This is a genomic window from Dickeya aquatica (genome assembly GCF_900095885.1).
Classification (GTDB): Bacteria; Pseudomonadota; Gammaproteobacteria; order Enterobacterales; family Enterobacteriaceae; genus Dickeya; species Dickeya aquatica.
In genome coordinates this window covers 4,142,513-4,200,183 of sequence record NZ_LT615367.1, presented here as the reverse complement: position 1 = coordinate 4,200,183, position 57,671 = coordinate 4,142,513, and the positions used below count along the sequence as shown (strand labels likewise).

Sequence of the window (57,671 nt, the reverse complement as noted above, 5' to 3'; positions counted from 1 at the left end):
GTTGCGTCACTGGCTGGCGATTCGTGATATTTATGCACCGGATGACGATGCGGTGTTTGTCTCAAGCCTTGGACGACGGATTTCGATGCGCAATGTGCAAAAGCGTTTTGCCGAATGGGGCGTGAAACAGGGGCTGAACAGCCATGTGCATCCGCATAAATTACGCCACTCGTTTGCCACGCATCTGCTGGAGTCCAGCGGCGATTTGCGCGCCGTACAGGAGTTGTTAGGCCATGCGAATCTGACGACCACCCAGATTTATACCCATCTGGATTTTCAACATCTGGCATCGGTGTACGATGCGGCACATCCCCGCGCCAAACGAGGTAAACCCTGATGTATTTTTATCGCCCGCTTGGCCGAATCGAGGCCATCACCTTCGATTTGGACGACACCCTGTATGATAATGCTGAGGTGATTCGGCGCACGGAAGTGGAGTCATTGCAATTTTTGCAGCGTTATCACCCCGGTTTACAGGCATTTACCAGCGAGAAATTACGTCAGTTACGCCAGCAGTTACTGGCACAAGATCCTGAAATTTATCACGATGTGACACGCTGGCGCTGGCAAGGCGTGCAACTGGCGATGCGTGAAGCGGGCCTGTCGGCGCAGGAGGCGAAAGAGGGAGCCGATGCGGCGATGGCGGAATTCGCCCGCTGGCGCAGCCGCATTGCGGTGCCGGAACAAACGCATGAGACGCTGCGCTTGCTGGCGCAGCGCTGGCCGCTGGTGGCGATTACCAACGGCAATGCCGACCCGCATGCCTGCGGCCTCGGTGAGTACTTCCGCTTTGTTTTACGTGCCGGGCCGGATGGCCGCGCGAAGCCGTATCATGATATGTACCATCTGGCGGCTGAACGCCTGAACATGCCGCTGCACAGCTTGCTGCATGTGGGGGATGATTTGACCACCGATGTGGCCGGTTCGCTGCGTTGTGGGATGCAAGCCTGTTGGATCAACACGCAAGGCGGCAACCTGATGCAGATTCATGATTCCCGTTTGCTGCCGCATGTCGAGATTTTCAGTTTGGCATCCCTGACCACGTTGCTATAATTCAGCGACTTTTACTGTATACAAAACCAGTGGAATTTGTCTCCGCTCCGGGGCCGGGTTCCCTTTTGACGGAAAACCAACGGCTATGGACGTATCTGACCTGCTTGACAGCCTGAACGATAAACAGCGTGATGCCGTAGCGGCGGCGCGCAGCAACATGCTGGTGCTGGCTGGTGCAGGCAGTGGCAAAACCCGCGTACTGGTGCATCGCATTGCCTGGTTGCTGACGGTGGAGAATTGTTCACCGTATTCGATTATGGCCGTGACATTTACCAATAAAGCTGCCGCCGAGATGCGCCACCGTATCGACCAGTTGATTGGCTCCAGTCAGGGCGGCATGTGGATAGGCACGTTCCACGGGCTGGCGCACCGCCTGTTGCGCGCGCACCATCTGGATGCCGGGCTGCCGCAGGACTTCCAGATCCTTGATAGTGAAGATCAGCTCCGGCTGCTGAAACGGCTTGTCAAAGCGCTGAATCTCGATGAGAAGCAGTGGCCGCCCCGGCAGGCGATGTGGTACATCAACGGCAAAAAGGATGAGGGGCTACGGCCTGCCAGCATTGAGAGCTATGGCAACCCGGTTGAGCAGACCTGGCTGCGCATTTATCAGGCGTATCAGGAGGCGTGCGATCGCGCCGGGCTGGTGGATTTTGCCGAACTGCTGCTGCGCGCCCATGAGCTGTGGCTCAACAAGCCGCACATCCTGCAACACTACCGCGATCGCTTTCACAACATTTTGGTGGACGAATTTCAGGACACCAACCGCATTCAGTATGCCTGGGTGCGCCTGCTGGCGGGCGACAGCGCCCGGGTGATGATAGTCGGCGATGACGACCAGTCGATTTACGGCTGGCGCGGGGCACAGGTAGAAAACATCCAGCACTTTCTGCGCGATTTCTCGCAGGTTACGACCATTCGGCTGGAGCAAAACTACCGCTCGACGGCCACTATCCTCAACGCGGCCAACGCGCTGATTGCTCATAATGGCGACAGGCTGGGCAAAAACCTGTGGACTGACGGCATCGACGGCGAGCCGATTTCGCTCTATTGCGCGTTTAACGAACTCGACGAAGCGCGCTTCGTGGTAAACCGGATTAAAGTCTGGCAGGAAACCGGCGGTGCGCTCAGTGAGTGCGCCATTCTCTATCGCAGCAACGCCCAGTCGCGTGTGCTGGAAGAGGCGTTGCTGCAACAAAGCCTGCCGTACCGGATTTATGGCGGCATGCGCTTTTTTGAGCGTCAGGAAATTAAAGATGCGTTGTCTTATCTGCGTCTGATGACGAACCGTAATGATGATGCCGCGTTCGAGCGGGTGGTCAATACGCCGACGCGCGGCATTGGCGATCGCACGCTGGATGTGGTGCGCCAGACAGCACGCGATCGCCAGTTGACGCTGTGGCAAGCCACGCGCACCTTGCTACAGGAAAAAGCGCTGGCCGGGCGCGCAGCGGCGGCGTTGCAACGTTTTCTGGAACTGGTGGATGCGCTCGCCAGCGATACGGCGGAATTGCCGCTGCATGTGCAAACCGACCGGGTGATCCGTGATTCCGGCTTGTGGAGTATGTACGAGCAGGAGAAAGGCGAAAAAGGCCAGACGCGGGTGGAAAACCTGGAAGAGCTGGTCACGGCGACCCGTCAATTCAGTTATCAGGACGACGATCAGGACTTACCGCCGCTACAGGCGTTTTTGTCCCACGCGGCGCTTGAGGCGGGCGAAGGCCAGGCTGATGCCTATCAGGATGCGGTGCAACTGATGACGCTGCACTCGGCCAAAGGGCTGGAGTTTCCGCAGGTCTTTATCGTCGGGATGGAAGAAGGCATGTTCCCAAGCCAGATGTCGCTGGATGAGGGCGGGCGTCTGGAAGAGGAGCGCCGTCTGGCGTATGTCGGGGTGACGCGCGCGATGCAAAAGCTGACGTTGACGTATGCCGAAAGTCGCCGCCTTTACGGCAAGGAAGTCTATCACCGCCCGTCGCGGTTTGTCGGTGAACTGCCGGTCGGGTGCGTCGAGGAAGTGCGCTTGCGTGCCAGCGTGTCGCGCCCGGTCAATCATCAGCGGTTGGGGACGCCGGTCAGCCAGAGCGACAGCGGCTATACACTGGGGCAGCGGGTGCGCCATGCCAAGTTCGGCGAGGGCACTATCGTTAACGTTGAAGGCAGTGGCGAACATTGCCGCATTCAGGTGGCGTTTGCCGGGCAGGGCATTAAATGGCTGGTGGCCGCCTATGCGCGTCTGGAGGCGGTATAACCGCTTGAATTGCTGTGCCTGACGTGGCGTTGCCACTGTTTACCTACTGTAACGGCTGGACACAGACTAATCATCTGTTTGTCTGTTGACAGCCTTTTTCATCTCGGCGTAACATGCGCCCATCATTATTCCCGGAGGACCCACGCCTTGGACACACCCAGTCGATACTGGCTCACTAACCTACTGATTAGGTTCCACTTCTAAGGCTATCTTCCCTCGTGCTGATAGCCTTAGTGGTTGTCAGCGATACCGTTTTGTCGCATCGAGTCAGCACCGTCTCATGGCCTGAAACCTGATGGTGACTCTTCATCCTGTTTCTGTGTTTCAATCGCGTCTGGTCCCTCTTTAGTTACATATTGGGAGCATGGCCTATGCTGAGCGCATTCAAACTCGATAACTGTCGTCTGGCTCGTCTGGAGCTGGATGACGATGATGACCTGACCACCTCGTTATGGGTGGATTTGGTGGAACCGGAAACCGAAGAGCGAGAGCGGGTGCAACAGCAACTCGGCCAAAGTCTGGCTACCCGTCCTGAGCTGGAAGATATCGAAGCCTCGGCACGTTTTTTTGAAGATGAAGACGGCCTGCATATTCACTCCTTTTTCTTTTACGAAGACGCCGATGACCACGCCGGTAACTCAACGGTTGCGTTCACTATTCGTGATGGCCGCCTGTATACCCTGCGTGAGCGTGAGCTGCCTGCGTTTCGCCTCTACCGCATGCGCGCCCGTTTGCAGACGCTGGTAGACGGCAATGCCTATGAACTGCTGTTAGATCTGTTTGAGACTAAAATCGAGCAGTTGGCGGACGAAATTGAAAATATCTACAGCGATTTAGAGTCGTTGAGCCGTGTCATCATGGATGGCCGTCAGGGCGATGAGTACGACGATGCGCTCTCGACGCTGGCAGAGCTTGAGGATATTGGCTGGAAGGTGCGCTTGTGCTTGATGGATACCCAGCGTGCGCTCAACTTTTTGGTGCGCCGCGCCCGTTTGCCGAGCGGCCAGCTTGAGCAGGCGCGTGAGATCCTGCGCGATATCGAGTCTCTGTTGCCGCATAACGAATCCCTGTTCCAGAAAGTGAACTTTCTGATGCAGGCGGCGATGGGCTTTATCAATATTGAGCAGAACCGCATCATCAAAATTTTCTCGGTGGTGTCGGTGGTGTTCCTGCCGCCCACGCTGGTGGCTTCCAGCTACGGGATGAACTTTGAGTTTATGCCAGAGCTGAAATGGGCGTATGGCTACCCGGGGGCGATGTTATTGATGTTGCTGGCTGGTCTGGCTCCTTATCTCTACTTCAAACGCCGTAACTGGCTGTAACGCGCTCCTCACTCCTATCGTTCAGGCAGCCCGTGGTCTTCGAGACTGACGGGCCTGCCGTCTGGCTGTACGCAGCCTTTTGATAACCGGTATTTTTTGATAACGAACAGCTTTGGCACAGATAGCTGCCAGCGTGGTGAACATCCGCGCTAGAATCGTTGTTCTGTATTTTCTGTTGTGACAGGTGTCAGTCATGGCGAGGTTTACTGGCGCGAGGCCACCTTCCGGATCCGAACAATCTGTATCCATATCAAAGCACGCCATCCCCAAACAGTGGTGCGTATTGCTGGCCGTCTCGTTACTGCTCGGCTGGGTTTTACAGATCTACCATGTACCTGCTGCGTTGTTACTGGGGCCGATGCTGGTTGGCGTGACGATGGGGCTGAAAGGGGCGACGATCCGCGTGCCTCGCCCGCTGTTTTATGCCAGTAATGCCGTGCTCGGTTGCCTGGTGGCACAAAGTCTGTCGTTATCGATCCTGACGCCGCTGGTCAGAGAGTGGCCGCTGGTGGTGTTTGTCTTGATCTCAACCCTGGTGGCCAGCGGGTTATCCGGTTGGTTGTTGATGCGCTATAGCGAGCTGCCCGGCACCACCGGTACCTGGGGCGCATCGCCGGGCGGCGCATCTGCTATGGTGGCGATGGCGGCGGATTTTGGCGCAGATGTGCGGCTGGTGGCGTTTATGCAATACCTGCGAGTGTTGATGGTAACGGCCGACGCCGCCGTTGTCGCCCGCGCCGGTCTTGGCAGTAGCGCACAGGCAAACAGTGTGCTGGGCAGCTGGTTTCCGGCGCTGGACTGGCATTTCCCGGCCACGCTGGTGGTGGCATTCAGCGCCGCCTGGCTTGGCCGCCGCTTGCGCATTCCTTCCGGTCAGCTACTGGGGCCGATGATAGTCGGTGCCATGCTGCACTCCAGCGGCACATTAACGCTGCAAACCCCAGAATGGCTGCTGGCGCTGGCGTACGCGCTGATTGGCTGGAGTGTCGGGCTGGCGTTTACCCGTCCGGTGTTTTTGCTGGCGCTGCGCACTTTGCCGAAAATGATGGCCTCGATTGTGGTGCTGATGTTGCTCTGTGGCGGCATGGCATTGATGCTGACCCATCTGCTGTCCGTCGATATGCTGACGGCCTATCTGGCGACCAGCCCCGGCGGGCTGGACTCGATAGCGATTATTGCCGCGGGCAGCCGGGTGGATATTGCGTTTGTCATCGCCATGCAGACCTTGCGCTTGCTCTCCACCCTGATTTTCAGCCCGATGCTGTCGCGCTATATTTCACGCCACGCGACGGTGGCTGCGGCGTAAGCGCCGCTGGGTATAGAGCGCATCCAGGGTGAAAACCAGCAGCCCCAGCCAGATAAAGGCGAAGGTGATCAGCCGGTCTGGCGTGATGGTTTCACCGTAAACCAGCACCGCCAGCAAAAAGGTCAGCGTGGGGGCCAGATACTGAAAGAAACCCAGTGTGGAGAGCCTTAATCTTACGGCCGCCGCAGTGAAGAACAACAGCGGGACGGTGGTGACGATACCGGATACCATCAGTAACAGGTTAAGCGACATCGGGTTAGTGCTGAGGTTGCTGCTGGGCGAGTCCGCCAGCCACACCAGATAAATCAGCGCCGCAGGCAGCAGCCACAGCGTTTCAAATAACATACCGGTCTGCCCGTCGATGGCGATTTTTTTGCGCAGCAGGCCATAAAACCCAAAGCTGAATGCCAGCGTGAGGGCGATGACCGGCAGCGAGCCGAGCGTCCACAACTGAACCAGCACGCCGCACACGGCTAATATTACCGCCAGCCACTGCATCGGGCGAAAACGTTCGCCGAGAAACAGCATTCCCAGCAGAATATTCACCAGCGGGTTAATGAAATAACCCAGGCTCGATTCGAGCATATGGTTATGGTTCACCGCCCAGATATATACCAGCCAGTTACAGCCGACCAGCGCAGCGGTTAACGCCAGCAACAGCAACTGACGCGGGCGGCGGCAGGCTTGCCGCACCACACCCCATTTGCGGCTCAGACTGAGCAGCAACACCATGAAAACGAATGACCAGAAGATACGGTGACTGAGAATTTCGATGGCTGGTATCTGATGGAGCAGTTTGAAATAGACCGGGGCCATACCCCAAAGCAAATAGGCACCGAGCGCAAACAGCATGCCCTGACGTTGTGATGAAACACGCATGGAGAAACCTGACCCTGCAAGCTAAAAAAACAGTCTATCGAACGATTCGCGTGCTGTCTTGTTTTCGGGCGGCCGATGATTAGCTAACGATGAGGATTAGCCAACGATATAGGTTGCCACGGCGCTGGCAAGATGTGCGTGCTTTTCGTTATGCAGCTCCGCGCGGGCCACGGCGATTCTATTGCCGCTGCGCAGAAGCTGGCTGGTGAGCGTAAAATGCTCACCCCGACCAGGGCGCAGGTAGTCTACCCGCAGGTCGATAGTGCCCATGCGTGCCAGCCGCTGGTGTAACTCCGGCTGGGTTAACGAGGGGTGGCGCAGCAAGGCGCTGCCGACGCACACCAGCCCGGCGGCCACATCCAGCCCGGCTGCAATCACGCCGCCATGTAAAATCTGCTGCAACGCATTGCCAACCAGCTTGCGCTGGTGGTGAAAATGCAGTGTGACCGTTTCCGGGGTGAAGGTGTCCAGCACCAGGCCCAATTCCTGATTAAACGGCATCTGATAAATAAACAGATCGCCGACAAGCTGGCGGATGCTGTCTTGAGAAAGCGGGGCGGTGAGCATAGGGCGCGTCCTGATTTAGTTAATTTTTATTTATTTCATGGTTAATGGATTGTTATTTTAGATGCCAATACGGTTTCTTTCCATGTCTCCGCCCCCGGCAGGGGAAGCCCTGTGCTGTTAGTCACTCTCGCGCAATAAACGCCGCTGTACCTGCCCGATGAGCTGTGTACACTATGCAGCCTGATGTGCCTCCGCCTGGATGAAGACCGTGCTGACAAGAGGCCACGTCATGGCTGAAGCGGCCCTCGCGGCGTATTATCTGCTGTATTTCCTGTTGACTGACGTTGGGGAGAGAACATTGATGTATCAATCGGGCTGGATGGCCGCCGTACTGATGCTGGCAGCCAGTGCTCAGGCACAGGAAGCACGGGTACAAGAAATTCATGATGCGCCTCAGGTGCCGGGCAGCATTATTGCCGGGTTGCTCCAGAAGCATGACACGCCGTTTATACTCTACCCCTATGAAAGCAACTACCTGCTCTACACCTACACCAGCAACATCAATAAGCAGGCGATAGAGAGTTACCGCTGGGCTGATCATGCCCGTAAAGATGAAGTGAATTTTCAGCTAAGTCTGGGCTTCCCGCTGTGGCGGGGGATTGCCGGTGATAACTCACTGCTGGGCGCATCTTATACCCAGCGTTCGTGGTGGCAGATGTCGAACAAAAGCCAATCGACACCGTTTCGTGAAACCAACTATGAACCGCAGCTGTTTTTAGGCTGGGCGACGGATTACCGTTTTGCTGGCTGGACATTGCGCGATGTTGAGGTGGGGTTCAACCATCAATCCAATGGCCGGGCAGACCCGACCTCGCGTAGCTGGAACCGGGTTTACGCCAGGCTAATGGCGCAAAACGGCAACTGGCAGGTGGAGTTCAAGCCCTGGGTGCGCTTGCATGACAGCCAGGACGATAACCCAAACATTATCGACTACATGGGCCATTACCGTGTACGGGTCGGTTACCGCTGGGGGGATGCGATTATCAGTGCCGAAGGGCGTTATAACTGGAACAGCGGTTACGGCGGCGGTGAACTTGGCTGGAGCTACCCTATCAACGCGAATGTGCGTTTTTATACCAAGGTGTTCAGTGGCTACGGCGAATCACTCATTGATTACAACCACCGTCAGACCCGTTATGGCATTGGCGTGACGCTCAACGATCTGTTCTGACATCCGGTGCGGGCGTCACAGAAAAGCCCGCCACAGGCGTTGCAGTTTTGACAAACGGCGCTGAAAATAGCGCCTGTTTGCGTTTTTCTCCCCCGACGCGGGAATAACTTTGAAAGCGGTGAAGGCGTGTCTACGGCAGACGTAGTGAATAGAGAATCGCTGGCGGTACAGGTATTGCGGGAAACCTTCGGTTATCAGCAATTCCGGCCCGGCCAGCAGGCAATTATCAACGCTGCTATCGGCGGGCGTGACTGTCTGGTGATTATGCCGACAGGCGGGGGCAAATCCCTGTGTTATCAAATTCCGGCGCTGGTGCTTGATGGGCTGACGCTGGTGGTGTCACCGCTGATTTCGCTGATGAAAGATCAGGTTGACCAGCTACAGGCTTACGGCGTGGCCGCCGCCTGCCTTAATTCCACGCAAACCCGTGAACAGCAGCAAGAGGTGTTTAACGCCTGCCGCCGCAATGAACTGAAATTGCTGTATGTGGCCCCCGAGCGTCTGAGCACCGAAGGGTTTCTGGAGCAACTGGCCCACTGGAATACCACGCTGATTGCCATTGACGAGGCGCACTGTATTTCCCAGTGGGGGCATGATTTTCGCCCGGAATACCGCGCGCTCGGTCAAATCAAACAGCAATTTCCGGCGCTGCCGGTCGTGGCGCTGACCGCGACGGCGGATGAGACTACCCGGCAGGACATTGCCCGCCTGCTCGATTTGCGTGACCCGCTGACGAATATCAGCAGCTTTGACCGGCCTAATATCCGCTACACGCTGGTCGAAAAATTCAAACCGCTCGACCAGCTCTGGCTGTTCATTCAGGGCCAGCGCGGCAAAAGCGGCATTGTCTATTGCAATAGCCGGGCAAAGGTGGAAGACCTGTGCGCACGTCTGCAAAACCGTGGGCTCAGTGTCGGGGCGTATCACGCCGGGCTGGAGAACGATCGCCGCGCACAGGTGCAGGAAGCGTTTTTGCGTGATGACCTGCAAGTGGTGGTGGCGACGGTGGCCTTCGGCATGGGGATCAACAAACCGAATGTGCGCTTTGTGGTGCATTTCGATATTCCACGCAATATCGAGTCCTACTATCAGGAAACCGGGCGCGCCGGGCGCGATGGCCTGCCCGCCGAGGCGGCGCTGTTTTATGACCCGGCAGATATGGCGTGGCTGCGCCGTTGTCTGGAAGAAAAACCGGCCGGAATGCAACTGGATATTGAACGCCACAAGCTCAATGCCATGGGCGCGTTCGCCGAAGCGCAAACCTGTCGCCGTCTGGTGTTGCTGAACTACTTTGGCGAGAACCGCCAGCAGCCGTGCGGTAACTGTGACATCTGCCTTGATCCGCCACGGCGTTATGACGCACTGGTGGATGCGCAAAAAGCGCTGTCTTGCGTGTATCGCGTTGGGCAGCGTTTCGGTATCGGCTACATTGCTGAGGTGCTGCGCGGGGCGAATAATCAGCGCATCCGTGAATTCGGCCATGATGCGTTGCCGGTGTACGCTATCGGGAAAGACAAAACCCAGGAGCAGTGGGTCAGTATTTTGCGTCAGCTCATTCATCTTGGGTTGCTGGCGCAAAATATTGCCCACCACAGCGCGCTGCAACTCACGGAATCAGCCCGGCCGGTGCTGCGCGGCGAGGTGCCGTTACAACTGGCGGTGCCGCGCGTCGGCAGCCTGAGTAAACCCAAAGCCAGCCAGAAAAGCTATGGCGGCAATTATGACCGCAAATTGTTTGCCAAACTGCGTAAATTGCGTAAATCCATTGCTGATGAAGACAATATTCCTCCGTATGTGGTGTTTAGCGATGCCACCTTGCTGGAAATGGCCGAACAACTACCGGTGACGGCCAGCGAATTGCTGGCGGTAAACGGGGTTGGCCAGCGTAAACTCGAGCGTTTTGGTACGCCGTTTATGACGGTTATCCGCGAGCATCTGGATAACGGCGAGGCATAAATGCAAAACAGGAGCAAACGATGCTGTTGATGACGGTGGCTCGGGTGTTTGCACTGCCCGCGATGCGCCGGGGGGATCAGCGGCTGACAACATGGATTGATGGCCTGGCCGGTGTGCTGTTCACCGGTTTTGGCCTTCATCTGATGCTTTCCCGTTAAAGTGAAAAGCCCGCCGGTATGATAACAGCGGGCCAGTTATTCGCCGTTATGAGTAGCGGATTCAGGCCTTGCGCGCGGTTGCCAGCAATGCGCCGACCAGCATAAACAGCGAGCCAAAAGTGCGGTTAAGCTGTTTGAGCTGACGCGGGCCTTTGAGCCAGCGGGCGATGCGTTGTGCCAGCGTGGCATAACCAATCATCACCACCACATCGACCAACACCGTTGTGACGCCCAGTATCAGATACTGCATCGCCTGGGGCTGGTGCGGCACAATGAACTGCGGAAACAGCGCGGCCAAAAACACAATGCTCTTCGGGTTGGTCAGGTTGACCAGAACGGCGCGCTGGAACAGACGGCGGCGCGGCAGGCTGTTGGCCAGCGTTTGCAAATCCAGTGCGCCCGCGCTGCGCCATTGCTGAATGCCAAGCCAGATAAGGTAGGCTGCGCCAAACCATTTCAGCAGGTCAAACGCCAGTACCGATTGTGACAACAGCGCACCCAGGCCAATGCCCACCAGCACGATATGTATCGACAAACCTAGCTGCAACCCGGCAATGGAGGCGACGGCCCCACGATAGCCGTGGCTGATGCTGGTGCTCATGGTGTTAATCGCCCCTGAACCGGGCGACAGGCTTAAAATCAGCGTGGTAACGAGGTAGGTTAACCACCAGTCGGTTGTCATGGTTGAATGCTCCCTGAATGCGGCGTTTTATGCCACAATACGCCAATGCCTGTGTTTGTGCTATAGCTCACAAAAAGCTACCCCGACGGGCAACCGACCCTGGGAGAGTGCCTGATGAAGCCGTATACGCAGAGCCTGCTGACCAGAGAATGGCAGTACGCTGCCTTCGTCACCGGGCCATTGCTCAATTTCTGGCGTCAGCGTCAGGAAGGCATGTTCATCGGTGTGGAGGATGTGCCCATCCGGTTTGTGCGTTTCACGTCGCCGTCGCATGCCGATGTGGTGCTGGTGTTGCCGGGGCGTACCGACAGTTATGTAAAATATGCGGAAGTCGCCTATGACCTGTTTCAGTGCGGTTACGATGTGCTGATGATGGATCACCGTGGTCAGGGCCGTTCCGGGCGTTTATTGGCAGACAGCCATCGCGGTCATGTTCGCCGTTTTAGCGATTATGTTGATGATGTGCTGACGTTATGGCAGCAACAGGTGGCACCCGCGCCCTATCGCCGCCGTTTTGCGCTGGCGCATTCGATGGGCGCTGCGGTGCTGGCCTTAGCGCTGGCGCGTCAGCCGCAGGCATTTGATGCCGCTGCATTGTGCGCGCCGATGTGCGGTATTCTGCTGCCGATGCCGCACTGGCTGGCATGGCGCATTCTTAACTGGGCGCAGAAATATCCGGCCATACGGGATTATTACGCTATTGGCACCAGCCCGTGGCAGCCCTTGCCGTTTCGGGCCAATGTGCTAACGCACAGTGCCGTGCGCTATCGCCACCATGTGCGTTTTTATGCGGATGACCCGGACTTGCGCATTGGCGGGCCAACCTATCACTGGGTGCGCGAAGCGTTACAGGTGCCCGACCAGCTCTTGCAACAGGCGGCGCAGATAACGACGCCGCTGTTAGTCTTGCAGGCGCAAGACGAGCAGGTGGTGGATAACCACAGTCAGGTGCGTTTTTGTCAGGCACTGGCCGCTGCCGGTCACCCTTGCGCGGGCGGTGGCCCCCAGGTGATTCAGGGCGCACGGCACGATATTCTGTCGGAACAGGATGCGCTGCGTACCGCCGCTTTTCGGCTTATTTTGCAACATTTCAACGATTATCATTAATACGTCTGCGCGGCCTGGCCGCCCGGCACCAGCGGAGGTTGGAGTTCACCTTATGTACCCGATTGTTGCTTCCGATCTGGATGGCACTCTGTTGTCACCCGATCACACCTTGTCTCCCTATGCGAAACAAACCCTGCGCCAGATGACGGAACAAGGCATCCACTTTGTTTTTGCCACCGGGCGTCACCATATGGATGTGGCGCAAATGCGCGATAACCTTGCCATCAGCGCGTATATGATAACCTCCAATGGTGCACGGGTGCACAACACTGACGGCGAGCTGGTGTTTAGCCATAATCTTGACCAGGATATTGCCCGCGAGCTCTACGCCATGGTGTATCACCACCCGGAAATAATGACCCACGTCTATCGTGATGATGAGTGGTATTTATGCCGCTCCCGCCCCGAAGAGGAACGTTTTTTTACCGAGACGGTGTTTCGCTACCGGGTGTTTGATCCGCAAACACTCGGCACGGATGGCGTGGGCAAGGTGTTCTTCACCTGTGAAGACCATGAAAAACTGCTGCCGCTTGAAGAAGCGCTGAATGCGCGCTGGGGCGACCGCGTGAATGTCAGCTTTTCGACGTTAACCTGTCTGGAAGTGATGGCGGGCGGCGTATCCAAAGGCCATGCACTGGAGCAGGTGGCGGGGATTCTCGGCCACACCATTAAGGACTGTATCGCCTTTGGCGATGGCATGAATGACTATGAAATGCTGGCGATGGCGGGAAAAGGCTGCATCATGCACAACGCCCACCAGCGCCTGAAAGAGCGGCTGCCGGATAACGAGGTCATCGGCACCAACCGCGATCAGGCGGTGCCGATGTATTTACGCCGCCTTTATTTGGCCGAAGAAGGTTGAGTCGCGTTTAAAAATGTCACGGCTTTATCGGGAAAGTCGGTGAACAGGCCATCCACGTTCGCCTTGCGATAGAGCAGAGCATAGAGGGCGTTGATATCGCTGGCATATTTCGGCAAGCGGTCAGCACGCGCAGTATAGGGGTGAACCGCCATACCGTTGTCATGCGCCTCTTTGACCAGCGGGCTGACGGTGACGCTCCCGGCATTGCCGCTCAGTAGCATGTGGTAATCTGGGCCGACGCCATCGGCATAACGGGCGATGGTGGCCATCGCACCCGGTTTGAGCATCCAGTCGTAGTCATAATTGACCCAGCGGCCATCTGGCTGTTGCTGCTGGGTTTCTTTCCAGCTGGTTTCAGCGATGAGCTGCACCAGTTTCAGGTTCATGCCCAGCATGGGTTGCAGTTCATTTTTGATGCGCTGTAGCTCGTTGGCATCAAAGCATTGCAGGTAAACCCGGTCACTTTTTTGGCTATAGCCGTAGCGCTTCAATACCTCCAGTACCGCCCGTGAAATATCTTTCCCCTCCTGACGGTGGAACCACGGCGCTTTAATTTCCGGGTAAATGCCGATGTTTTTACCGGTCGAGTGATTTAACCCCTGAATGAATTCGATTTCATCCTCAAAGGTGTGAATACGGAAATCCGATTTGCCCATCGGAAACCGGTTCGGGTAGCTTTGCACCGGTTTGCCGTCTTTTAGATCAAAGCCTTCGGTAAAGTGCAGCGAGCGAATTTCCGCCAGGGTAAAGTCAATGGCGTAGTAGCGCCCATCTGCCCGCGCCCGGCCGGGAAAGCGCTGGGCCACATCGGTGACGCGATCGAGATAGTGGTCATGCAGCACCACCAGCGCGTTATCTTTGGTCATCACCAGGTCTTGTTCAAGATAATCCGCCCCTTGTGCGTAAGCCATCGCTTTGGCGGGCAGCGTGTGTTCCGGCAGATAACCACTGGCACCACGGTGAGCGATGACAAGATGTTTGCTCGCGCCCTGTGGGCCTGAATCGGTATTTGCAGCGGCTTGAGTCAGCGTAGAGTACGACAGGGTAAGCGTCATACTCGCAGCCAGTAGTGGTGTTAACAGAGGTTTCATTGCAGCGTCCTTTTGGAGTGGAAGGAAGTCTGTGCTGTGTAGGGTAAAACCTGATGGTGAAAATGTGATTGTTGTAATCAATAGGGTATTGCCGGGGTAAGCGTTATCACGCTAAGACCCGCCAGCGCGAGGGGCGCTGGCGGCAGCCATGATGTCAGGCCGGAATAACAGCCATAACATCACGGCGGGGCAACAGAATCAGGCGCGTTTTGCCAGTTCTGCTTTATGCTTGGTTTCGTTGATCATGGTCAGCACCAGCAGGATAACCGACAGCACACCACCGCCAATCATCACCATAAAGCCGCCGTTCCAGCCAAAGTAGTCAACGGTGTAGCCGACAATGGCGCTCGCTGCAACCGAGCCGCCGAGATACCCGAACAGGCCGGTGAAACCAGCGGCTGTCCCTGCGGCTTTCTTCGGTGCCAGTTCCAGAGCGTGCAGACCAATCAGCATGACCGGGCCGTAGATCAAAAAGCCGATGACAATCATACAGGCCATATCCACGCCGGGGTTGCCCGCCGGGTTCATCCAGTAAACGACAGTAGCGATAGTCACCAGCGTCATAAAGAACACGCCGGTGGCACCACGGTTGCCTTTGAACACCTTGTCAGACATCCAGCCACACAGCAGCGTGCCCGGAATACCGGCGTATTCGTACAGGAAGTATGCCCAGGAGGATTTATCCAGTGCGAAGTGCTTCACTTCTTTGAGATACGTTGGCGACCAGTCGAGAATGCCATAGCGCAGCAAATACACGAACACGTTAGCAACGGCGATATACCACAGCAGCTTGTTCGGGAAAATGTACTGCATGAAGATCTCTTTTGCCGTCAACTCCTGCTCAGCTTTCTCGTCGTAATCCGGCGGGTAGTCGTTTTTGTACTCTTCAATCGGCGGCAGGCCGCAAGACTGCGGGGTGTCGCGCATCATGGCGAAGGCGAACAGTGCCACCAGAATGGCCCCAAAAGCAGGCATGTACAGCGCGGCTTTCCAGTCGTTGAACCAGGCCATCCCCAGCAGGAATAGCAGCGGTGGAATACCGCCGCCGACGTTGTGAGCACAGTTCCAGATAGAAACGATACCGCCACGCTCTTTCTGTGACCACCAGTGCACCATGGTACGGCCACACGGCGGCCATCCCATCCCCTGGAACCAGCCACAGACAAACAACAGGCAGAACATCACCATGATGCTGGAGGTGGCCCACGGCACAAAGCCCATCAGCAACATCACAGCCGCCGCCAGAATCAGGCCTGCGGGTAAGAACACTCGTGGGTTGGAGCGGTCAGACACGGCTCCCATGATAAATTTGGAGAACCCGTAGGCGATGGAAATGCCGGAGAGCGCAAAACCGAGATCGCCACGAGAGAAACCTTGCTCAACCAGAAAAGGCATCGCCAGAGCAAAGTTTTTTCTGACCAGATAGTAAGCCGCGTAGCCGAAAAAGATACCCAAAAATATTTGCCAGCGCAGACGACGATAGAGTGGATCGACCTGGTGTTCTGCCACTCGCGGCCGGTGCGCCGCAGGCTTAAAAATGCTCAGCATAAAAATCCCCGATAGTTATTTTCTATAACGCTCGTAAGCGTATCGAATATGCGCGCACTTTGGTGTGAGTTAACGCGCAACTGTTACACTTTTATGACGAAGTGCGTCATTTTGAGCTTTAGATAACATAATTGAAATAATCATTTTTCAAATTTGAGTGATTCAAGTCACATTTTCTTTTTTAAGACGGCGCTTTGTTTTCGTTTTTTGAGTGTTTTTGTTCTTTATCAATCATTGTTGTGTGGGTTTATGTCTTACTTTGCCTCAATATCCCGATACGGGCGCGATCCAACCGAGGTAAAACAGACATGGCAAACGCAGGCTTACGGCGGGAAACCGATGTGGTCATTATTGGCGGCGGGGCGACCGGGGCAGGAACGGCGCGCGATTGTGCACTACGCGGCCTGCGCTGCCTGCTGCTGGAGCGGCATGATATCGCCACCGGGGCAACCGGACGTAACCACGGGTTGCTGCACAGCGGGGCGCGTTATGCGGTGACGGATGCGGAATCGGCCCGTGAGTGTATTGAGGAAAACCGGATTTTACGCCGCATTGCCCGCCACTGTATTGAACCTACCGATGGGTTGTTTTTAACGCTGCCACAAGATTCTCTCGAGTATCAGGCGCAGTTTATCGATGCCTGCCGGCAGGCGGGGATTGACGCACAAGCGATGGACCCACAAGAAGCGCTACGCTTTGAACCGGCGGCAAACCCGGATTTGATCGGGGCCGTCAGGGTGCCGGATGGTACGGTAGACCCCTTTCGCCTGACGGCTGCCAACATGATTGACGCCTGTGAGCATGGGGCGGAAGTATTGACCTATCATGAGGTTATTGGGCTGATCCGTCAGGGCTGTCGTGTCACCGGTGTGCGCGTTTTCGACCATAAACGCAATGTTGCCAGTGAAATATATGCACAGGTGGTTGTCAACGCAGGCGGCATTTGGGGGCAGCGTATTGCCGAATATGCTGACCTGAGCGTGCGGATGTTCCCGGCCAAAGGCACACTGCTGATCCTGGGGCATCGCATCAATAACCGGGTCATCAACCGTTGCCGCAAACCGGCGGACGCCGACATTCTGGTGCCGGGCGATACCATCTCGCTGATTGGCACCACCTCGACCCGTATCGACTATGACCAGATAGATAACATGCAGGTGACGCCGCAAGAGGTCGATACCCTGATTCGTGAAGGCAGCCTGCTGGCTCCGCAACTGGCGCAAACCCGGATTTTACGCGCCTATGCCGGGGTTCGCCCGCTGGTTGCCAGTGACAATGACCCGTCCGGGCGCAGCGTCAGCCGGGGGATCGTGCTGCTTGATCATGCCAGCCGTGACGGTCTGGAAGGGTTTGTCACCATCACCGGCGGCAAACTGATGACCTACCGCCTGATGGCCGAATGGGTGACAGATAAAGTCTGCGAAAAGCTGGGCCATCGAGCATCGTGCACCACGGCGTCAACCCCGCTGCCCGGCTCTGAAATGCCGTCAGAAGATAAGCCCCAGGCGGCTTCGCCGTTGTCTGCACCGTTACGCGGTTCGGCGATTTATCGTCATGGCCAGCGGGCGGCGACACTGGTTTCCGGCCAGCGGGTAGACAGCAGCCTGGTGTGTGAGTGCGAAGCGGTGACGGCGGGTGAGGTGCGTTATGCCGTGGAATCCCTTCAGGTTAATAATCTGACCGATTTACGCCGCCGTACCCGTGTGGGCATGGGTACCTGTCAGGGCGAATTATGCGCTTGCCGGGCGGCGGGGCTGCTGTGCCGTTTGGGCCAGTCCACTCCGCAGCAGGCGATTTCGCAATTGAGCCAGTTCCTCAATGAACGCTGGAAAGGGATGCGGCCTATCGCCTGGGGCAACACGCTGCGCGAAAGTGAATTTACCAGTTGGGTTTATCAGGGGTTGTGTGGATTACAGGCACGGCCACAGGAGAGTAGCGATGCGTTATGACGTGGTGATCATTGGCGGCGGGCTGGCTGGACTGGCCTGCGGCATTCAGTTGCAAGAACAGGGCAAGCGCTGTGCGATAGTCAGCGTGGGGCAAAGCGCCCTGACGTTTGCCTCCGGCGCGCTGGATTTGCTCACGGCATTGCCCGATGGCACGCCAGTCACGCAGCCGCTGCAAGCGCTTGAGGCACTGGCAGTGCAGGCACCGCATCACCCTTACACGCTGATGGGAGCCAGCGCCGTGGCAACGCTTGCCGGGCAAGCGCAAGCGCTGCTGGCGCGCTGCGGGCTGTGGTTACGCGGTTCATTCGCGCAGTCGCATCAGCGCTTAACGCCGCTGGGTATCTGGCGCGATTGCTGGCTGAGCCCGGCAGAGAGCGTATCGCGTGGCCTGCCGGGCGCACCGGCGTGGCGTCAGCCACTGGTTGCCGGTATCGAAGGGTTTATGGATTTCCAGGCCCGGCTGGTGGCCGGAGAGTTACAGACTCAGGGCATCGCCGCGCGTGCTGATGATTTACGTCTGCCGGTTCTGGATAACCTGCGCCAGAACCCGAGCGAGTTCCGCTCGCTCAATCTGGCGCGGGTGCTGGAAACCCCTGCGGGTCTGGCGGCGCTGACGGAAGAATTGCTGACATGCTCGCACGGCAACGATGCCATCATTCTGCCGGCCTGTATCGGTACCAGCGCACATGCACGGCTGAACGCCGCGCTCGGTAAACCGGTAGGGCTGCTGGCAACACTGCCGCCCTCGCTACCCGGCATGCAGTTACATCAGGCGCTGCTGGCGCGTTTTCGCCAGACCGGCGGCACCGTCATGCCGGGTGACAAAGTGATTTCGGCTAAGGCACAGCCGGACGAGGTGGTGGTGCATACCCGTAGCCACGGCGATATGCCGCTGCGGGCACAGTACGCCGTGCTGGCGAGCGGCAGCTTTTTTAGCAACGGTCTGGTGGCCGAGCGTGACCGGGTGATTGAGCCGGTGTTTGGGCTGGATGTTGACTTCCTGCCTGCGCAGGCCGACTGGAGCCAGCAAGATGTGTTCGCCCCCCAGCCCTATTTACAGTTTGGCGTGAAGGTGGATGCGCAGCTACATCCCTCGCTTGCGGGCGTTAGCCAGCCGCGGGTGTTTGCGATTGGCTCGGTATTGCGCGGTTATGACCCGCTGCGCCAGGGGTGTGGCGGGGGCGTGTCGCTACTGAGCGCGCTGCATGTGGCACAAACGATAGTCAGGGAGAAGCCGTAATGAGCCAGGCGGATACCAGTTTTGAGAATTGCATTAAGTGCACAGTCTGCACCACGGCTTGCCCGGTTGCAGGTGTCAACCCGCTCTATCCGGGGCCAAAACAGGCCGGGCCGGACGGCGAGCGCTTGCGGCGTAAAGACCCGTCGCTCTTTGATGAAGCGCTGAAATACTGTACCAACTGTAAGCGCTGTGAAGTGGCTTGCCCGTCTGATGTTCGTATCGGCGATATTATCCAGCGGGCGAAAGCCAGTCACAGCAAGCACCGCCCGACGCTGCGGGATGCCATCTTAAGCCACACCGATTTGATGGGTAGCGTCGCCACGCCGTTAGCCCCGCTGGTCAATACGCTGACCGGATTAAAACCGATGCGGCAGTTGCTCGACAAAGCGCTGAAAATCGACCATCGTCGCCAGTTACCGCGCTATTCCCACGGCACTTTTCGCCATTGGTATCGCCAGCAGGCGGCGCAACAGCTGCATTTTGAGCAACAGGTTGCCTATTTTCACGGCTGTTATGTCAACTACAACCACCCGCAACTGGGGCGCGACCTGATCCGGGTGTTTAATGCCGCAGGCGTTGGCGTACAGTTGCTGACAAAAGAGAAATGTTGCGGGGTGGCGTTAATTGCCAACCGGTTTCTCGATAAAGCGCGCAAACAGGCGCGTTTTAACCTCAATGCGCTCGATGAAGCCATCAATCAGCGCAGCCTGCCGGTGATTGCCACGTCATCGAGTTGCACTTTCACCCTGCGTGATGAGTACCCGCATTTGCTGGGCCTTGAGAACCAGCATGTGCGTGACGGCATTGAACTGGCGACCCGCCATCTCTACCGCTTACTGGAGCAGGGGAACAAACTGGCGCTGCAACCGGTGCCGCTGAAAGTGGTCTACCACACGCCGTGCCATCTTGAGCGTATGGGGTGGACGGCCTATACCCTTGAGCTACTGCGTATGATCCCCGGCCTTGAATTACAGGTGCTGGATTCACGCTGTTGTGGCATCGCCGGGACTTACGGCTTTAAGAAAGAGAATTATGACACCGCACAGGGTATCGGTGCGCCGCTGTTTCGCCAAATTGAGGAAAGCGACGCTGACCTGGTCATTACCGATTGCGAAACCTGCAAATGGCAAATTGAGATGTCAACGCAAAAACCCTGTGAACATCCGTTCAGTTTGCTGGCAAGGGCGCTGCCGGTGGCGTAACGCTGCCGCGCTACACCACAGCGCATAGCCTGGGTATAGACGGTGTTGTCAACAAAGGCAGGGAGGGCTCCCTGCTTTTTTATGGTGCATGATGAGAGGCGAGTGTTGCCGTAACGCATTGATGATGAATAGGTAATCAGCAGGTCGTTGTCTTTGTCGATGCAGGAGCACCGTTTTTCCTGATATTGAGCAAAAAAAATGCTTTACAGATGCGAATGATAATGATTATTATTGCCATGCGTTCCGGGAAAACCTGATGAATCCCTCTTTGCGACTCATGCGGTTTGACTGTGAAGGCACGACATTGCTCACATTGCTTCCAGTATTACTTTAGCCAGCTCGGGTGCTGGCTTTTTTTTGCGTCGTATTTTTTGGAATCTGGTTTCCTATTGGTTTCTTTTTTTGTTGCTGCTGTCACGGTGGGTGAGGCAAATGGGTTCCTTTTCTCGCGGAAATTTTTTGAACAGAGCGGTGAGTTTTTTCAGCTTTCATATTATGCGCTGCCCGTTAGACTGAAAAAAACGCAACAGGAGCGCAACATGATTTATTTACGTAAAGCACACGATCGCGGCCACGCTAACCACGGCTGGCTCGATAGCTGGCACACTTTCTCATTTGCTGATTATTATGATCCTGATTTTATGGGGTTTTCTGCACTTCGCGTGATTAATGAAGATGTCATTGCAGCCGGTCAGGGCTTTGGCACCCATCCGCACCGTGATATGGAAATTTTGACCTATGTGCTGGCCGGCACGGTAGAGCATCAGGACAGTATGGGCAATAAGGAACAGATCCCGGCCGGTGAGTTCCAGATAATGAGCGCGGGTACTGGTATTCGTCATTCGGAGTATAACGCGCGTCAGGATATGCCGCTGCACCTCTACCAAATTTGGATCCTGCCGGAAAAAACCGGCCTGACGCCGCGCTATGATCAACGCCGGTTTGACGATCCTCAGGGCCGCCAACTGGTGCTGTCACCCGATGCGCGTGACGGCTCGCTGAAGGTCTTTCAGGACATGACGCTATGGCGCTGGGCGCTGAAGGCGCAGGAAACCTCGTCCTACCAGACTCAACAGGGCCGTGTATTATGGATTCAGGTGGTGCGAGGCTCGATTGACATTAACGGTCAGCAAGCAACGACCAGCGATGCGCTGGCCATCTGGGATGAAACGGAAATCACCGTGCAGGCCAGCGAAGACAGTGAAATCCTGCTGTTTGATTTGCCGCCGGTAAAATAAGGCGTGATTTGCCCATATGAACTCATGTCATGGGGCAGAAGCGCACAACAATAGAGAGATCACAGTAGAGAGATCACAGTAGAGAGATCACCAACCAGTAAGGCAGGCTGATAGGCCTGCCTTACTGGTTGACATGGTGTATAGGTTGTCTGTTTTTGTGGCTTTATTTCTTCACTGCCTCACCGGCAGGCTTGTTACTACATTTGGCTATCAAAACTTCATGTTACGCGCCAGTGTCTGTTTACAAATATGCCAGTATTTAACAGATCTCGGGTCTGTCCCTTAACCTCTCTGCCCGTTAAAGAATGCTGCAAAATCATTTCCGAAAGGTGGTTTTTGGTTGGATATCGATCGTTTTTGGGCGTTCTTTATCGCTTAAAAGTTTTTTGCACAGTTTCTAACAATGCTGAATTGTACAAAAATCGTTAAGGGACACACCCTAGAACATTTTCTTCTCTCATTGAAAAAAGCACTTCATATTTGTAATGCCAGATTCGCCCTTTAATTTAATCACTGGGATTGTGGTGCTGGTTTCACCAGCCTGAAACCGATATCCGAGGTCGGGAAATTTGGGGTATGAACATCGCACTCCGACAGGTTGCTGATGCGCATCAGGTAACTGCCGCCACAGAAATAGTGCATGTTATTAAGTCCTGTCATCTGAAAATCATCGTCTATCCATTCCCAGACGTTACCCGTCATATCGTATAAGCCAAGAGGATTGGGTCGCTGTTGTGCGACAGGGTGGGTATCAAAAGTCGTGCTGTTGTCTTTAGGCATATTGGCGATATTTTCTGGGTTATCGCTACCGGAATAGATGCGGCCATATGTCCCCTGAAGCAGAGCGGGCCTACCGCCGCGTGCGGCAACCTGCCATTCATTCAATGAAGGCAGACGGTATCCGGTAGCATCGGGATTCCTGACAACACTTAGAGAGTGTTCTCTGGGTACAGATGTGAGAGGTCGTCCATCTGCGGTCAGGTAATACGGTGTCAATTGTTGTAAAGCGCTTAAAGCGTTAGCGAAGACCACTGCATCCCACCAGGAGAGGGTTGTGACGGGGTGCCCGCCATTATCTTGCTCTGCGGGCAGACAATCATCAAAATGGCCGCCATTACAGCCATTTTCAAATGCGTAGCCGTGACTTTCCGCCCATTGAAGCACGTGCTGATATTGTGAGTAGGTGATTTCTGTTCGCATAATATAAAAAGGTTTGAGGATGACATTAGCGTGGCTAGTGTAGTCTTTGTCGCCAAAAATATTACCGACATAAAATGCACCACCTTTGATGGCGATTTCCTCAGGCATTAATTTTGGCTGTGCCGCGTGTGTAAGCTGGCCAATCAGTAATATTCCACAAATAACAGAATTATATTTCATAGCGTTTTCAATAATCCAGATTTAAGGGCTCAGGCGGTGACTGTATTTTTGGCGCACCGCCGATGGCTGTGCGAATCGTGACTTGATATTGAGTATGCTTAATGCCACTCAGCCAATTATCCAGTTCGGAAAAGGCATGGCGAATATCTTTGTTTTTTGCCCAGTCAGGTAATCCTTCAATCGTGTAGGTGTAATTAATTAAAACCATTTCCGGTGAAATAGACTCATAATGTGTTATCTGATGAAGTGCAATTCTGCCGTAACAGAAATCATCATAAGGCTTAAAATTATCCTGCCCTGACTGGGTTAATGACCATATACTGTTATTACCTCGGTCTGTTTTTTTGACTAGCCCAACTGATACCAATGCATTGAGCCGACCGGATAACCATGAGGCTTCGGTTCGAGGGGTTTTAATTGGCCACACTTTTTCTCCCAGACAAGGTGAATACCAGCCGTCGATAAATTCTTGTGTCAGGCGAGCGTAAAAACGCAGATGGTCCGGTTTTTTCGTATTTGCACTAACAGGGTTCAGTAATTTAAAGAACAGAGCAAAGATAGCGAATATTATCCAGCACTTCATAAGCAGAACCATATCTCTCTTTGGTTGTTAATGTTTTTTCGATAACCCAACTGTAAGGCGGGACTCCAGGGTCATTATGGCTTTCTACCAGTTTATAAACCGTTACCTTGATCGGTTGCATGGCAGTCAAATCATCCCCCCGTTTTTGTACGCTAATCAGTTTCTTTCCTTTGGGGGAATGGTAAAGCCGATAATCAAAGATATTAATACGAGACGCCGATAGACTATAGTCAAACCAGATGAACACATTACTATCTGGAACAGGAATAATGCTATAACCATGGCTGTCTTTGATATAAAAACTCAGCCCCCGATTAGGGTGTGAAGTATTATTATCAAAAAAAGAAAGGATGGCTAAATCTTTCTTTCCGTGATTAATAAGCGAGAGATAATTAACCCCTTGACTTATCTTTTCCTCTTGCATGCAGTTTGCGTAACTACTGTTGGTAACACAAATAGCTAATATGGTTACAGCCACTCTAATAGCACAGGAGAACATTAGCATCCTTTTATTAAATTAGGTAAGTTAATTTGCTAAACTTCTATTTCAATATTGCTTAAAGGTTGTGTACAGCAAGGCAGAATATAGCCGTTTTTTATGTCATCCCGGGATATTCCTCCGGTGTGTTGCATATCCACTTCTCCCTGAATTAGTTTGACTTTACAAATACCACAATGCCCGGCATTGCAATGATACTTGAGTGGTATTTCTGCCTGGTATGAGGACAAAAGTATAGTCTCTTCCTCTGTGAGATGGAACGTTTGACTTGTGTTTTTTATTTTGCAGGTGAAGTCTTTTTTCATAACACAATCCTCTTTATTCGGCGATGAAGTTCTTTTCTGATAAGCTTTCTCTCTGTGGAAAATGTGGTTGAGGGGATAGCATTTTCCTCAATTCGCCTTAGAAGATAAGGTAACGATTTTTTTAATGGCCCGAATGGCACGTACTTACATACGGAAAAACCTTCATGATTAAGTGACCAGGTAATATGGTCTCCCATACCATAGAGCTGACCCAACCAGATATTTTTCTTTAATGTTGGACTTTGTCGGATCAACGCCAGGCTGTGCTCATTGTGCGTGGCGAAAAAAGGAGAGATACGGTCGATGTGATCGGCAACAAACTGAATAGCACTGTTGTAATTATTATCTGTCTCGAATTTTTCAGTAAAACAGTGATCATGACAAATGCGATTCTCCTCTTCAAGGTAAGCACCCCGCACCAGTTTTATACCCAGATAGAAATGATGCTCACATGCCTGCTGGTAATACTCTTTCAGTCGTTCAAGTTTGTCTCTGCAATAAAATTGCAGTGTTAATGTCAACAGAGGATAGTTTTGATTATATTTCCTCATCATACTTATAATGAAATCGTCTACGGCCGGTTGTATCCATGATTGCTCTGCATCGACCATGATCCTGACTTTTTTATCGCCAGCAGCGTCAAAGATTTGGATATACCGTTTGGTCACATTTTCCCATTCTTGCTGCTGTTCTGGCGTCAGGTTTTGGTTAAGGGTGATGGCGCGGTATAACTCAATGCTGCCAAGGGATGAAGGTTTAATGACCACAAAAGGGATGTTTTTATTTTCAGCTGCGATGTCAATGAGGGAGAGAGTCTTACTCATAACATCATTGTAAATCGACTCTGTATTCTCGCCTTCAATAGCATAATCAATAATACTATTGATGTTTTCTCTCCCCAGTGCTGAGGTGGTATGGGTTACTTGTTTTAATGTCTCGCCACCAAAGTAAATACCATTAACCAGTTTTAATACTGTATCTTGGCTAATATGTAATATTTTCTTTAAAACATAAATTGATACGGTTCTTGTCTTCTTATTACTCAGTAATGCTGAGGCTAGCAGTTTGAATGTCAGAGTTCTGGTGCGATATCGCGCGAACACCAACTCGGTATTAATATTTTCCATAAAACCTCCATTATTAAAACTGGCCGTGGTTTTAAAAAAATAAAACCCATCATGCCAGTATGATAATACCAGGCCAGTTAATTAAATAATCTTAATTTTCGGTGTGGTTATGCTTCGACGGTCTGACCACGATACAAGCGACGAATGATATTATCGTCATTAAACTCTTCGCGTTCATGGATGACTCGCCTATTATCCATAATTAAAAGGTCTGCATCTTCCCAATAATGTTTGTAGAAATAGCGAGGCTGTTTCATGAACTGTCCTAATTCGTCGAAGAAGGCTTTTGTTTCATATTCGCTAAATCCGACGATGCGAGGTTCCCAGCTTGCTGGCTGGCCTTCATCGAACGGGAAGTACATCAACATTTTCCGTACCCACCCCAGGTCTGTAAACACTGGAACTTTAAACCAACCGGCCGGAGAGACATCAACGTAATATCCATGCTCCAACACGCGAACTTCAAATGTTTCCTCTTCCAAAACTCTGCGAAGATGAGCCGGCATTTCCTGGCAGGCCAACACATGGTCACAGACTGTCGTCGCACCTCTGAATTTCATGTTTTTAATTTCGGCGGCATAAAGGAATACCTGGTCGACTTGTGAAAGTAATAGCCCCCCATCTGCATGGAATGGTAATTGTCCACGGCCTGTGACAATTTTTCCTTTTTCACCCTCCAGCTTTAAGGTATCTTTATAGCCGAAGCCAACGCCAATTTTTTCATCGGCATACTCGACGATTTTGCCATAGGCGGAGTATGTGTCCCTGAATTGATTGGCATCCATGGCAATGTTTTTCACCAGCAGAAACCCTTGACGCATGAGAAGGTTTTTTATCTCTTCCGGTTTAGCGTCAATGAAGTCGCTGCTATGCATTTGTGCGCCAAAACCCGAATCCATGAGAGCGATATAATTTAACATGCTACTATTTTTCCTCTTTTAGTACTTATTTCCGAGAATGTGATGAAAATGCTTTTGTGCATCCCGTGCGCCAAAAGCGGCTTTATGAACCTCTTTAGATTCAATTCTTGTTTTCTCAAGGAGTTCGAGAAAACTCCGGTTAGTGGATTGTTTGGTTTTTGACAGCGCGGCATAAGGGTACGCCGCCAATTCTTTGGCCTGCGCGAATGCACGCTCCAGTAGCTGATGCGGTTCGACTTTTTCGTTCACAATGTGGTGTGAAAGACAAAAGTTCTCATCCAATTCCTGACATTTGAAGATGATATCCTTCATTAGGTTATATCCATGGGTAAATGTCAGAATAGCCGCGCCGACAGAGCATCCGATACCATGTTTGAGTTCAGGCATTACAAAACGTGCGCCGTTCGCCATAATTCGGTAGTCGAACATCAAGGCAAACTGAAATCCCATGCCGATAGCATAGCCATCTACAGCGGCCACCGTGGGTTTATTAATGTGCAGCACCGCTTCGTAAAGGTCGATAACACGATCAATCCAGCGTTCAACGTCAGCGCCACCGGAGAGGTTTTTTACTTCATTAAAGTCGCCGCCTGCGGAGAATGAACATCCTTTCCCTCCGTAAACAACGATAGCGTTAACCTCCGGGTCGCTATTTGCATTTTTTAATGCTGCTTTGACGGCATTTTCCAGGGCCTGATTAAAAGGATTATGTTTATTGGGGTGATTAAGCGTAATAATTTTTACGTTATCTCGTGTCTCTTCAAGAATCATTTTTTAATCCATTATTAGTTTGCGTAGATGATCACTGGTAGTGTTTTCCAGTGAGAGTGTATTTTCCAGGAAGGATTTGTAGACCCGATAAGTAAAGCGGGTTTTATGGCTATAGTTATCAACATGAAGGCCAAGTATATTAGCAAATGATTTGTTAACCGATGAACCTTCGTGAATGCCAATTTTTTTACGCCAGACAATTTCTTTGGGGAGCAGGTTTAATTTTTCTGTGTACTCTCTGAGTATATTTTTTACTTCATTATCTTTGATCTTATAATCAGGGTTAAGGTTCCTGCAGAGAGAAATTAAATCATTATTCCAAAATGGATGGTTAAGCTGTAACCCGTAATGAGCAGCACCATGAGAAACAAACTCTCCCGTCCAACGAGTTCGGTAAACCTGTTCACAGAGAACTTTATTAGGTGATACGTATTTTTCGCCCGGTTTTAATATGCCGCCAAATAATAGATCCGAACCATAGCCTGTCATCATGACACTTACATTGTTCTGCGCCATTCGGTAGACATTAAATAATCCCGATTGAATCTCAGCAGAGAGGCCATCAAAAATTTCATTATGGTAAATGGCCTCGATAACGCCATTGATGACATCGGCTTCCGTCAGTATTTTAACATGATGCTCAGTGCCAAGTGCATCCGCGACCATTTGAGAGTATTCAAACTCGTTGCTGATCTCTGTGCCTATAGACCAGGTTTTAATGTGTTGAAAAAACTGGCTGGCCAGTGCAGTTACCAGGCTTGAATCCAGACCGCCAGACAGTGGAATGCCAACGGTCTGGTGCGTCTGTACCAGAGAACGAAAGGGGGCTTTCAGGTAGTTGTCGATAAGTTCGAACAGCACGTCTTTGGAAATATTCAACTGCTTGTTGGTATTGGCAGGGTAAATATTATCACTACCCAGATATTCATAACCCTGCATATCTTTCTTTATCTGATTGATAGAGCCGGGTTTGAGTCTGATGGCGTTTTTTATTGGTGTAAACGTATCTGAATGTAGAACATGCTGTATGACTTTATCTTCAGGCATGAAATCAAAAATGCCTTTTTGAGCAACGCGACCAACAAATTTTAGCCGATCTGTTATCCAAAGTGCGGTATGGTCATGAATAACATGTACAGGCATAAATCCATTGGGGTCTGTCAGTAAGGTTAACTCCCCTTTGTTATTTTCTTTAAAAAAGAAGAAGCTCCCTTCTGCCAGAGATAATGCATGTGTGCCAAGATATAAAAAAATCGTATGGAGTAATTCGATATCGCGCAGGCTCCATGCCGAAGCATCATAGCGACCGACAAGGCTTTCAAGTAATTGTCTATTATTAATTGTCCCAATCAGATAGAGCGTTTCGTTATCCGCTACCATTTTTTCAAATCGAGATTTATCTCCAATAAATAGGTATCCATCTCGTAAGTTTTCTATTTTTAAGGGTAAATCCGTGATGCTTTTTTTAATGTTCAAACAGGCATCACCCTTGGCAATGCAAAAGCCATGTTTCATTTCATTTCCTTATTTTTTACAACTAATCGAATTCAGAAACAAAAATACAACAAATCATGTGGTTTTAAAATTGAAATTACATATGAAAAAACAATAAAAAAACATTCCTTATTTTTTTATTTCATTAATAAAAAAATTAAATTCATGTGTCATATATGGTTACGGTTAATGTTAATTTAATTATTAATGATGTATTGATTAATAATGAGCTAGAAATTAAATAATAAATAGTATAATTGACGTTATATTCAATTTTTTCTGTTTTTGTAACCTTTGCTCAGATACATATTTTGCTAACCATTTCTTTAGTACAATCAGCGTTTTCAATCATGGGGATATCAATGGATGATCAAGAAAAAAAGGCCGGTGTTGCAGGATGTCGCAGACCGGGTGGGGGTGACCAAAATGACGGTCAGCCGCTATTTGCGCAACCCCGAGCAGGTTTCTGTGGCTTTGCGGGGCAAGCTTGCCGCCGTGCTTGATGAGTTAGGGTATATCCCTAACCGAACGCCGCATATTCTCGCTAATTCCACCAGCCGGGCGATTGGCGTGCTGCTGCCGTCACTGACTAACCAGGTGTTTGCCGAGGTGCTGCGCGGTATTGAAAAAGTGACAGAAGCGCAGGGGTATCAAACCATGCTGGCCCATTACGGCTATCAGCCGGAGGTGGAAGAGCAGCGCTTGATGTCACTGCTGGCTTACAACATTGACGGGTTGATTTTGGCTGAACGTACCCACACTGACCGCACCCGGCAGATGATTGCCGTTGCCGGTATTCCGGTGGTGGAGCTGATGGACTCGGTATCGCCTTGCCTGGATATGGCCGTCGGGTTTGATAACGTGGCGGCGGCCTGCCAGATGACGCGCTACATGCTTGAACGTGGCCGCCGGCGGGTGGTATACCTTGGCGCGCGTCAGGATGAACGCACGCTGCAAAAACAGCGGGGTTATCAGCAGGCGATGACGGAAGCCGGGCTGCCCTGCTACAGCGTCATGAGTGAGAGCCCGTCATCCTATACGTTGGGTGGTGAATTGTTGCGGCGAGCACAGGTGGAGTACCCCGAGCTCGATAGCCTGTTTTGCACCAACGATGACCTGGCGATTGGGGCGATGTTTGAGTGCCAGCGACAGGGGATTCGGGTGCCGGAGCAGATGGGGATTGCCGGTTTTCACGGTCATGATATCGGCCAGACCACGGTGCCGCGCCTGACCAGTGTGCTGACGCCGCGTAAGCGCATCGGCGAGATAGGGGCAACACAACTGCTGGCGCGGTTAAATGGCGAAACACCGCCGACGGCCAGTGTGGACGTCGGCTTCGTCTTACAGACTGGCGAGAGTGTTTAGCGTCTGGTGTGACAGGTGCGCGTGCAGCGCCGTCACGCAACGTTCTACCACTTGCTCCATTGAGCCATTGATATCGACGGTTATCACATCATTTTCTGTTTCATCGGGTTGTTCCAGCGCATCAAACTGGCTTTGCAGCAAGGCGGTGGGCATAAAATGCCCGGCCCGCGCCTGATGGCGCTGTAAAATCACCTCGAAGCTGCCTTGCAGATACAAAAACACCATACCGTCGTTGCCGTGGCGTAGTCGGTCACGGTAGCGTTTTTTGAGCGCAGAGCAGATGATAATGCCGGTTTCATTTTTATGATGCAGGCTGTAGGCGGCATCATTGAGGCGTTCCAGCCAGGGGGCGCGGTCATCATCGTTAAGCGGCTGGCCAGCCGCCATTTTCTGGATGTTGGCTTTGGGATGCAGGTCATCACCGTCAATGAATTTGGCGTTGATCTCCTGGGCGAGTTGCGCCCCCACGCTGGATTTTCCGCTACCGGAAACCCCCATCAGAATAATACTTTGTCCTGACATAATTTGATCTCTATCCCAAAGTGTAAATTAAATGCTTCGCGCTGGTTTCAGACTTTAACATGTTACCGGTATCATGATACCGGTAACATTGTGCGTTGTGATGAATATCACATCGGGAATCCTCCCTAAACGCCTGACCCTACTGTAGCGAAGGTGCAGCCAAAACACCGGATGCTTTCGTAACACACCAGAAAATACCCTGTTGCCGGCACCGTTGTGCCGGTAAGGGCTGCCGGAGAGAGTTATGCCACTCGTGATTGTTGCTGTCGGTGTCGCACTGCTGTTGGTGCTGATGATCCGCTTTAAATTGAACGGCTTTATTGCATTGATTCTGGTTGCCCTGGCGGTGGGCGTGATGCAGGGAATGCCGGTACAAAAGGTGATGACCTCTATCAAAAATGGGGTTGGCGGTACGCTGGGTAGCCTGGCGCTGATCATGGGTTTCGGCGCGATGCTGGGGAAATTGCTGGCGGATTGCGGTGGCGCGCAGCGCATCGCCACCACGCTGATCCACCGCTTTGGCCGCAAACATATCCAGTGGGCGATAGTGCTGACCGGCTTTACCGTTGGCTTTGCGCTGTTCTATGAAGTCGGGTTTGTGCTGTTGCTGCCGCTGGTGTTCAGTATTGTGGCGTCTGCCCGCATTCCGCTGCTGTATGCCGGTGTGCCGATGGCCGCCGCGCTATCGGTCACGCACGGTTTCCTGCCGCCGCATCCGGGGCCGACGGCGATTGCTTCGCTGTTTCATGCCGACATGGGCAAGACGCTGTTGTACGGCACGTTGCTCGGTATTCCAACGGTGATTCTGGCCGGGCCGGTTTACGCCCGTTTCCTGAAAAAAATCGATAAACCGATCCCGGAAGGGCTGTATAACCCGAAACAGTTCACCGAACAGGAGATGCCCGGTTTTCTGGTCAGCGTGATGACGGCGCTGGTGCCGGTGATATTAATGGCCCTGCGCGCGGTCGCGGAAATGGTGCTGGCGAAAGATAACCCATTACTGGCGTATGCCGAGTTCTTCGGCGACCCGGTGATGGCGACGCTGATTGCGGTGCTGATAGCCATTTTTACCTTCGGTTTGAATCGCGGGCGCACCATGGACGAGGTGATGGGCACCATCACCGATTCGATAAAAATTATCGCCATGATGCTGTTAATCCTCGGCGGTGGCGGGGCGTTCAAGCAGGTGCTGGTTGACAGCGGCGTGGATAAATACATTGCCGGTATGATGCATGGCAGCGGTTTTTCGCCGATTTTACTCGCCTGGCTGATTGCCGCGACGCTGCGCATCGCGCTCGGTTCGGCGACGGTGGCGGCTATTACGGCGGGCGGTATCGTCGCGCCATTGATAGCGACCTCCGGCGTCAGCCCGGAATTGATGGTGATAGCCGTTGGCTCCGGCAGCGTGATTTTCTCTCACGTTAATGACCCCGGCTTCTGGCTGTTCAAGGAGTATTTCAACCTGAGCATTCCTGAAACGCTGAAATCCTGGTCAGCGCTGGAAACCATCATTGCGGTGTGTGGGTTGATTGGCACGCTGTTGTTGAGCTATGTGGTGTAACGATAAGCGGGTGCGCCACGCGCGATAAACCGTCGCAGGCCGCCAGTGTGCGGGCCTGCGAGCCAGAACGCGCCTACAGCTTCAGGTAGGCGCGGATGCCATCGAGAAACATCTGGGTGGAGAGCATCACCAGCACCAGCCCCATCAGGCGCTCCAGCGCATTCACGCCTTTATCGCCGAGCAGGCGTAAGAACAGGTTCGACAGGAGTAGCACAACAACCGTGATGCCCCAGGCGATGAATAGCGCCAGCGTCAGGTGCGGTAACTGGTTGGGATATTGGTGTGACAGCAGCATCAGCGCCGCCAGTATCGACGGCCCAGCCACCATCGGGATCGCCAGCGGCACTAAAAAGGGTTCGTCACCGGCAGGCAAGCCGCTGGTAAAACCTTCTTGTGTCGGGAAAATCATACGGATCGCTATCAAAAACAGCACGATCCCGCCTGAAATAGAAACGGTTTCGGTGCGCAGGTTCAAAATGGCGAGAATTTTCTCACCGGCGAACAAGAACAGCAGCATTACGCCCAGCGCAATAATCATCTCGCGGATCAGCACCACCCGCCGCCGTTTCGGGTCAAGGTGCTTGAGCACCGACATAAACACCGGCAGGTTGCCGAGCGGGTCCATAATTAACAGCAACAACACGGTTGCTGAGATCATTTCAGTCATAATGGTGGTTGGCTCCTCTCATCCACGTCCCTGGCCCGGAAACATTAGGCGTGTTGCTGAAAACGCCTGAATCATCGAATAAATTCACTTGCGACTTCTGGTACATTTTGTAAGGTTGACAGTCATCACTTTACACTATGCACCCTGCCTGAAACGGCAGTCGGATTGCTTTTTGTCACCCAGGCAGGACGGTTCTCATGAAAAATGTTGGTTTTATTGGCTGGCGCGGTATGGTCGGTTCGGTACTCATGCAGCGCATGGTAGAAGAACGCGACTTTGATTTAATCCGCCCGGTGTTTTTTTCCACCTCGCAACTAGGCCAGCCCGCTCCGGCGCTGGGCGGCCAGACGGGTGTGTTGCAGGATGCCTTTGATCTCGATGCATTGCGTGCGCTGGATATCATCATCACTTGTCAGGGTGGCGATTATACCAATGAAATCTATCCAAAGCTGCGTGAAAGTGGCTGGCAAGGGTACTGGATTGACGCAGCTTCTTCTCTGCGCATGAAGGATGACGCGATTATTATTCTGGACCCGGTCAACCACGGCGTCATTCAGGCGGGTCTTGATAAAGGCATCAAAACCTTTGTCGGCGGTAACTGTACCGTGAGCCTGATGCTGATGTCGCTGGGCGGTCTGTTTGCCAACGACCTGGTGGAGTGGGCATCGGTTGCGACCTATCAGGCGGCCTCCGGCGCGGGCGCGCGTAACATGCGTGAGTTACTGATTCAGATGGGCCAGTTAAACGCTGAAGTGGCCGCTGAGCTGAGCGACCCGGCTTCTGCCATTCTCGATATCGAGCGTAAAGTGACGGCCTTGTCACGCGGCGGTCTGGATGTGGAAAACTTCGGCGTGCCGCTGGCGGGCAGCCTGATCCCGTGGATAGACAAACAGCTGGAAAACGGCCAGAGCCGCGAAGAGTGGAAAGGCCAGGCGGAAACCAACAAGATCCTTGCCACCGCCAGCACCATTCCGGTGGATGGCTTGTGCGTGCGTATCGGTGCGCTGCGCTGCCACAGCCAGGCATTTACCCTGAAGCTGAAAAAAGACGTTTCACTGCCTGAGATTGAGCAGATGCTGGCAAGCCACAATGACTGGGTGAAAGTGGTGCCGAACGATCGTGACATCACCATGCGTGAGCTGACCCCGGCGGCGGTGACCGGCACGCTGTCTACCCCGGTAGGCCGTCTGCGTAAGCTCAACATGGGCCCGCAGTACCTGTCTGCCTTCACCGTTGGCGACCAGTTGCTGTGGGGGGCGGCCGAGCCGCTGCGCCGTATGCTGCGTATTTTGCTCTAACCTTTCTGGCGTGTGTCAAACCGGCACACGCCTATTTCCTGCCTCGCAGTGTGCTTCCTGCTATATTTTTCCGCCGTTTTGTTGTTATTCTTCAAATAATTGTTCCTGTTTAATCAACGGCTCTGGTTTATTTCACGGGCTACTTTTTTCTGTAATGCTGTTTTCTCCGAGGCCGACATGCAACGACTGACAATTTCTCTGGACGATGAACTGGCTGACGCGCTCGATGCGCTGATGGTGCGTAAAGGCTATGCCAATCGCTCAGAGGCGTTTCGGGATATGCTGCGCCGCGAGCTGGGTGAAATGAGGGTTGAGCAGGACAATACCGCTCCCTGTGTGGCGGTATTAAGTTATGTGTATGACCACCATGAGCGCCAGTTATCCAGCCGCCTGGCGGGGATGCAACATGCGCACCATGATCTCACGGTGTCAACCATGCACACCCATCTGAGCCACGATGAGTGTGTCGAAACCGTGATCCTGCGTGGTGCTACTGCCGAAGTGCAACAGTTCGCGGCGGCGGTCATGGCCGAAACCGGCGTGCGCCATGGTCAACTAAATCTGGTGCCCAGAGAGGCTGATACCACAACGTGACGCGGAGCCAGGCTAATGCGCCGGTACGGCAAAACAGGCCGGGTTTCATTCAGGTCATGAGGTAAGCACATTGAGCCATTCATCATCAATAGGAGTGCCTTTGGGCGTCACGGCGCAAGGCTGGAACAGCGCCAGCGGCGGGTGAATGGTCAGTGCCTGGCAGTGTGCCGGCAGGCTGGGTGGAATTTCGCTGGCAGGCAGAATGGCGCAAGCCTGTGTGCCTTGTAGCAATAATGAGACGATAAGCCGCGGGTCTGAGGCTTTCATCAGCACATTCAGTTCCTGATTTTCATCATGAAAGAGCTGGAGTAGGGTTTCCAGCGTGCCGGGGCCCTGAATACGCTGTAGCAATAATAATGGCAGGTTGCTTAATGCTATCAGATCTATTGCGGTGTCTGGTGACGCGTGAGCAAACAGGGGTTTGGCTATCAGTGCTGTTGCCAGAATCGGGGCAAATGAATGAATCTGAAAATCATGATGAGGTTTGGGAGCCTGCATGAGCGCAACATCCAGATTTTTATCCCGCAGCCGTGTTTCCAGGTGGCTGGAATCGGACACGGTAATATGCAGTGAATGGTGCGGTAAGGCTTGTTGCAGCCGCTGTAGTGGCACACTAAAGCGGGATAAAAATAAATAAGAGAGCCCGATTTTTAATATTTTCTTGTCGCGGGTGCTAAAGCGCGCCGTTTTATTTTTGACCTCGTTCACTTTGCCGAGAATATCCCGTGCGTGGTGATATAAAAACGTGCCTGCCTCTGTAGGCTGCAAGGTTTTCCCCTGGCGTAAAAATAACGCTACGCCGAGCTCCTGCTCTAATTCTTGCAGCCGCTTTCCCAGCGGGGGAGCGGCCATATTTAATAAGCGTGCCGCTTTACTGATATTCCCCTGCTCGATAACTGTGCAAAAATACTGCATCCGTTTTAAGTCCATTCTTCATCCTTTTTGCCTGGCTAACAGGTGTTAACGGTGAAAACTCCGGGTACAGACCGGGCTAACCGTAAGAATAGTAACGCGGGTTGTTTCTATTTCCGATTAATCCAATATTCCAATTCATTAAACAGAAAAAACGCAGGCCGGATGACCTGCGTTGACCACGACATGGTGGCTTATCACACCGGGTGTGGTGATGCGATAACATGTTAAAGCGGGGGGTTATTGTGTTACGCCACGGTAGGGACGGTAGAAATCCGAGCCCATCCACTGACGCGATTTCTCCTGTGTGAGCGGGCCACTGCGGGTGTAGCTGGCGGCGCTATTGACATCCCCTTGCCCCTGGTAAACCGCGATATACGGGAACGGATAGAGCGGACGAGTACGTACTACCGTTTCGGCGGTCGTGGCTTTTGTGCCGGTATCCTGCGGTGCACCGGGCTGACCAAAGCCGTTCTGGTCGCCACCGCTGGTTTGTGTGGCGATAATGGCGTGCGGCGCAACACCGTTTTCTACCCAGTTCATGATGGGGGTGAGCAGGTCGATTTTGCTGGGGCCTTCACCACCGGAGCAGTGCTGTACACCCGGTAACAGGTACAACCGTTCAAACGCATGGGTGCGAGACGCGCCCATCACCTGCTCCAGCGTTTCATGGTAAGAAATGGTGTTAACCGGCGAGATGTGCGGGTCAGACAAGCCGTGCCACAAAATCAGTTTGTGACCTGCGTTATAGAAACGCGTCAAATCGGTGTTAGTGGCGTCATAGAGCGTGTGTTGCGGGCGCAGGCGGTCAAAGGTTGCGCGGTCAAATTTCATCTCGGCCAGCGTAAAAGTGGGGGATGTGTTGGCAAATGCCAGGTAGCGTAGTACGGCCAGCGAAGCGTTCTCGCTCATCACTTTTCCGGTGGCGGTTGCCGGAACATAGACCGTCCAGCCCAGTTCGGAACCAGGCATCGGGCCGCCTGCCGTCAGGTGCTCGCCGGTCTGCGGGTCAGTCGGGCCGTTATAGAAACGCTGCACCACGTCTACTTCTTGTTGCGTCAGGCATTGCGTGGTATCGGCATTATCTCCCTTGCACAGCAGCACATCCGGGTTGAAATGGCATACGCGTGGGTCGGCAATCAGGCCGTCCGTTTGCCCGTCCAGGCTGTCGCAGGCAGCCAGCACGGCGTTGTGAATCAGCGGCAGACGGGAGGACAGCAGAATGGCATTGCCTTGCGCATCATGGTTGGCGACGTACTGCCAGGCGTGGAAAATCGCATTCTGCGCCAGGAAGTTCATGGCCGGAGCCCCGGCAATAATGCCGTTAAAATCCTCGGGGAAACGCTGGGCTTCAACCAGTGCTTCTCGCCCGCCGTCTGAACAGCCGGTGAAATAGGAATAGGCCGCTTTATGACCATAGTAAGCGTCGATCAACGCTTTGGCGGCAACGGAGGTGAGGTGAACGCCGCGATAAGCGAAGTCAGCCCGTTTTTGCGGGTCAGCGCCGAATTCTCCGCTGTTGGCGCTGGCCTGGTCGTGGCCCATATCCGAGCCGGCGATGACGAATCCCCCGGCGTTGAGCGGTGCACACCCTTCAGCAGCACCCGGCATGGTTGAAATGTTACCGCACAGCCCACCGCAACCGACTTGCAGATAGCGCTGTGTCCAGCTCTCTTTGGGTAATTGCACCTGAAAGCCAATTTCAGGTGCCAGCACGCCGTCTACGGTGCAGTAGGTCAACCCGTTTTGGCTGGTTTCTGTGGCCTGGGTTATCTTGCTGCCCGCTCCTGCGATACGAGTCAGGTCGATTTGTGTCAGGTCACTGCACGCACGGGTGGCTTTGATGACATTCAGCGACGGCAAGGCCGCCCCTTGCGAGCGCCCCACCTCTGCCTGTGCAGGCTGTGCGTGAAGGGCGCTAAAAAGTAGCGTCAGGCTACCGGCCAGTGTGGACAGGTAGCGTATGCGTATGAATGGTTGACTCATAGAAATGTCCTTTTTCATTCTTTAGAGCAGAAATAACATGAGTAGAAAACGATTTTTGATGCCGTAGATATTCTACCTTCTCATTAAAAGCAAATATGAAAACGGCATGCATTGCCAAATGAGCTGAATATCAATGAATCCCGACAGTGATATTGATTTCACTGAGGTAATATCGCGGCATCACTTTTAGTATATAGAAAAATTATTTTTTAAAGTCTGGGTTTTATTTTTCAGGATCGTAAATTTTTCGTAAAAAGGCAGCTGAAGTCAGCGCATTTTATTCTTGTTTATCTTTTTGGTTTTGTTTTCGGATCTTTTCGGTTTGTTATCACGGCATGGCATTCGATATCATTATTTTTAGTTCCATCAGGCGCTGCTTTTTTTAGATTCCATGTTGATATTACCGGCAGTGTTAATTTTTCTCTGACCGAGCAGAACGCCTGCTATCGTCAGTGCTGCGCCAAGCAGTTGCACAGAACTGGGCATACTGCCTAAAACAGCCTGTATTACAATGGCGAATAAGGGAACAAAATTGAAAAATATTGCCGTTTTACCTGGGCCCCTTGTTGATATACCGATTATCCAGAACAGATAAGCTAATACAGAGCCTGCAATTCCCATGTATACGTCAGCCAGATGGCTACTGAGTGACGCTGAGCCAAGCGCTTTTATCGGTGACTCCTGTATGCAGGCGATCGCGCTAAGAATGAATGTGCCGAAAAGCATCGTCCAGCTTGTTGTCTCGATGGGGGTTGATTCCACAACCATTGCCCGAGTCCCTACGGTATAGATTGACCACCCTAAACTACCAACAAAGATAATGATGTCACCAGGCGCGAGGGCGATGCTACCACCGGTGAATATGTTTCCATTAGTAATAACAACCGACACACCGAGCAGGCTGATAGCCATACCGATGACTCTTATTCGTTGTGGTGCCCGGCGGCGTATTATTGCTTCAAGAATATTGGCAGAGATAGGTGTCGTTGCCATAATGAGCGCGGCGGTTACCGGGTGTGATGTTTGCAGACCCAGAAATAATGCGCCATTAAAACCAGCAACACCAATTGTGCCAAGAAAAATGAATGGAAATATATTTTTCTTTAGTGTTTTAAATGAGAGTTGTCTTCTCGATGTGGCAAATATAATGATAAAAAGAGAAGCAACAATGAATCGTTCTGATGATGCTGTCCATGACGATAAACTTTCGAGAGCAATTTTCGTTGCCTGAAAATTTGCCCCCCAGAATAGCGTTGCAAGCAAGGTTAATATAATCGCTGACTTCGGTGAAACTTGCATTATTCGTTACCTTTATTGTTAATACCCAATAGGTGCCTCTACGCACATTGAGGGCATACATGCTGTTGATGCGCTATTTAACGTAAAATGGCTGATGCTAAAAACAACCTCAGGCGTTAACCTGTTCTTTTGTTGCTCTGCCGCACATGATGGAGGTAAAACATAACACAACGTTTTCTTTAGAGAAGCCATCAAAAATGGAAAGCAATTTTTCATTTATGAAAAATGATAAAAAAAACCAGAAAATGATTTGGGATGATGTCCTTATTTTTTTAGCCGTCGCTCGTCATGGCACGCTGGGATATGCGGCAAAGCATCTGGGATTAGGTATATCAACCTTGTCTCGCCGTATTGAACGTCTTGAGGCCGCTCTGGGTGTGAGCTTGTTCGCCCATCATCAATCTGGTTATAAATTGACGGCTGAAGGGGCGCATATTTTACCGAGTGCAGAGGCGATGGAGATGGCGGCAATGACGCTGTTATCCCGTTGTAGAACGCCGGGAGAGGTTGTCGGGAGTGTCCGGCTTGCGACAACCGACATGTTGGCAAGTGAGCTTATTTTGCCTGCTTTGCCGGTGTTGCAACGAGAGCTCCCTCAACTGAGCCTTGAAATTATCACCGACAGTAAAATTGTGAATATTCACCAGTTTGATGCCGATCTGGCGTTACGTTTGGTGAAACCTGAATCGGGGAATGTGGTGATTCGGCGGTTAGGGGAACTGGGGTTTAGCCTGTACAGCAGCCAGCAGTATAGCGATAACCTGACGTATCACTCGCTAGATGACCTCTATGCGAATGGCCGGTTTGTTGGATGGGCTGAGGTGTTCTCACATTTGCCGATGGCAACATGGCTGACGGAGAAGCTCAAGGGCAGACCATTGGTGTTAGAAACCACATCGCTGGCCACACAGGTTGCTGCCGTGAGTGCTGGCGCAGGGGTCGCGTTATTACCGCATCTTATCGCACACCGTCACGGGCTTGTTCGCTTAAGTGAGACGCTTAACGTTAAGTATCCCCTGTGGCTTGTCATTCATTCAGACCTGTCGCATACGCCCAGAGTACGCAGCGTCGCCAATTTTCTTACCGGGCTGGTGCATGATAACTCGTTGCGGCTGTCCGGTGAGTTATCCGGCCTGGATAACTTGCCCTAGTGTCAACCCCTTCTCTGTGGGCATGAGGCAGTTGTGCGGTATGGCATGTCTGCTCTTTTGCCAGCGATTATGGTGATGTCATGTGCAACGGCACCCTGATTTGCACCCGGGTGAATTGCTCAGGCTGGCTGGTGACGGTAATGCCGTAATTGTGGCCGTAGCGCGCTTTAATGCGCCGGTCTACCAGGTTCATGCCCAGCCCATCACCGCCATTGCGTGGGCAATAGTTGCCTGCATTATCCTCCACCGTGAGTTCCAGCATGGTCGCGTGTGTGCGTGCGCTAATGCGCAGATGGCCGTGCCCCAGCATCTGGGAAATGCCGTGTTTGATAGCGTTCTCCACCAGCGGTTGCAGCGAGAAAGCGGGAAGCTGCGCCTGTTGTAGCGCAGGTGCGACTGCTATCTCTACCGTTAACACGTTAGAGAAACGCGCTTTTTCGATAGCGAGATAGGCATTAACGTGCTCAAGTTCATCGCTCAGGGTGACTTCATCGCTGCTGCGTTTGAGGTTTTTGCGAAAGAATGTGGAGAGCGATAACACCAACTGGCGGGCTTGATCCGGGTTGCGGCGGATAATGGCTGACAGGGTATTGAGCGCATTAAACAGAAAGTGTGGATTCACCTGTGCGTGCAACAGTTTAAGTTCTGACTGCACCAGCAGTTGTTTTTGTTGATCAAAGCGCCCGGCAAAGATTTGTGCCGATAGCAAATGGCCGATGCCTTCGCCCAGCGTGCGGTTAATACTCGAAAACAGCTTGTTTTTCGGCTCATACAATTTGATGGTGCCAACCACGCGCTGCTCCTCGCCGCGCAGCGGAATAACCAGCGTCGAGCCCAGCTTGCAGTGGGCGGATAGCGCACAGCAATAGGGGGTGGCGTTGCCATCGGCATACACCACCTGATTCTGGTCAATCGCCTGATGGGTGTGTGGCGATGTGATAAGCGAACCGGCGAGATGGTGATCGCTGCCGATGCCGATAAACGCCAGTAACTTTTCCCTGTCGGTAATCGCCACTGCACCGACCCCCAGTTCTTCATAGAGAATTCGTGCCACCCGCATACTGGTGGCGGGGGTAAACCCCTCGCGCAGTATGCCTTCTGCGCGGGCGGCAATCAGCAGTGCTCTGGCGGAGAAGGCCGAGGTGTATTTTTCGAACATGGCGCGCCGGTCAAGCAGAATGCGCATAAACATTGCTGCACCCAGGCTGTTGGTGATGATCATTGGCAAGGCAATATTGCCAACCAGGGCCAGCGCTGCATCAAAGGGGCGCGCGAGCAGCAGGATAATCGACATTTGTAGCACTTCGGCCACTATTCCGGCAGCGGCAATAACGAACGGCTGAAACAGCAGGTCGATACGATGACGGCGCGTGAGATAGCGATGTAATACGCCGCCGACTAGCCCCTCCATCATGGTGGAAACCATGCACGCCGTGGCGGTCATGCCGCCTAACGAATAGCGATGCCAGCCACCGGTCAGCCCGACCAGAAACCCCACCGACGGGCCGCCCAGCACCCCACCCAGCAGCGCGCCAATCGCCCGGGTATTGGCTATCGAGTCATTGATACGCAGGCCAAACCAGGTACCCAGAATGCAGAACATCGAAAACGTCAAATAGCAGAGCAACTTGTGTGGCAGACGAACGGTCACTTGCGTCAGCGGCGTGAACAACGGTGTTTTGCTCAATAAGTACGCGATGACCAGGTACACACAGGTCTGTTGCAGCAGTGACAAAATCAAATCGGCTTGACTGACCATAATCGGTACACCTCCCTGTTAGAACAGTCGATTTTAGGAGTTGCCTGCCAGATATCCCCGAGCGGGATCAATATTCGCTAACGCTATGATTAATTATTTTTTCTTATAGTTGTTGAATGCAAAAAATTATCCAATGTCTCAAATATTTTCTCTTTTCTTGACTAAGCTGAATCTTAGGCTTACCTGAAGAATGCTTCGCAGGCTTAGGTATTACTGCTCGGTTTTCTCCATTCAGGTTAGCCCTCTTTTTTTATGGGGTCAGGTGGGTTCCTTTTATGTTATTGACGCAGGTCGTGTGTAGATCAACGAAAATGCTGAAGAAGTGACCTGTTTCGTTAACATCTTTACTTTATTCAGATGGTTAATTCAGAGGACGGATGCCATGTCAGGATTTTCCGATCAGAACATCATTAATCTCCTTTTTTCCGGTCATTACGCCGATCCTTTTGCCGTTTTAGGTATGCATAACACCGACGCAGGGCTGGAAGTCCGTGCGTTACTTCCCGATGCCCACGAGGTGCAGGTGGTAGACGCCCGTACCGGGCGCAAAGTCGGTAGCCTGAATCGACGCGATCCACGCGGTTTTTTCTCCGCGGTGATCCCCCGGCGTAAAAAGCCGTTTCATTACCAGCTCGCCGTCAGCTGGCCGCAAAGCACTCAGGTCATCGAAGACCCTTACCGTTTTGGTACGCTGCTACAGGAACTGGATATCTGGCTGCTGGCGGAAGGGCGGCACCTGCGGCCTTACGAAGTGTTGGGTGCGCACCCGAAAACGCTGGATGAGGTGGCCGGTACCAGCTTTGCCGTCTGGGCACCGAATGCACAGCGGGTGTCGGTCGTCGGGGATTTTAACTTTTGGGATGGCCGCCGCCACCCGATGCGACTGCGGCGGGAAAACGGCGTATGGGAACTGTTTGTGCCGGGCATCGGGCCGGGGACACTGTACAAATTTGAAATCATCGACTGTTACGGCAACGTGTTGCTAAAAGCTGACCCGTATGCTTTTGAGGCACAAATGCGCCCGGATAGCGCGTCACTGGTGCGTGCGTTGCCAGAGCGGGTGCCGGTGGATGAAACGCGCCGCCACGCCAATGATTTGCAGTCACCGGTTTCCATCTACGAGGTGCACCTGGGGTCGTGGCGTCATCACCCAGGCAGCCATCACTGGCTGAGTTACCGGGAGCTGGCAGAACAACTGGTGCCTTATGTCAAAGAGATGGGGTTCACCCATGTTGAGCTGATGCCGGTGCATGAGCACCCGTTTGACGGCAGTTGGGGCTATCAGCCATTGGGGTTATATGCGCCTACCCGGCGTTTTGGCACCCCGGAGGATTTTCGCTACCTGATCTCGGCCTTCCATGAAGCCGGGATTAACGTGCTGCTGGATTGGGTGCCTGGCCACTTCCCGGCAGACAGCTACGGGCTGGCGCGTTTTGATGGCACGGCACTCTATGAATACGGCGACCCGAAAGAGGGGTTCCATCAAGACTGGAACACGCTGATTTATAACTTTGACCGCCATGAAGTGCGTAACTATCTGGCGGGGAATGCCTTGTACTGGTCAGAACGCTACGGTATCGACGGCCTGCGGGTGGATGCGGTGGCCTCGATGATTTACCGCGATTACAGCCGCCGCGATGGCGAGTGGGTGCCGAACCACTACGGTGGCAAGGAGAACCTGGAGGCCATCTCTTTCCTGCGCTACACCAATCAGGTATTAGGCCAGCATCATGCCGGGGCGATTACCGTCGCGGAAGAGTCCACGGATTATGCCGGCGTCACGCTGCCACCCGAACATGGCGGGCTGGGTTTTCACTACAAATGGAACATGGGGTGGATGCATGACTCGCTGGCCTACATGCAGCTTGACCCGGTGCATCGCAAACACCATCACGACTTGCTGACATTCGGCATGCTCTATGCCTACAGCGAAAACTTTGTGCTGCCGCTCTCGCATGACGAAGTGGTGCACGGCAAACGCTCATTGCTCGACAGAATGCCGGGTGATGTGTGGCAGAAGTTCGCCAACCTGCGCGCCTATTACGGCTTTATGTGGGCTTATCCCGGCAAAAAACTGCTGTTTATGGGCAGCGAGTTTGCCCAGGGGCGTGAATGGAACCACGACGCCAGTCTGGACTGGTATTTGCTCGATGAACCGCAAGGCTGGCATGCCGGCGTGCAAACGCTGGTGCGTGACCTTAACCACTGCTATCGCCAGCATCCGCCGCTCTATCAGTGTGATTACCTGCATGAAGGGTTTGAATGGGTGGTGGTGGATGACCGGGAAAACTCGGTGTTTGCCTTCATCCGCCGTGATGATAACGGCAATGAAATGCTGATTATCAGCAACTTTACGCCGGTGCCGCGCGAGCACTATCGGGTGGGCGTCAATCAGGCGGGCCACTGGCGCGAAGTGCTCAATACCGACTCCTGTCACTACCACGGCAGTAATCTTGGCAATCAGGGGCTGGTGGCCAGTGACAACATTGGCAGTCACTCCCGGCCGCATTCGCTGGTGTTAACCGTGCCGCCCCTGGCAACACTCTATCTGGTCAGGGAGGGGTAATGGTGGAATTGCAGGCAGGACGTCCGCGGCCATTAGGCTCCAGTTACGACGGTAACGGTGTGAATTTTGCGTTGTTCTCATCGCAAGCCACCGCCGTGGAGCTGTGCATTTTTGACGGCCTGCGTGAGCAGCGTTTGCCGCTGCTGGCTCGCACCGGGGATATCTGGCATGGCTATCTGCCGGAGGCACTGCCGGGATTGTGTTACGGCTACCGGGTATATGGTGAGTTTGACCCCGCGCGCGGGCTGCGTTTTAACCCCAATAAGTTGCTGCTTGACCCTTGCGCCCGGCAGATGGACGGCTGGGTGGTGGATGATGAACGCCTGCACGGCGGTTATGGCCAGCCTGACCCGCACGACAGCGCCGAGGTGATGCCGCGCAGCGTCGTGGTCGATGAAGCCTACGACTGGCAGGGCGACAGGCTGCCGCGCACGCCCTGGAGCGAGACGGTGCTGTATGAAGCCCATGTGCGTGGCCTGACCAAGCGCCATCCCGGTATCCCGCAGCCTCTGCGCGGCACCTATGCCGGGCTGGCGCATCCGGCGATGCTCGATTACCTGACCTCACTCGGGGTGACGGCCATCGAACTGATGCCGGTGCAGCAACACGCCGACGAGCCGCGCTTGCAGGAGATGGGGCTGCGCAATTATTGGGGATACAACACCTTATTGCCGTTTGCGGTAGACAGCTCGCTGGCGGCCAGCGATGACCCGCTCAGCGAATTCCGCGATATGGTGCGGGCGTTGCACGGTGCCGGTATCGAGGTGATTCTGGATGTGGTGTTTAACCACAGCGCCGAGCTGGATATGGCCGGGCCCACGCTAACGCTGCGGGGCATCGATAATCGCAGCTACTACTGGCTGACCGATGACAGCCAGTATCACAACTGGACCGGGTGCGGCAACGTGCTGCGCGTGTCGCACCCGGCGGTGTTGCACTGGGTGGTCGATTGCCTGGCTTTCTGGCACGACGTCTGCCATGTGGACGGTTTTCGCTTCGATCTGGCGACGGTGCTGGGGCGCACTCCCGCGTTTTCTGCCAGCGCGCCCTTTTTTACCGCGTTGCGTAATCACCGCACGCTGCGTAACTGCAAGCTGATTGCCGAGCCGTGGGATATTGGCCCGGATGGCTATCAGCTTGGGCGTTTTCCGTCTCCGTTCGTCGAGTGGAATGACCGTTTTCGTGACGATATCCGCCGTTTCTGGCTGCATGGCGACGTGCCGCTTGGCGTGTTTGCCCGCCGTTTTGCCGCATCCAGCGAGGTGTTTGAGCGTGATGGCCGCCTGCCGTGGGCCTCGGTCAACATGCTGACTTCACACGATGGCTTCACGCTGCGCGATCTGGTGTGTTTCAACCACAAGCACAACGAGGCCAACGCCGAGCAAAACCGCGATGGCACGAACAGCAATTTCAGTTTTAACCACGGCACTGAAGGGCTGGAGGCCGACGACGAAACGCAGGCGCGCCGACGAGCCAGCCAGCAGGCGTTGCTGACCACGCTGTTGTTGTCACAGGGCACACCGATGCTGCTGGCGGGCGACGAGTTCGGCAACAGCCAGTCTGGCAACAACAATGCCTACTGTCAGGATAACGCGCTGGCCTGGTTGCACTGGGAGCAGGCTGATAAGGCGTTGATAGCCTTCACCGCCGGGCTGATTGCACTACGCCGTGCGATCCCTGCGCTGCACCGGGCGCACTGGTGGCGTGATGGCGAGGGGGATGTTGTCTGGCTCAACCAGCAAGGTGAAGCCTTGACGCCCGCGCAATGGGAACAGGGTGAGCGTCGTTTGCAAATTCAGCTCTCTGAGGCGTGGTTGCTGGTTATCAATGCCACGCCACACTCTTGTACCTTTTCCCTGCCAGCGGGGGCGTGGCAGGTTGCTCCCCCGTTTAGCGCCGCCGGGCAACCGCCTGACGGTGATACCTGGCAGGCCCCGGCGCAGGCCGTGTGCGTATGGGTCAGGGCATCCAGGCCACTGACCTCGAAACAGCAGGCTCACGCTTTAGAACCACAGACACTGTTTTCAACATCCACGCTTTCTTCCAAACCACAAGAAAAGCCGTCAGAACAACAAAAAAAGCGACAAGCAAAACGATAACAAGGAGCCCGACATGGTGAGTACCGACAAACATGACCCTCTGATGCTGGCCAGACAGTTGCCCCTGAAATCAGTGGCCCTGATTTTGGCCGGTGGGCGGGGAACACGACTGAAAGATTTGACCGCGCATCGCGCCAAGCCCGCCGTTCATTTCGGCGGTAAATATCGGATTATCGATTTTGCCCTGTCTAACTGCCTGAATTCGGGTATCCGGCGTATTGGGGTGATAACCCAGTATCAGTCGCATACGCTGGTGCAGCATATTCAGCGTGGCTGGTCATTCCTGAATACCGAAATGAATGAGTTTGTTGACCTGTTGCCCGCCCAGCAGCGTCATGATGAAAACGACCACTGGTATCGCGGTACGGCGGATGCCATCTGCCATAACCTCGACATCATCCGGCGTTATCGGGCCGAGTATGTGGTGATTCTGGCCGGCGATCATATCTACAAAATGGACTATTCCCGCATGTTGCTGGATCACGTCGAAAAAGGAGCCGAGTGCTCGGTGGCCTGTATTCCGGTGCCCATCAGCGAGGCAAGCGCTTTTGGCGTGATGAGCGTGGATGAAGACCATCGTATCACCCGTTTTGATGAGAAACCGGCCAACCCTGCGCCGATGCCGGGCAACCCGGATATGGCGCTAGCCAGTATGGGGATTTATGTATTTAACGCCGATTACCTCTATCGGCGGCTGGAAGAGGACGTATGCACGTCGGATTCCAGCCATGACTTCGGTAAAGACCTGATCCCGAAAATCGTTGCCGAGGGGCTGGCCTGGGCACACCCGTTTACGCTCTCTTGTGTTACCTCGACGGACGACGCTCCGCCGTACTGGCGTGACGTCGGTACGCTGGAAGCCTACTGGCGCGCGAATCTCGACCTGGCCTCCGTCACGCCGGAACTGGACATGTATGACCATACCTGGCCTATCCGCTCGGCGATGGAAGCGCTGCCGCCGGCCAAGTTTGTGCAAGACCGCTCCGGCAGCCACGGCTTGACCATGAATTCGCTGGTTTCCGGCGGCTGTATTGTGTCCGGTTCGGTGGTGACGCACTCGGTGCTGTTCTCCCGGGTGCGCATCAACTCGTTTTGCAGCATCGATTCCAGCGTGCTGTTGCCGGATGTTCAGGTAGGGCGCTCATGCCGCCTGCACCGCTGCATTGTTGACCGCGCCTGCGAAATTCCCGAAGGCATGGTGATTGGCGAGAATGCCGAAGAGGATAGCCGCCGTTTTTATCGTTCCGAAGAGGGCGTGGTGCTGGTGACGCGCGCCATGCTGGCCAAACTGAAAGCCTAAGCAGTGACCAAGCCGGTGATGGCTGGCCGGGATGAATGACAGCCATTCGTGCCACGGTGCGAATGGCCTTACGGGAGAGATGATGCGGGTATTACATGTGTGTTCAGAGCTATTCCCTTTGTTAAAAACCGGGGGACTGGCCGATGTGGTTGGGGCGTTGCCTGCGGCACAAATTGAAGCGGGCATGGATGTGCGGGTGTTGCTGCCCGCGTTTCCTGACCTGAAAAAAGGCATTCCCGATACCCAGATTGTGCGCGAGCTGGAGACGTTTGGCGGGCGGGTAACGTTGCGCTACGGCCATTATAACGGCGTGGGCATTTACCTGATCGATGTGCCGCATTTGTATGAACGTGCGGGCAGCCCGTATCACGACACGTCAATGTTTGCGTATGCCGATAATTTTCTGCGCTTTGGCCTGCTGGGCTGGATGGGTGCGGAGATGGCAAGCGGCGTCGATCCGTTCTGGCGGCCGGATATTGTACACGCTCACGACTGGCACGCCGGGCTTGCCTGCGCCTATCTGGCGGCGAAAGGGCGACCGGCTAAGTCGGTGTTTACGGTACACAACCTGGCCTATCAGGGGTTGTTTGATGCGCACCACATGAGCGACCTGCGGCTACCGCCGGAATATTTCAACATGTATGGCCTGGAGTTCCACGGCCAGATTTCCTACCTCAAAGCCGGGTTGTATTACGCCGACCACATCACCACCGTCAGCCCGACCTACGCTCATGAAATCACGCAGCCGGAGTTTGGCTACGGGCTGGAGGGGTTGTTGAAGGTGCGTGAAGAGGCGGGCCGCCTGTCCGGTATTCTCAATGGGGTGGATGATGCGGTCTGGAACCCGGCTCAGGATACGCTGCTGACGGCGACCTACAGCCGTGATGAACTGGCGCGCAAGGCGGAAAATAAACGCCACCTGCAAACGGCGATGGGGCTTAAAGTGGACGACCGCGTGCCGGTGTTTGCGATTGTCAGCCGCCTGACCAGCCAGAAAGGGCTGGATATCGCGTTGCAGGCGGTGCCCACGTTACTGGAACAAGGCGGGCAACTGGTGGTGCTGGGAGCCGGTGACGCTACGCTACAGGAGGGATTTTTGGCGGCGGCGGCGCAACATCATGGCCGTGTCGGCGTGCAGATTGGTTATCACGAAGCGTTCTCGCACCGCATTATCGGCGGGGCGGATGTGATTATGGTGCCCAGCCGGTTTGAGCCGTGTGGGTTAACCCAGCTCTACGGCCTGAAATATGGCACGTTGCCGCTGGTCAGGCGTACCGGCGGGCTGGCCGATACCGTGGCAGACAGCTCGCTGGAAAATCTGGCGGATGGTCTGGCGAGCGGGTTTGTGTTTAGCGATTGCAATGTGGCCTCGCTGTCACGGGCGATTCGTCGGGTGTTTGTGTTGTGGTCTCGTCCATCGTTATGGCGTTATGTACAACGTCAGGCAATGGCAATGGATTTCAGTTGGCAGGTTGCAGCCAAGGCTTATCGTGCGCTGTATCAACGTCTGTGGTAATTCGCGTCCATAGGGAATGAAATTATGAATTCTCCGTTTATTTACAATTCACCGACCCTCAGCGTTGATGCGCTGAAACACTCCATCGCCTACAAACTGATGTTTACCGTCGGTAAAGACCCCAGCATCGCCAGTAAACATGACTGGCTGAATGCGGCGGTATTGGCGGTGCGTGACCGGATGGTTGAGCGCTGGTTGCGCTCGAACCGCGCCCAGTTGTCGCAGGATGTGCGACAGGTCTACTACCTGTCGATGGAGTTTTTGATTGGCCGCACCCTGTCGAATGCGCTGCTGGCGATGGGCATGTACGATGACCTGAAAGTGGCGCTTGACGCCATGGGGCTTGATCTCAACGAATTGCTTGAAGAAGAGGATGATCCGGCGCTGGGTAACGGCGGTCTGGGCCGCCTGGCGGCCTGCTTCCTCGACTCGCTCGCCACCATGGCGCTGCCGGGGCGCGGCTATGGTATTCGCTATGAATACGGCATGTTTCGCCAGAACATCATCGATGGCCGTCAGGCCGAGTCGCCGGATTACTGGCTGGAGTATGGCAACCCGTGGGAGTTCCCGCGCCATAGCACCCGCTACAAAGTGCGTTTTGGCGGTCGTATTCAGCAAGAGGGCAGTAAAACCCGCTGGGTGGAAACCGAAGAGATCATCGCCTGTGCTTATGACCAAATCATCCCCGGTTTTGATACCGATGCCACCAACACGCTGCGGCTATGGGCGGCACAGGCCAGTAATGAAATTAACCTCGGTAAGTTTAACCAGGGCGATTACTTCGCGGCGGTAGAAGACAAAAACCACTCAGAGAACGTCTCGCGCGTGCTCTACCCGGATGACTCAACCTATTCGGGCCGCGAGCTGCGCTTGCGTCAGGAGTATTTTCTGGTGTCGGCCACGGTGCAGGATATTCTGAGCCGTCACTGGATGATGCACAAAACCTACAGCAATCTGGCGGAAAAATTTGCCATTCATCTTAATGACACCCATCCGGTGCTGGCTATCCCTGAGTTGATGCGCCTGTTGATTGATGAACACAAATTCAAGTGGGATGTCGCCTGGGATGTGGTGACACGCGTGTTCTCCTACACCAACCACACGCTGATGGGCGAAGCGCTGGAAACCTGGCCGGTAGACATGCTGGGCAAAATCCTGCCGCGCCACCTGCAACTGATTTTTGAGATTAACGAACGTTTTCTGGAAGACGTACAAGAGCACTTCCCGAATGAGCCTGACCTGCTAAAACGGGTGTCGGTGATTGATGAAGAGCACGGGCGCAAGGTGCGTATGGCGTGGCTGGCGGTGATTTGCAGCCACAAGGTGAATGGGGTGTCGCAACTGCATACCGATTTGATGGTGCAATCGCTGTTTGCGGATTTCGCGCGCGTTTATCCTGAGCGGTTTTGTAATAAAACCAACGGGGTCACGCCACGTCGCTGGCTGGCGCTGGCTAACCCGTCACTGTCAAAAGTGCTCGACGATACCATTGGCAAAACCTGGCGCACGGATTTAAGCCAACTGGAAGAGTTAAAGCAACATGTTGACTTCCCGGCGTTTTTACAAAAAATCCGCAATGCCAAACGGGAAAACAAACGGCGGCTGGCGCTCTATATCGCCCAGCATCTTGATGTGGTGGTAGACCCGAATGCGCTGTTTGATGTGCAAATCAAGCGTATCCACGAGTACAAACGGCAGTTGCTCAACGTGTTGCACCTGATAACGCTGTATAACCGCATCAAAGATGACCCGGATCTCGATCGGGTGCCGCGTGTCGCCATTTTTGCCGGTAAGGCAGCTTCGGCCTATTACATGGCCAAACACATCATTCACCTGATTAACGATGTCGCCAAAGTGGTGAACAACGATCCGGCGGTGAAAGATAAGCTGAAGATTGTGTTTATTCCCAACTATGGCGTGAGCCTGGCGCAGATAATCATCCCTGCCGCCGATCTCTCTGAGCAGATTTCACTGGCGGGCACCGAAGCATCCGGCACCAGCAACATGAAGTTTGCCATCAACGGGGCGCTGACCATCGGCACGCTCGATGGGGCCAACGTAGAGATGCGCGAGCGGGTGGGCGATGACAACATCTTTATTTTCGGCAACACCGCCGAGGAGGTCGAAGCGTTGCGCCGCAGTGGTTATAACCCGCGTGAATTCTACAATCAGGATGAGGAACTGCACCGGGTATTGACGCAAATCGCCACCGGCGCGTTCAGCCCGGATGAGCCGGGGCGCTACGCCGACCTGTTTGACTCGCTGGTCAACTTTGGCGACCACTACCAGCTGCTGGCGGATTACCGCAGTTATGTGGACACCCACGACAAGGTGGATGATGTCTATCGGGATGAGGACGACTGGACGCGTCGCACGCTGCATAACATCGCCAATATGGGCTACTTCTCTTCTGACCGCACCATTCAGGAGTACGCCGACGATATCTGGCACATCAAACCGATACGGCTGTAGCGCACCGCAGGCAGTTGTTGTTGTCTGTTATTGTCGGCGGGTGTAATACAAAACCCCCTCAGGTGGCCTTGAGGGGGTTTTTTTAGCGGTGATGCGCTGGCGTTAACCCGCGGCGGCGAGCCGGTGACGATAGTCAGCAAGCCAGGCCGCAACGCGCTGTTGCTGTTCGCTGTCGAGCAACATACCCAGCTTGGTACGCCGCCAGATGGCATCGTCAAGGCTAACTACCCATTCGTTTTCGACCAGATAACGCAGCTCCGCTTCATACAGCGAATGGCCGAAATGTTCACCAAGATCGCCCACGCCTTGTACGTTAGCGAGTATTTTCTCACTCTGGCTGCCGTAAGTGTGGCTGTAACGGCGTGCCAGCGCGTGCGGCAGGTTATGACGGCGGCGCAAGGTAGCGGCATAATCATCGCGGGTGCCGCTGATATCACCACCGGGCAACACGGCGTTGCGCGTCCAGGCCTGACCGGCCTGCGGGTAGTATTTCAGCAGTTTCTCCAGCGCGTGTTCCGCCAGTTTGCGATAGGTGGTGAGCTTGCCACCAAACACCGACAGCAGCGGCGTTTGGCCATGGTCGTCTGCCACTGACAGCGTGTAGTCACGGGTGATGGCTTGCGGCGAGTCAGACTCGTCATCACACAGCGGGCGTACACCGGCATAACTCCAGACGATATCGTCGCGCGTCAGCGGTTTCTTGAAGTGATCGTTATACACATCAAGCAGATAGCGAATTTCGTTATCGTCAATTTTCACCTCGCGCGGGTCGCCTTTGTATTCCACATCGGTGGTGCCGATGATGGAAAAATCGTCCTGCCATGGGATGACAAACACAATGCGGCTGTCTTTATTTTGCAGGATATAGGACTGCTCTTCATGATGGACGCGCGGCACCACGATGTGGCTGCCTTTGATCAGGCGAATACCATAAGGTGACGGCAGTTGCAGCCCGTCATCGAAGAACTGGCGCACCCACGGGCCAGTGGCGTTGACCAGCCCTTTGGCCTGCCAGCGGTGGGTTTCGCCACTGAGCGTGTCCTGTGCTTCGACCACCCACAGGCCATTTTCCCGGTGTGCGCGTGTGACTTTCATGCGCGTTTTCACCTCGCCGCCACGGCGTACCACTTCCTGGGCGTTGAGCACCACCAGACGGGCGTCATCAACCCAGCAGTCAGAATATTCGAAACCGCGCGTCAGCTCCGGTTTGAGTACCGATTCGCGGCCGAATTTCAGCCCGTGGCTGGACGGCAGGCTGACGCGCTTACCCAGATGGTCATACATAAACAGCCCGGCGCGGATCATCCAGGCCGGACGCAGGTGCGGCTGGTGTGGCAGGCGAAAGCGCATCGGGAAAATAATGTGCGGAGCCATTTTCAGCAGCACTTCGCGTTCTGACAACGCTTCACTGACCAGACGGAACTCATAGTGCTCCAGATAGCGCAGGCCACCGTGAATCAGTTTGGAACTGGCGGAAGAGGTGGCGCTGGCCAGGTCCTGTGCTTCAAGTAACAGCACCGACAAGCCACGCCCGGCGGCATCTGCTGCGATACCTGCGCCGTTAATGCCTCCGCCGATCACGATAAGATCTTGGGTTTCCACGTTGTTTCCTCCGCCACGTCAAAAGCTGTGATAGTCGCTAAACGCGATAATGTTCGTTTTCGCTCATTATAGTAATCGAAAACAAACATGTTAGCCAAGCGTTAACCAATTAAAAACATTTGTGCGTGTTTCTGGCGTGATGCAGATAACAGTTTTCCCATCCGGTTTGACCAATAAATGACAGGTTTAATCCCACGGTTTTTACAGGGTTAATGCCAGCCCTGCCAAGGTTCTGTCGTTATGAGCATGGCGCGGGTGTGCATAAAAGTTGATGCAGAAAAGTAGCCATGTGGCGGGCACCACGCTTACAATTCAATAACAATCAACGTTATTGTCACCCCGTTGCTCACATTCGTTAGCGCTAATGGCGCGGTGGGTGGCGTGAGTCACACTGTATCAATACATAATGAGGCCGTTCATGGAGCAGTTTGAAGCAATCGATATCGAGCAGGCGTATCAGCGCTGGCAACAAGGTAACGCGCTGGTGGATATCCGCGATCCGCAAAGTTTTGCCAGTGCGCATGTGCCGGGTTCCACTCATCTTACCAATGAAACGCTGGCGGATTTTGTGCGCGAGGCGGATTTTGAGCAGCCGGTGATGGTGATGTGTTATCACGGTATCAGCAGTCGAAATGCAGCCAATTATTTGATTAGCCTTGGGTTTGAAACGGTTTACAGCGTGGATGGTGGTTTTGAGGCCTGGCAAACGCGTTTTCCGCAGGAGGTAGCGCAGTCATAGTCTGTACGGTGTGGCGGGTCTGTGGTGTGAAACCTCTCACATGAATGGAGCAAGAGGGCGGGGAATCGCGGGTGTGGCGCTGCGCTTCGCGCAGTAAATGTTTTAGAATCGATAACATACACATCACGTCACCTTGATTGCGGGGTGAAAGACCAAAGGCAGGTGCCATGATCCGAATCGTTACGCTGTCAAATCCGCGTCTGGCGCAGGCGTTTGTTGACTATATGCACACGCATCAGGTGCGCCTGGTTATCCGCCTAAATGACGATGAGGTGGACATCTGGCTCCCTGATGACAGTGCATTCGAAAGGGTGCAGCAGGAGCTCGAGCGCTTTTTGCAAGAGCCCTGGCATACGCGTTATCAGGCGGCCAGCTGGCAGACCGGCACCACTGACAGCGGGCTGCGCTATCAGCCGTTTTCGTACTTGCACACATTACGCCAGCGAGCGGGGCCACTGACGCTTGGCGTCATGGCGATAACGGTGGTGGTTTACCTGTTGATGCAGTTCTACGGTGTCGATCGCGTGATGGGGCGGCTGGCCTTCCCTGATCACGGGCAAGCGCTACAGCTGTGGCGCTGGTTTAGCCACGCGTTACTGCATTTTTCGCTGTTGCATTTGCTCTTTAACCTGATGTGGTGGTGGTATCTTGGCGGCCCGGTTGAACGGTTGCTGGGTACCAGGCGACTGTGTGTGATGCTGCTGCTGTCATCGGCTATCAGTGGCGCGGTGCAGTCCTGGTTTAGCGGCATCTATTTTGGTGGGCTGTCCGGTGTGGTGTATGCCCTGATGGGCTACGTTTGGTTGTATGGTGAACGTGAACCACAGGGGCCGCTGCATTTGCAGCGCAGCATGATGGTGTTTGCGCTGGTGTGGCTGGTGGCCGGGTATTTCGATGTGTTGGGGATGTCTATCGCTAATGCCGCGCACGTTGCCGGGCTGGTGATGGGATTACTGATGGCCTGGTGGGATACGCGCAGACAGCACCGCCTTTGATGAGACGGCCCTGTGCGCATATGGCAGGACACGGTTTGTGATTGACCGGTATGACGCATATCGGTATTTGAGGGGAATAATGTGAAGCAAACGCAGCGGCACGACGCCATTATTGAACTGGTGCGTCGGCAAGGATACGTCAGTACCGAAGAGCTGGTCGAACATTTTGCGGTCAGCCCGCAGACCATTCGCCGTGACTTAAACGATCTGGCAGAACAAAATAAGATCCACCGTCATCATGGGGGCGCTGCTTTACCTTCCAGCTCCGTCAATACTGCCTACCATGACAGGAAGATGATGTGGTCGGATGAAAAAGCCAGGATTGCGAGACAAGTCGCCAGCCAAATTCCGGATGGTGCTACGCTGTTTATTGATATCGGTACAACGCCGGAAGCCGTGGCCCACGCGCTGATGAACCATAAGGAATTACGTGTTGTCACCAATAACCTGAATGTTGCAACGTTATTAACGGCCAAAGAGGATTTTCGTCTGATTCTGGCCGGTGGTGAAGTGCGCAGCCGCGATGGCGGTATTATTGGCGAAGCGACGCTGGATTTTATTTCCCAGTTTCGGCTCGATTTTGGCATTTTGGGTATCAGCGGTATTGATATGGATGGCTCATTGCTGGAGTTTGACTATCACGAAGTGCGCACCAAACGAGCCATCATCGAAAATTCACGCTGCGTGATGCTGGTGACAGACCACTCCAAGTTTGGCCGTAACGCGATGGTCAATTTGGGCAACATGGACTTGATCGACTATCTTTTTACCGATCAGTTACCGCCAACCAGTGTGCTGAAGATTATCGAACAACATAAGGTACAGTTGGAGTTGTGCTGATCCCGACCGTGCCTTTTTCCATCACCGATACAGGAGAGAGGCACGATGTCATCACCCTTCGATTCTTCCCGCTTTGCTGCCGCATTGCAGCGCCAGTTACTGGCCAGTGCCAGGCCGTCTTTACAGGCGCTGTCGCTACGTCAGTGTTGGCAATTCGTCAGCGCTGCACTGGCGGAACAACTCGATGTGCTGGCCTCTGGCTGCCACTCCGTGTTGCCGGGCGAGACGTCGCTGCCGCCTGCGGCGACCGGTCGCCACGTCAATTACCTCTCAATGGAGTTTTTGCCCGGCCGTCTTACCGGTAATAATTTGCTCAATTTAGGCTGGTATGACGCTGTGGCTGAGGTGCTGGCGCAGCATGGGCTGGCGCTGAGTGATGTGCTTGAGCAGGAAACCGACCCGGCGTTGGGGAATGGCGGGCTGGGGCGGCTGGCGTCATGTTATCTCGATGCGATGGCGACGGTTGAGCAGCCTGCTATCGGATATGGTTTGCACTACCAATATGGCTTATTCCGCCAGTATTTTGATGCCAGCTTCCAGTGTGAAGCACCGGATGACTGGCAGCGAGACAGCTACCCCTGGTCGCGCCCGCGCCCTGAACTGGCGGTAGAGGTGGGGTTTGGCGGAGAACGGGTGGTGCAGGCCGATGGCAGTGAGCGCTGGATACCGGCACAGGTTGTGGTGGGCGAAGCCACTGACATCCCGGTTATTGGTTATCGCAATGGCGTGGTGCAACCCTTGCGGCTGTGGCAGGCCACTCACAGTGAGCCCTTTTCGCTGCAAGCATTCAATGACGGGCGCTATCTGAAAGCAGAGCAGCAGGGCGTTGAGGCGGCCAGCCTGACCAAAGTGTTGTACCCGAATGACAACCACGCTGCGGGCAAACAATTACGCCTGATGCAGCAGTATTTTCAGTGCGCCTGCTCGGTGGCGGATATTTTCCGTCGCCATGAGCGTGCAGGCCGGGCGCTGAATACCTTGCCGGATTACGAGGTGGTGCAACTCAATGACACCCACCCGACGCTGGCTATCCCGGAAACGTTGCGGTTGTTGCTGGATGAACATGAAATGCCGTGGGATCAAGCCCTTGCATTGACCTCACGGCTGTTTGCCTACACCAACCATACCCTGATGCCCGAAGCGCTGGAATGCTGGGACGAACGGCTGTTTGGCCGATTGCTGCCCCGCCATCTGTCGATTATCAAAACCCTCAACGAGCAGTTGCGCCAGCAGGTTGAGGCCCGCTGGCCGGGCGATAAAAAGGTGTGGGCGCGCCTGGCGATTGTGTTTCGCCGTCAGGTCAGAATGGCCAATCTGTGCGTGGTCGCCTGCTTTGCGGTCAATGGTGTGGCAAAGATGCACTCAGATTTGGTTGTGCGTGACCTGTTTCCAGAGTACCACCAGCTATGGCCGACCAAATTTCACAATGTGACTAACGGCATCACCCCGCGCCGCTGGCTAAAACAGTGTAATCCGGCGCTTTCAGCCTTGATTAGCGAAACGCTCAATAGCGAGTGGGAGCGCGACCTGTCCCGGCTGGTGGAACTGGCACCTTATGCGCAAGACAGCGCGTTTCGCACCCGTTATCGCCAGATAAAGCAGGACAACAAAGTCCAACTGACACAGTTTTTACAACGTGAGTATGGCATCCGCGTTGATGCAAGCGCGTTGTTTGATGTGCAGATCAAACGTTTACATGAGTACAAACGCCAGCATCTCAATTTATTCCATATTTTGTCGTTATATAAACGATTGCGTGACGACCCCGGA

The 57,671-nt window shown here is 53.9% G+C and carries 46 protein-coding genes and 2 pseudogenes (2 of these 48 running past the window's edge); 28 read left to right on the top strand and 20 right to left on the bottom strand.

Translation table 11 applies throughout. The annotated features are described in order from the left end of the window. The 5 genes from xerC to DAQ1742_RS19030 form a co-directional block, all read left to right on the top strand. Positions 1–337, top strand: the end of a protein-coding gene (gene xerC, locus DAQ1742_RS19050) for a tyrosine recombinase XerC (protein WP_035344831.1). The gene continues 572 nt to the left of window position 1, outside the view; only the last 337 of its 909 coding nucleotides appear in the window; its start codon lies beyond the left edge, outside the window; its stop codon occupies positions 335–337. Then, positions 337–1,053 (top strand): 5-amino-6-(5-phospho-D-ribitylamino)uracil phosphatase YigB, encoded by a 717-nt coding sequence (gene yigB, locus DAQ1742_RS19045; protein ID WP_035344829.1) that lies wholly within the window; start codon positions 337–339, stop codon positions 1,051–1,053. The genes xerC and yigB overlap by 1 nt, the downstream gene beginning before the upstream one ends. Positions 1,054–1,138: 85 nt before the next feature. Further along, a complete protein-coding gene (gene uvrD / locus DAQ1742_RS19040; RefSeq protein ID WP_035344825.1) occupies positions 1,139–3,301 on the top strand; it encodes a DNA helicase II in 2,163 nt (720 codons plus the stop codon). A gap of 371 nt (positions 3,302–3,672) precedes the next feature. Continuing rightward, a complete protein-coding gene (gene corA, locus DAQ1742_RS19035) occupies positions 3,673–4,623 on the top strand; it encodes a magnesium/cobalt transporter CorA (protein ID WP_035344822.1) in 951 nt (316 codons plus the stop codon). Positions 4,624–4,816: 193 nt separating this feature from the next. After that, a complete protein-coding gene (locus DAQ1742_RS19030) occupies positions 4,817–5,929 on the top strand; it encodes an AbrB family transcriptional regulator (RefSeq protein WP_083961107.1) in 1,113 nt (370 codons plus the stop codon). On the opposite strand, the gene rarD is transcribed toward DAQ1742_RS19030, so the two are convergent. Continuing rightward, positions 5,900–6,808, bottom strand: coding sequence for an EamA family transporter RarD (gene rarD / locus DAQ1742_RS19025; protein WP_035344819.1), 909 nt, complete (start codon positions 6,806–6,808; stop codon positions 5,900–5,902). The two genes, DAQ1742_RS19030 and rarD, sit on opposite strands and share 30 nt — an antisense overlap. A 96-nt stretch (positions 6,809–6,904) precedes the next feature. Next, the gene (locus DAQ1742_RS19020; protein ID WP_035344816.1) at positions 6,905–7,375 is read right to left on the bottom strand and encodes a thioesterase family protein; all 471 of its coding nucleotides are present in this window, start codon (positions 7,373–7,375) and stop codon (positions 6,905–6,907) included. A 301-nt stretch (positions 7,376–7,676) separates the two neighbouring features. On the opposite strand from DAQ1742_RS19020, the gene pldA reads away from it, so the two are divergent. From pldA to DAQ1742_RS19005, 3 genes and pseudogenes are all read left to right on the top strand, one after another. Continuing rightward, on the top strand, positions 7,677–8,546 hold the full coding sequence (gene pldA / locus DAQ1742_RS19015; protein ID WP_035346387.1) for a phospholipase A: 870 nt from the start codon (positions 7,677–7,679) through the stop codon (positions 8,544–8,546). Between the two features lie 126 nt (positions 8,547–8,672). Next, positions 8,673–10,502 carry an ATP-dependent DNA helicase RecQ gene (gene recQ / locus DAQ1742_RS19010; RefSeq protein WP_035344813.1) on the top strand — a complete coding sequence of 610 codons (1,830 nt, stop codon included), beginning with the start codon at positions 8,673–8,675 and terminating at the stop codon, positions 10,500–10,502. A gap of 35 nt (positions 10,503–10,537) precedes the next feature. Further along, positions 10,538–10,660: pseudogene (locus DAQ1742_RS19005) on the top strand (threonine export protein RhtC); the annotation flags it as partial. 61 nt (positions 10,661–10,721) lie between these two features. Here DAQ1742_RS19005 and rhtB read toward each other — a convergent pair. After that, complete coding sequence (rhtB, locus tag DAQ1742_RS19000; protein ID WP_035344811.1) at positions 10,722–11,342, bottom strand: homoserine/homoserine lactone efflux protein; 621 nt, start codon at positions 11,340–11,342, stop codon at positions 10,722–10,724. A gap of 114 nt (positions 11,343–11,456) precedes the next feature. On the opposite strand from rhtB, the gene pldB reads away from it, so the two are divergent. Together pldB and yigL are read left to right on the top strand one after the other, a co-directional pair. Continuing rightward, complete coding sequence (pldB, locus tag DAQ1742_RS18995; RefSeq protein ID WP_035344808.1) at positions 11,457–12,449, top strand: lysophospholipase L2; 993 nt, start codon at positions 11,457–11,459, stop codon at positions 12,447–12,449. Between the two features lie 52 nt (positions 12,450–12,501). Next, the gene (gene yigL / locus DAQ1742_RS18990; protein ID WP_035344805.1) at positions 12,502–13,311 is read left to right on the top strand and encodes a sugar/pyridoxal phosphate phosphatase YigL; all 810 of its coding nucleotides are present in this window, start codon (positions 12,502–12,504) and stop codon (positions 13,309–13,311) included. Here the strand turns inward: yigL and glpQ are convergent. Together glpQ and glpT are read right to left on the bottom strand one after the other, a co-directional pair. Then, positions 13,290–14,402, bottom strand: a complete 1,113-nt coding sequence (gene glpQ, locus DAQ1742_RS18985; protein WP_035344802.1) for a glycerophosphodiester phosphodiesterase — start codon at positions 14,400–14,402, stop codon at positions 13,290–13,292. The two genes, yigL and glpQ, sit on opposite strands and share 22 nt — an antisense overlap. A gap of 198 nt (positions 14,403–14,600) precedes the next feature. Further along, the gene (glpT, locus tag DAQ1742_RS18980; protein ID WP_035344799.1) at positions 14,601–15,950 is read right to left on the bottom strand and encodes a glycerol-3-phosphate transporter; all 1,350 of its coding nucleotides are present in this window, start codon (positions 15,948–15,950) and stop codon (positions 14,601–14,603) included. 308 nt (positions 15,951–16,258) lie between these two features. Between glpT and glpA the strand changes: the two genes are divergently transcribed. The 4 genes from glpA (at position 16,259) to DAQ1742_RS18960 (ending at position 21,579) form a co-directional block, all read left to right on the top strand. Then, entirely contained in the window at positions 16,259–17,899 is a 1,641-nt protein-coding gene (glpA, locus tag DAQ1742_RS18975) for an anaerobic glycerol-3-phosphate dehydrogenase subunit A (protein ID WP_035344796.1), read from the top strand. Continuing rightward, entirely contained in the window at positions 17,889–19,139 is a 1,251-nt protein-coding gene (glpB, locus tag DAQ1742_RS18970; RefSeq protein WP_035344792.1) for a glycerol-3-phosphate dehydrogenase subunit GlpB, read from the top strand. Before glpA ends, glpB begins: the two co-directional genes overlap by 11 nt. Then, positions 19,139–20,341, top strand: coding sequence for an anaerobic glycerol-3-phosphate dehydrogenase subunit GlpC (glpC, locus tag DAQ1742_RS18965; RefSeq protein WP_035344789.1), 1,203 nt, complete (start codon positions 19,139–19,141; stop codon positions 20,339–20,341). Before glpB ends, glpC begins: the two co-directional genes overlap by 1 nt. A gap of 539 nt (positions 20,342–20,880) precedes the next feature. Continuing rightward, entirely contained in the window at positions 20,881–21,579 is a 699-nt protein-coding gene (locus DAQ1742_RS18960; protein ID WP_035346385.1) for a pirin family protein, read from the top strand. A 510-nt stretch (positions 21,580–22,089) separates the two neighbouring features. Here DAQ1742_RS18960 and DAQ1742_RS18955 read toward each other — a convergent pair. The 8 genes from DAQ1742_RS18955 to DAQ1742_RS18920 all read right to left on the bottom strand — a co-directional run bounded on the left by DAQ1742_RS18955 (position 22,090) and on the right by DAQ1742_RS18920 (position 28,679). Beyond that, on the bottom strand, positions 22,090–22,959 hold the full coding sequence (locus tag DAQ1742_RS18955; RefSeq protein WP_067487359.1) for an SUMF1/EgtB/PvdO family nonheme iron enzyme: 870 nt from the start codon (positions 22,957–22,959) through the stop codon (positions 22,090–22,092). A 7-nt stretch (positions 22,960–22,966) separates the two neighbouring features. Continuing rightward, entirely contained in the window at positions 22,967–23,542 is a 576-nt protein-coding gene (locus tag DAQ1742_RS18950; protein WP_051124139.1) for a hypothetical protein, read from the bottom strand. Beyond that, positions 23,499–23,966, bottom strand: a complete 468-nt coding sequence (locus tag DAQ1742_RS18945) for a carbapenem self-resistance protein CarG family protein (protein WP_232046559.1) — start codon at positions 23,964–23,966, stop codon at positions 23,499–23,501. Before DAQ1742_RS18945 ends, DAQ1742_RS18950 begins: the two co-directional genes overlap by 44 nt. A 110-nt stretch (positions 23,967–24,076) precedes the next feature. After that, positions 24,077–24,346, bottom strand: a complete 270-nt coding sequence (locus DAQ1742_RS18940; RefSeq protein ID WP_035344786.1) for a 2Fe-2S iron-sulfur cluster-binding protein — start codon at positions 24,344–24,346, stop codon at positions 24,077–24,079. Beyond that, positions 24,343–25,473, bottom strand: coding sequence for a proline dehydrogenase family protein (locus DAQ1742_RS18935; RefSeq protein WP_035344783.1), 1,131 nt, complete (start codon positions 25,471–25,473; stop codon positions 24,343–24,345). The genes DAQ1742_RS18940 and DAQ1742_RS18935 overlap by 4 nt, the downstream gene beginning before the upstream one ends. A gap of 107 nt (positions 25,474–25,580) precedes the next feature. Beyond that, positions 25,581–26,393 carry a TauD/TfdA dioxygenase family protein gene (locus DAQ1742_RS18930; protein ID WP_035344780.1) on the bottom strand — a complete coding sequence of 271 codons (813 nt, stop codon included), beginning with the start codon at positions 26,391–26,393 and terminating at the stop codon, positions 25,581–25,583. An 18-nt stretch (positions 26,394–26,411) separates the two neighbouring features. Next, complete coding sequence (locus DAQ1742_RS18925) at positions 26,412–27,164, bottom strand: enoyl-CoA hydratase/isomerase family protein (protein ID WP_035344777.1); 753 nt, start codon at positions 27,162–27,164, stop codon at positions 26,412–26,414. Between the two features lie 3 nt (positions 27,165–27,167). After that, entirely contained in the window at positions 27,168–28,679 is a 1,512-nt protein-coding gene (locus tag DAQ1742_RS18920; RefSeq protein WP_035344774.1) for an asparagine synthase family protein, read from the bottom strand. 345 nt (positions 28,680–29,024) lie between these two features. Here DAQ1742_RS18920 and gntR point away from each other — a divergent pair, with 345 nt between their 5' ends. Next, positions 29,025–30,023 carry a gluconate operon transcriptional repressor GntR gene (gene gntR, locus DAQ1742_RS18915; RefSeq protein WP_035344771.1) on the top strand — a complete coding sequence of 333 codons (999 nt, stop codon included), beginning with the start codon at positions 29,025–29,027 and terminating at the stop codon, positions 30,021–30,023. Here the strand turns inward: gntR and DAQ1742_RS18910 are convergent. Continuing rightward, complete coding sequence (locus tag DAQ1742_RS18910) at positions 30,000–30,545, bottom strand: gluconokinase (RefSeq protein ID WP_067487353.1); 546 nt, start codon at positions 30,543–30,545, stop codon at positions 30,000–30,002. The two genes, gntR and DAQ1742_RS18910, sit on opposite strands and share 24 nt — an antisense overlap. A gap of 244 nt (positions 30,546–30,789) precedes the next feature. Between DAQ1742_RS18910 and gntT the strand changes: the two genes are divergently transcribed. Beyond that, on the top strand, positions 30,790–32,106 hold the full coding sequence (gene gntT / locus DAQ1742_RS18905; protein WP_067487350.1) for a gluconate transporter: 1,317 nt from the start codon (positions 30,790–30,792) through the stop codon (positions 32,104–32,106). Between the two features lie 73 nt (positions 32,107–32,179). Here the strand turns inward: gntT and DAQ1742_RS18900 are convergent, their stop codons facing one another. Continuing rightward, a complete protein-coding gene (locus DAQ1742_RS18900; RefSeq protein ID WP_067487347.1) occupies positions 32,180–32,773 on the bottom strand; it encodes a YhgN family NAAT transporter in 594 nt (197 codons plus the stop codon). Between the two features lie 197 nt (positions 32,774–32,970). On the opposite strand from DAQ1742_RS18900, the gene asd reads away from it, so the two are divergent. Together asd and nikR are read left to right on the top strand one after the other, a co-directional pair. Continuing rightward, on the top strand, positions 32,971–34,071 hold the full coding sequence (gene asd, locus DAQ1742_RS18895; RefSeq protein ID WP_035344756.1) for an aspartate-semialdehyde dehydrogenase: 1,101 nt from the start codon (positions 32,971–32,973) through the stop codon (positions 34,069–34,071). A 177-nt stretch (positions 34,072–34,248) separates the two neighbouring features. Next, positions 34,249–34,665 carry a nickel-responsive transcriptional regulator NikR gene (nikR, locus tag DAQ1742_RS18890; protein ID WP_035344753.1) on the top strand — a complete coding sequence of 139 codons (417 nt, stop codon included), beginning with the start codon at positions 34,249–34,251 and terminating at the stop codon, positions 34,663–34,665. A 54-nt stretch (positions 34,666–34,719) separates the two neighbouring features. Here nikR and DAQ1742_RS18885 read toward each other — a convergent pair whose 3' ends face one another. From DAQ1742_RS18885 to DAQ1742_RS18875, 3 genes are all read right to left on the bottom strand, one after another. Continuing rightward, entirely contained in the window at positions 34,720–35,595 is an 876-nt protein-coding gene (locus DAQ1742_RS18885; protein ID WP_067487345.1) for a LysR family transcriptional regulator, read from the bottom strand. Positions 35,596–35,817: 222 nt separating this feature from the next. Further along, complete coding sequence (locus DAQ1742_RS18880) at positions 35,818–37,563, bottom strand: tannase/feruloyl esterase family alpha/beta hydrolase (protein WP_035344750.1); 1,746 nt, start codon at positions 37,561–37,563, stop codon at positions 35,818–35,820. A gap of 366 nt (positions 37,564–37,929) precedes the next feature. Further along, positions 37,930–38,862: a DMT family transporter gene (locus DAQ1742_RS18875; protein WP_035344747.1), complete on the bottom strand. Its 933-nt coding sequence runs from the start codon at positions 38,860–38,862 to the stop codon at positions 37,930–37,932. 218 nt (positions 38,863–39,080) lie between these two features. On the opposite strand from DAQ1742_RS18875, the gene DAQ1742_RS18870 reads away from it, so the two are divergent. Beyond that, complete coding sequence (locus DAQ1742_RS18870) at positions 39,081–40,013, top strand: LysR family transcriptional regulator (protein ID WP_071604126.1); 933 nt, start codon at positions 39,081–39,083, stop codon at positions 40,011–40,013. A 67-nt stretch (positions 40,014–40,080) separates the two neighbouring features. On the opposite strand, the gene DAQ1742_RS18865 is transcribed toward DAQ1742_RS18870, so the two are convergent. Further along, the gene (locus DAQ1742_RS18865; RefSeq protein ID WP_035344742.1) at positions 40,081–41,772 is read right to left on the bottom strand and encodes a sensor histidine kinase; all 1,692 of its coding nucleotides are present in this window, start codon (positions 41,770–41,772) and stop codon (positions 40,081–40,083) included. 382 nt (positions 41,773–42,154) lie between these two features. Between DAQ1742_RS18865 and glgB the strand changes: the two genes are divergently transcribed. From glgB to glgP, 5 genes and pseudogenes are all read left to right on the top strand, one after another. Next, on the top strand, positions 42,155–44,338 hold the full coding sequence (glgB, locus tag DAQ1742_RS18860; protein WP_035344739.1) for a 1,4-alpha-glucan branching protein GlgB: 2,184 nt from the start codon (positions 42,155–42,157) through the stop codon (positions 44,336–44,338). Continuing rightward, positions 44,338–46,302: pseudogene (gene glgX / locus DAQ1742_RS18855) on the top strand (glycogen debranching protein GlgX); the annotation flags it as partial. The gene glgB and the pseudogene glgX, both read left to right, overlap by 1 nt. Positions 46,303–46,450: 148 nt before the next feature. Then, the gene (gene glgC, locus DAQ1742_RS18850) at positions 46,451–47,737 is read left to right on the top strand and encodes a glucose-1-phosphate adenylyltransferase (RefSeq protein WP_035344737.1); all 1,287 of its coding nucleotides are present in this window, start codon (positions 46,451–46,453) and stop codon (positions 47,735–47,737) included. Between the two features lie 82 nt (positions 47,738–47,819). Then, the gene (gene glgA / locus DAQ1742_RS18845) at positions 47,820–49,253 is read left to right on the top strand and encodes a glycogen synthase GlgA (RefSeq protein ID WP_035344734.1); all 1,434 of its coding nucleotides are present in this window, start codon (positions 47,820–47,822) and stop codon (positions 49,251–49,253) included. A gap of 24 nt (positions 49,254–49,277) precedes the next feature. Beyond that, positions 49,278–51,725: a glycogen phosphorylase gene (gene glgP / locus DAQ1742_RS18840; RefSeq protein WP_035344731.1), complete on the top strand. Its 2,448-nt coding sequence runs from the start codon at positions 49,278–49,280 to the stop codon at positions 51,723–51,725. Positions 51,726–51,827: 102 nt separating this feature from the next. Here the strand turns inward: glgP and glpD are convergent, their stop codons facing one another. Next, positions 51,828–53,327 (bottom strand): glycerol-3-phosphate dehydrogenase, encoded by a 1,500-nt coding sequence (gene glpD, locus DAQ1742_RS18835; RefSeq protein WP_035344728.1) that lies wholly within the window; start codon positions 53,325–53,327, stop codon positions 51,828–51,830. A gap of 418 nt (positions 53,328–53,745) precedes the next feature. Between glpD and glpE the strand changes: the two genes are divergently transcribed. From glpE to malP, 4 genes are all read left to right on the top strand, one after another. After that, the gene (glpE, locus tag DAQ1742_RS18830; RefSeq protein WP_035344725.1) at positions 53,746–54,066 is read left to right on the top strand and encodes a thiosulfate sulfurtransferase GlpE; all 321 of its coding nucleotides are present in this window, start codon (positions 53,746–53,748) and stop codon (positions 54,064–54,066) included. A gap of 167 nt (positions 54,067–54,233) precedes the next feature. Further along, positions 54,234–55,061 (top strand): rhomboid family intramembrane serine protease GlpG, encoded by an 828-nt coding sequence (gene glpG / locus DAQ1742_RS18825; protein WP_035344722.1) that lies wholly within the window; start codon positions 54,234–54,236, stop codon positions 55,059–55,061. Between the two features lie 81 nt (positions 55,062–55,142). Further along, positions 55,143–55,901 (top strand): DeoR/GlpR family transcriptional regulator, encoded by a 759-nt coding sequence (locus DAQ1742_RS18820; RefSeq protein ID WP_035344719.1) that lies wholly within the window; start codon positions 55,143–55,145, stop codon positions 55,899–55,901. A 45-nt stretch (positions 55,902–55,946) separates the two neighbouring features. Then, positions 55,947–57,671, top strand: the 5' portion of a protein-coding gene (malP, locus tag DAQ1742_RS18815) for a maltodextrin phosphorylase (RefSeq protein ID WP_035344716.1). Its footprint extends 708 nt past the window's final position; 1,725 of the gene's 2,433 nt are visible here — the first part of the coding sequence; its start codon is at positions 55,947–55,949; its stop codon lies off the right edge, out of view.

Bases quoted from the DNA above. Each gene is read 5' to 3' on its own strand.
- yigB (WP_035344829.1), top strand. From the start codon at position 337: ATGTATTTTTATCGCCCGCTTGGCCGAATCGAGGCCATCACCTTCGAT.
- uvrD (WP_035344825.1), top strand. From the start codon at position 1,139: ATGGACGTATCTGACCTGCTTGACAGCCTGAACGATAAACAGCGTGAT.
- corA (WP_035344822.1), top strand. From the start codon at position 3,673: ATGCTGAGCGCATTCAAACTCGATAACTGTCGTCTGGCTCGTCTGGAG.
- DAQ1742_RS19030 (WP_083961107.1), top strand. From the start codon at position 4,817: ATGGCGAGGTTTACTGGCGCGAGGCCACCTTCCGGATCCGAACAATCT.
- rarD (WP_035344819.1), bottom strand. From the start codon at position 6,808: ATGCGTGTTTCATCACAACGTCAGGGCATGCTGTTTGCGCTCGGTGCC.
- DAQ1742_RS19020 (WP_035344816.1), bottom strand. From the start codon at position 7,375: ATGCTCACCGCCCCGCTTTCTCAAGACAGCATCCGCCAGCTTGTCGGC.
- pldA (WP_035346387.1), top strand. From the start codon at position 7,677: ATGTATCAATCGGGCTGGATGGCCGCCGTACTGATGCTGGCAGCCAGT.
- rhtB (WP_035344811.1), bottom strand. From the start codon at position 11,342: ATGACAACCGACTGGTGGTTAACCTACCTCGTTACCACGCTGATTTTA.
- pldB (WP_035344808.1), top strand. From the start codon at position 11,457: ATGAAGCCGTATACGCAGAGCCTGCTGACCAGAGAATGGCAGTACGCT.
- yigL (WP_035344805.1), top strand. From the start codon at position 12,502: ATGTACCCGATTGTTGCTTCCGATCTGGATGGCACTCTGTTGTCACCC.
- glpQ (WP_035344802.1), bottom strand. From the start codon at position 14,402: ATGAAACCTCTGTTAACACCACTACTGGCTGCGAGTATGACGCTTACC.
- glpT (WP_035344799.1), bottom strand. From the start codon at position 15,950: ATGCTGAGCATTTTTAAGCCTGCGGCGCACCGGCCGCGAGTGGCAGAA.
- glpA (WP_035344796.1), top strand. From the start codon at position 16,259: ATGGCAAACGCAGGCTTACGGCGGGAAACCGATGTGGTCATTATTGGC.
- glpB (WP_035344792.1), top strand. From the start codon at position 17,889: ATGCGTTATGACGTGGTGATCATTGGCGGCGGGCTGGCTGGACTGGCC.
- glpC (WP_035344789.1), top strand. From the start codon at position 19,139: ATGAGCCAGGCGGATACCAGTTTTGAGAATTGCATTAAGTGCACAGTC.
- DAQ1742_RS18960 (WP_035346385.1), top strand. From the start codon at position 20,881: ATGATTTATTTACGTAAAGCACACGATCGCGGCCACGCTAACCACGGC.
- DAQ1742_RS18955 (WP_067487359.1), bottom strand. From the start codon at position 22,959: ATGAAATATAATTCTGTTATTTGTGGAATATTACTGATTGGCCAGCTT.
- DAQ1742_RS18950 (WP_051124139.1), bottom strand. From the start codon at position 23,542: ATGAAGTGCTGGATAATATTCGCTATCTTTGCTCTGTTCTTTAAATTA.
- DAQ1742_RS18945 (WP_232046559.1), bottom strand. From the start codon at position 23,966: ATGCAAGAGGAAAAGATAAGTCAAGGGGTTAATTATCTCTCGCTTATT.
- DAQ1742_RS18940 (WP_035344786.1), bottom strand. From the start codon at position 24,346: ATGAAAAAAGACTTCACCTGCAAAATAAAAAACACAAGTCAAACGTTC.
- DAQ1742_RS18935 (WP_035344783.1), bottom strand. From the start codon at position 25,473: ATGGAAAATATTAATACCGAGTTGGTGTTCGCGCGATATCGCACCAGA.
- DAQ1742_RS18930 (WP_035344780.1), bottom strand. From the start codon at position 26,393: ATGTTAAATTATATCGCTCTCATGGATTCGGGTTTTGGCGCACAAATG.
- DAQ1742_RS18925 (WP_035344777.1), bottom strand. From the start codon at position 27,164: ATGATTCTTGAAGAGACACGAGATAACGTAAAAATTATTACGCTTAAT.
- DAQ1742_RS18920 (WP_035344774.1), bottom strand. From the start codon at position 28,679: ATGAAACATGGCTTTTGCATTGCCAAGGGTGATGCCTGTTTGAACATT.
- gntR (WP_035344771.1), top strand. From the start codon at position 29,025: ATGATCAAGAAAAAAAGGCCGGTGTTGCAGGATGTCGCAGACCGGGTG.
- DAQ1742_RS18910 (WP_067487353.1), bottom strand. From the start codon at position 30,545: ATGTCAGGACAAAGTATTATTCTGATGGGGGTTTCCGGTAGCGGAAAA.
- gntT (WP_067487350.1), top strand. From the start codon at position 30,790: ATGCCACTCGTGATTGTTGCTGTCGGTGTCGCACTGCTGTTGGTGCTG.
- DAQ1742_RS18900 (WP_067487347.1), bottom strand. From the start codon at position 32,773: ATGACTGAAATGATCTCAGCAACCGTGTTGTTGCTGTTAATTATGGAC.
- asd (WP_035344756.1), top strand. From the start codon at position 32,971: ATGAAAAATGTTGGTTTTATTGGCTGGCGCGGTATGGTCGGTTCGGTA.
- nikR (WP_035344753.1), top strand. From the start codon at position 34,249: ATGCAACGACTGACAATTTCTCTGGACGATGAACTGGCTGACGCGCTC.
- DAQ1742_RS18885 (WP_067487345.1), bottom strand. From the start codon at position 35,595: ATGGACTTAAAACGGATGCAGTATTTTTGCACAGTTATCGAGCAGGGG.
- DAQ1742_RS18880 (WP_035344750.1), bottom strand. From the start codon at position 37,563: ATGAGTCAACCATTCATACGCATACGCTACCTGTCCACACTGGCCGGT.
- DAQ1742_RS18875 (WP_035344747.1), bottom strand. From the start codon at position 38,862: ATGCAAGTTTCACCGAAGTCAGCGATTATATTAACCTTGCTTGCAACG.
- DAQ1742_RS18870 (WP_071604126.1), top strand. From the start codon at position 39,081: ATGAAAAATGATAAAAAAAACCAGAAAATGATTTGGGATGATGTCCTT.
- DAQ1742_RS18865 (WP_035344742.1), bottom strand. From the start codon at position 41,772: ATGGTCAGTCAAGCCGATTTGATTTTGTCACTGCTGCAACAGACCTGT.
- glgB (WP_035344739.1), top strand. From the start codon at position 42,155: ATGTCAGGATTTTCCGATCAGAACATCATTAATCTCCTTTTTTCCGGT.
- glgC (WP_035344737.1), top strand. From the start codon at position 46,451: ATGGTGAGTACCGACAAACATGACCCTCTGATGCTGGCCAGACAGTTG.
- glgA (WP_035344734.1), top strand. From the start codon at position 47,820: ATGCGGGTATTACATGTGTGTTCAGAGCTATTCCCTTTGTTAAAAACC.
- glgP (WP_035344731.1), top strand. From the start codon at position 49,278: ATGAATTCTCCGTTTATTTACAATTCACCGACCCTCAGCGTTGATGCG.
- glpE (WP_035344725.1), top strand. From the start codon at position 53,746: ATGGAGCAGTTTGAAGCAATCGATATCGAGCAGGCGTATCAGCGCTGG.
- glpG (WP_035344722.1), top strand. From the start codon at position 54,234: ATGATCCGAATCGTTACGCTGTCAAATCCGCGTCTGGCGCAGGCGTTT.